51 protein-coding genes and 1 tRNA gene are annotated in these 56,683 nt (G+C 68.3%); 17 read left to right on the forward strand and 35 right to left on the reverse strand.

All coding sequences use genetic code 11. The annotated features are described in order from the left end of the window. Positions 1-75: 75 nt before the first annotated feature. From galU to cmk, 8 genes are all read right to left on the reverse strand, one after another. Positions 76-954, reverse strand: coding sequence for a UTP--glucose-1-phosphate uridylyltransferase GalU (galU, locus tag ABB22_RS15075; RefSeq protein WP_055765056.1), 879 nt, complete (start codon positions 952-954; stop codon positions 76-78). Further along, positions 954-2,858: a polysaccharide biosynthesis protein gene (locus ABB22_RS15080; protein ID WP_055765054.1), complete on the reverse strand. Its 1,905-nt coding sequence runs from the start codon at positions 2,856-2,858 to the stop codon at positions 954-956. The genes galU and ABB22_RS15080 overlap by 1 nt, the downstream gene beginning before the upstream one ends. Before the next feature lie 13 nt (positions 2,859-2,871). Continuing rightward, entirely contained in the window at positions 2,872-3,843 is a 972-nt protein-coding gene (locus tag ABB22_RS15085) for an MraY family glycosyltransferase (RefSeq protein ID WP_055765431.1), read from the reverse strand. A gap of 9 nt (positions 3,844-3,852) precedes the next feature. Continuing rightward, positions 3,853-5,031: a lipopolysaccharide assembly protein LapB gene (gene lapB / locus ABB22_RS15090; RefSeq protein ID WP_055765052.1), complete on the reverse strand. Its 1,179-nt coding sequence runs from the start codon at positions 5,029-5,031 to the stop codon at positions 3,853-3,855. Between the two features lie 6 nt (positions 5,032-5,037). Beyond that, positions 5,038-5,328, reverse strand: coding sequence for a lipopolysaccharide assembly protein LapA domain-containing protein (locus tag ABB22_RS15095; protein WP_055765050.1), 291 nt, complete (start codon positions 5,326-5,328; stop codon positions 5,038-5,040). A gap of 155 nt (positions 5,329-5,483) precedes the next feature. Continuing rightward, positions 5,484-5,789, reverse strand: coding sequence for an integration host factor subunit beta (locus tag ABB22_RS15100; RefSeq protein WP_055765048.1), 306 nt, complete (start codon positions 5,787-5,789; stop codon positions 5,484-5,486). Positions 5,790-5,878: 89 nt separating this feature from the next. Then, positions 5,879-7,570: a 30S ribosomal protein S1 gene (rpsA, locus tag ABB22_RS15105; RefSeq protein ID WP_055765046.1), complete on the reverse strand. Its 1,692-nt coding sequence runs from the start codon at positions 7,568-7,570 to the stop codon at positions 5,879-5,881. A gap of 194 nt (positions 7,571-7,764) precedes the next feature. Continuing rightward, a complete protein-coding gene (gene cmk, locus ABB22_RS15110) occupies positions 7,765-8,442 on the reverse strand; it encodes a (d)CMP kinase (RefSeq protein ID WP_055765044.1) in 678 nt (225 codons plus the stop codon). Between the two features lie 189 nt (positions 8,443-8,631). On the opposite strand from cmk, the gene ykgO reads away from it, so the two are divergent. The 6 genes from ykgO (at position 8,632) to ABB22_RS15140 (ending at position 13,261) form a co-directional block, all read left to right on the forward strand. Then, positions 8,632-8,757 (forward strand): type B 50S ribosomal protein L36, encoded by a 126-nt coding sequence (ykgO, locus tag ABB22_RS15115; protein WP_005409283.1) that lies wholly within the window; start codon positions 8,632-8,634, stop codon positions 8,755-8,757. Between the two features lie 232 nt (positions 8,758-8,989). Further along, positions 8,990-9,322, forward strand: a complete 333-nt coding sequence (locus ABB22_RS15120; protein ID WP_055765042.1) for a hypothetical protein — start codon at positions 8,990-8,992, stop codon at positions 9,320-9,322. A 123-nt stretch (positions 9,323-9,445) separates the two neighbouring features. After that, complete coding sequence (locus ABB22_RS15125; protein WP_055765040.1) at positions 9,446-10,480, forward strand: agmatine deiminase family protein; 1,035 nt, start codon at positions 9,446-9,448, stop codon at positions 10,478-10,480. A gap of 128 nt (positions 10,481-10,608) precedes the next feature. Beyond that, positions 10,609-11,493 (forward strand): carbon-nitrogen hydrolase, encoded by an 885-nt coding sequence (locus ABB22_RS15130; RefSeq protein WP_055765038.1) that lies wholly within the window; start codon positions 10,609-10,611, stop codon positions 11,491-11,493. Positions 11,494-11,508: 15 nt separating this feature from the next. After that, positions 11,509-12,039, forward strand: a complete 531-nt coding sequence (locus ABB22_RS15135; RefSeq protein ID WP_055765035.1) for a GNAT family N-acetyltransferase — start codon at positions 11,509-11,511, stop codon at positions 12,037-12,039. Beyond that, a complete protein-coding gene (locus ABB22_RS15140) occupies positions 12,032-13,261 on the forward strand; it encodes a TraB/GumN family protein (RefSeq protein ID WP_055765033.1) in 1,230 nt (409 codons plus the stop codon). The genes ABB22_RS15135 and ABB22_RS15140 overlap by 8 nt, the downstream gene beginning before the upstream one ends. Positions 13,262-13,285: 24 nt before the next feature. On the opposite strand, the gene ABB22_RS15145 is transcribed toward ABB22_RS15140, so the two are convergent. From ABB22_RS15145 to ABB22_RS15165, 6 genes are read right to left on the reverse strand one after another with little or no spacing between them, the layout of a single operon-like run. Further along, positions 13,286-13,702, reverse strand: coding sequence for a DUF6326 family protein (locus ABB22_RS15145; RefSeq protein WP_055765031.1), 417 nt, complete (start codon positions 13,700-13,702; stop codon positions 13,286-13,288). A 10-nt stretch (positions 13,703-13,712) separates the two neighbouring features. Further along, complete coding sequence (locus tag ABB22_RS18795; RefSeq protein ID WP_156357982.1) at positions 13,713-14,000, reverse strand: DUF4386 family protein; 288 nt, start codon at positions 13,998-14,000, stop codon at positions 13,713-13,715. A gap of 17 nt (positions 14,001-14,017) precedes the next feature. Continuing rightward, entirely contained in the window at positions 14,018-14,425 is a 408-nt protein-coding gene (locus tag ABB22_RS18800) for a DUF4386 family protein (RefSeq protein ID WP_156357981.1), read from the reverse strand. Between the two features lie 52 nt (positions 14,426-14,477). Next, positions 14,478-17,555, reverse strand: a complete 3,078-nt coding sequence (locus ABB22_RS15155; RefSeq protein ID WP_055765030.1) for an efflux RND transporter permease subunit — start codon at positions 17,553-17,555, stop codon at positions 14,478-14,480. A 5-nt stretch (positions 17,556-17,560) separates the two neighbouring features. Continuing rightward, entirely contained in the window at positions 17,561-21,052 is a 3,492-nt protein-coding gene (locus ABB22_RS15160; protein WP_055765028.1) for an efflux RND transporter permease subunit, read from the reverse strand. Continuing rightward, entirely contained in the window at positions 21,049-22,194 is a 1,146-nt protein-coding gene (locus ABB22_RS15165; protein WP_055765026.1) for an efflux RND transporter periplasmic adaptor subunit, read from the reverse strand. The genes ABB22_RS15160 and ABB22_RS15165 overlap by 4 nt, the downstream gene beginning before the upstream one ends. 204 nt (positions 22,195-22,398) lie before the next feature. On the opposite strand from ABB22_RS15165, the gene ABB22_RS18805 reads away from it, so the two are divergent. Genes ABB22_RS18805 through ABB22_RS15180 form a run of 3 tightly spaced genes read left to right on the forward strand, consistent with a single transcriptional unit; the run spans position 22,399 to position 23,539 of the window. Next, positions 22,399-22,779, forward strand: a complete 381-nt coding sequence (locus ABB22_RS18805; protein WP_055765024.1) for a c-type cytochrome — start codon at positions 22,399-22,401, stop codon at positions 22,777-22,779. 9 nt (positions 22,780-22,788) lie between these two features. Continuing rightward, positions 22,789-23,250, forward strand: a complete 462-nt coding sequence (locus ABB22_RS15175) for a c-type cytochrome (protein WP_055765022.1) — start codon at positions 22,789-22,791, stop codon at positions 23,248-23,250. A gap of 58 nt (positions 23,251-23,308) precedes the next feature. Next, positions 23,309-23,539 carry a hypothetical protein gene (locus ABB22_RS15180; protein ID WP_152984210.1) on the forward strand — a complete coding sequence of 77 codons (231 nt, stop codon included), beginning with the start codon at positions 23,309-23,311 and terminating at the stop codon, positions 23,537-23,539. Between the two features lie 40 nt (positions 23,540-23,579). Here the strand turns inward: ABB22_RS15180 and ABB22_RS15185 are convergent, their stop codons facing one another. After that, the gene (locus tag ABB22_RS15185; RefSeq protein WP_235504212.1) at positions 23,580-25,352 is read right to left on the reverse strand and encodes a hypothetical protein; all 1,773 of its coding nucleotides are present in this window, start codon (positions 25,350-25,352) and stop codon (positions 23,580-23,582) included. Positions 25,353-25,370: 18 nt separating this feature from the next. After that, on the reverse strand, positions 25,371-25,970 hold the full coding sequence (locus ABB22_RS15190; RefSeq protein WP_055765016.1) for an NfuA family Fe-S biogenesis protein: 600 nt from the start codon (positions 25,968-25,970) through the stop codon (positions 25,371-25,373). Between the two features lie 92 nt (positions 25,971-26,062). On the opposite strand from ABB22_RS15190, the gene ABB22_RS15195 reads away from it, so the two are divergent. The 3 genes from ABB22_RS15195 to zupT are packed head-to-tail and all read left to right on the forward strand — an operon-like array spanning position 26,063 to position 27,661. Continuing rightward, on the forward strand, positions 26,063-26,407 hold the full coding sequence (locus ABB22_RS15195) for a 4a-hydroxytetrahydrobiopterin dehydratase (protein ID WP_055765014.1): 345 nt from the start codon (positions 26,063-26,065) through the stop codon (positions 26,405-26,407). Between the two features lies 1 nt (position 26,408). Continuing rightward, on the forward strand, positions 26,409-26,822 hold the full coding sequence (locus ABB22_RS15200; RefSeq protein ID WP_055765012.1) for an energy transducer TonB: 414 nt from the start codon (positions 26,409-26,411) through the stop codon (positions 26,820-26,822). A gap of 29 nt (positions 26,823-26,851) precedes the next feature. Further along, on the forward strand, positions 26,852-27,661 hold the full coding sequence (zupT, locus tag ABB22_RS15205) for a zinc transporter ZupT (RefSeq protein ID WP_055765010.1): 810 nt from the start codon (positions 26,852-26,854) through the stop codon (positions 27,659-27,661). Between the two features lie 69 nt (positions 27,662-27,730). On the opposite strand, the gene ABB22_RS15210 is transcribed toward zupT, so the two are convergent. Then, positions 27,731-28,720, reverse strand: a complete 990-nt coding sequence (locus ABB22_RS15210; protein ID WP_055765008.1) for an RluA family pseudouridine synthase — start codon at positions 28,718-28,720, stop codon at positions 27,731-27,733. A 409-nt stretch (positions 28,721-29,129) separates the two neighbouring features. On the opposite strand from ABB22_RS15210, the gene ABB22_RS15215 reads away from it, so the two are divergent. Then, on the forward strand, positions 29,130-32,249 hold the full coding sequence (locus tag ABB22_RS15215; protein WP_082443471.1) for an Rne/Rng family ribonuclease: 3,120 nt from the start codon (positions 29,130-29,132) through the stop codon (positions 32,247-32,249). Positions 32,250-32,389: 140 nt separating this feature from the next. Here the strand turns inward: ABB22_RS15215 and ABB22_RS15220 are convergent, their stop codons facing one another. From ABB22_RS15220 to ispG, 3 genes are all read right to left on the reverse strand, one after another. Continuing rightward, positions 32,390-33,037, reverse strand: a complete 648-nt coding sequence (locus ABB22_RS15220) for a response regulator (RefSeq protein WP_055765004.1) — start codon at positions 33,035-33,037, stop codon at positions 32,390-32,392. Between the two features lie 271 nt (positions 33,038-33,308). Beyond that, the gene (locus ABB22_RS15225) at positions 33,309-34,007 is read right to left on the reverse strand and encodes a phosphatase PAP2 family protein (RefSeq protein ID WP_055765002.1); all 699 of its coding nucleotides are present in this window, start codon (positions 34,005-34,007) and stop codon (positions 33,309-33,311) included. Continuing rightward, positions 33,988-35,253 (reverse strand): flavodoxin-dependent (E)-4-hydroxy-3-methylbut-2-enyl-diphosphate synthase, encoded by a 1,266-nt coding sequence (gene ispG / locus ABB22_RS15230; protein ID WP_055765428.1) that lies wholly within the window; start codon positions 35,251-35,253, stop codon positions 33,988-33,990. The genes ABB22_RS15225 and ispG overlap by 20 nt, the downstream gene beginning before the upstream one ends. Before the next feature lie 84 nt (positions 35,254-35,337). Between ispG and ABB22_RS15235 the strand changes: the two genes are divergently transcribed. Continuing rightward, the gene (locus ABB22_RS15235; protein WP_055765000.1) at positions 35,338-36,576 is read left to right on the forward strand and encodes a sensor histidine kinase; all 1,239 of its coding nucleotides are present in this window, start codon (positions 35,338-35,340) and stop codon (positions 36,574-36,576) included. After that, positions 36,573-37,139: a response regulator transcription factor gene (locus ABB22_RS15240; RefSeq protein ID WP_055764998.1), complete on the forward strand. Its 567-nt coding sequence runs from the start codon at positions 36,573-36,575 to the stop codon at positions 37,137-37,139. The genes ABB22_RS15235 and ABB22_RS15240 overlap by 4 nt, the downstream gene beginning before the upstream one ends. A gap of 31 nt (positions 37,140-37,170) precedes the next feature. On the opposite strand, the gene ABB22_RS15245 is transcribed toward ABB22_RS15240, so the two are convergent. The 4 genes from ABB22_RS15245 to ABB22_RS15260 form a co-directional block, all read right to left on the reverse strand. Beyond that, positions 37,171-37,938 carry an SDR family oxidoreductase gene (locus ABB22_RS15245; RefSeq protein ID WP_055764996.1) on the reverse strand — a complete coding sequence of 256 codons (768 nt, stop codon included), beginning with the start codon at positions 37,936-37,938 and terminating at the stop codon, positions 37,171-37,173. A 143-nt stretch (positions 37,939-38,081) separates the two neighbouring features. Then, positions 38,082-40,673, reverse strand: a complete 2,592-nt coding sequence (gene acnB / locus ABB22_RS15250) for a bifunctional aconitate hydratase 2/2-methylisocitrate dehydratase (RefSeq protein WP_055764994.1) — start codon at positions 40,671-40,673, stop codon at positions 38,082-38,084. A 38-nt stretch (positions 40,674-40,711) separates the two neighbouring features. Continuing rightward, positions 40,712-41,110: a type II toxin-antitoxin system VapC family toxin gene (locus tag ABB22_RS15255; protein ID WP_055764992.1), complete on the reverse strand. Its 399-nt coding sequence runs from the start codon at positions 41,108-41,110 to the stop codon at positions 40,712-40,714. Next, positions 41,107-41,340: an AbrB/MazE/SpoVT family DNA-binding domain-containing protein gene (locus tag ABB22_RS15260; RefSeq protein ID WP_055764990.1), complete on the reverse strand. Its 234-nt coding sequence runs from the start codon at positions 41,338-41,340 to the stop codon at positions 41,107-41,109. Before ABB22_RS15260 ends, ABB22_RS15255 begins: the two co-directional genes overlap by 4 nt. 278 nt (positions 41,341-41,618) lie before the next feature. Between ABB22_RS15260 and acnA the strand changes: the two genes are divergently transcribed. Together acnA and ABB22_RS15270 are read left to right on the forward strand one after the other, a co-directional pair. After that, positions 41,619-44,375: an aconitate hydratase AcnA gene (acnA, locus tag ABB22_RS15265; RefSeq protein WP_055764988.1), complete on the forward strand. Its 2,757-nt coding sequence runs from the start codon at positions 41,619-41,621 to the stop codon at positions 44,373-44,375. Between the two features lie 515 nt (positions 44,376-44,890). Next, positions 44,891-45,991: a dipeptidase gene (locus tag ABB22_RS15270; RefSeq protein ID WP_055764986.1), complete on the forward strand. Its 1,101-nt coding sequence runs from the start codon at positions 44,891-44,893 to the stop codon at positions 45,989-45,991. A 12-nt stretch (positions 45,992-46,003) separates the two neighbouring features. Here ABB22_RS15270 and ABB22_RS15275 read toward each other — a convergent pair whose 3' ends face one another. The 11 genes from ABB22_RS15275 to ABB22_RS15325 form a co-directional block, all read right to left on the reverse strand. Continuing rightward, positions 46,004-47,419, reverse strand: coding sequence for a replicative DNA helicase (locus tag ABB22_RS15275; RefSeq protein ID WP_055764984.1), 1,416 nt, complete (start codon positions 47,417-47,419; stop codon positions 46,004-46,006). Between the two features lie 205 nt (positions 47,420-47,624). Then, entirely contained in the window at positions 47,625-48,182 is a 558-nt protein-coding gene (locus tag ABB22_RS15280; RefSeq protein ID WP_055764982.1) for an NADPH-dependent FMN reductase, read from the reverse strand. A gap of 73 nt (positions 48,183-48,255) precedes the next feature. Continuing rightward, positions 48,256-50,199: an asparagine synthase (glutamine-hydrolyzing) gene (asnB, locus tag ABB22_RS15285; protein ID WP_055764981.1), complete on the reverse strand. Its 1,944-nt coding sequence runs from the start codon at positions 50,197-50,199 to the stop codon at positions 48,256-48,258. Between the two features lie 8 nt (positions 50,200-50,207). Next, positions 50,208-52,484: a thiamine pyrophosphate-dependent enzyme gene (locus ABB22_RS15290; RefSeq protein WP_055764978.1), complete on the reverse strand. Its 2,277-nt coding sequence runs from the start codon at positions 52,482-52,484 to the stop codon at positions 50,208-50,210. A 42-nt stretch (positions 52,485-52,526) separates the two neighbouring features. Further along, complete coding sequence (locus ABB22_RS15295; protein ID WP_055764976.1) at positions 52,527-53,186, reverse strand: glutathione S-transferase family protein; 660 nt, start codon at positions 53,184-53,186, stop codon at positions 52,527-52,529. A 214-nt stretch (positions 53,187-53,400) separates the two neighbouring features. Then, on the reverse strand, positions 53,401-53,937 hold the full coding sequence (locus ABB22_RS15300) for a GNAT family N-acetyltransferase (RefSeq protein WP_055764974.1): 537 nt from the start codon (positions 53,935-53,937) through the stop codon (positions 53,401-53,403). 86 nt (positions 53,938-54,023) lie between these two features. Beyond that, entirely contained in the window at positions 54,024-54,878 is an 855-nt protein-coding gene (locus tag ABB22_RS15305) for an EcsC family protein (protein ID WP_055764972.1), read from the reverse strand. Positions 54,879-54,883: 5 nt separating this feature from the next. Then, positions 54,884-55,468 carry an oligoribonuclease gene (gene orn / locus ABB22_RS15310; protein WP_055764970.1) on the reverse strand — a complete coding sequence of 195 codons (585 nt, stop codon included), beginning with the start codon at positions 55,466-55,468 and terminating at the stop codon, positions 54,884-54,886. 73 nt (positions 55,469-55,541) lie between these two features. Further along, positions 55,542-56,054, reverse strand: a complete 513-nt coding sequence (tadA, locus tag ABB22_RS15315; RefSeq protein ID WP_055764968.1) for a tRNA adenosine(34) deaminase TadA — start codon at positions 56,052-56,054, stop codon at positions 55,542-55,544. Continuing rightward, complete coding sequence (locus ABB22_RS15320) at positions 56,051-56,515, reverse strand: acetyltransferase (protein ID WP_055764966.1); 465 nt, start codon at positions 56,513-56,515, stop codon at positions 56,051-56,053. Before ABB22_RS15320 ends, tadA begins: the two co-directional genes overlap by 4 nt. Before the next feature lie 63 nt (positions 56,516-56,578). Beyond that, positions 56,579-56,668: transfer RNA gene (locus tag ABB22_RS15325), tRNA-Ser, on the reverse strand. Positions 56,669-56,683: the final 15 nt, after the last annotated feature.

Below are 56,683 nucleotides of genomic sequence, written 5' to 3' on the forward strand. Positions count from 1 at the left end.
ATGTGAATAAGAGACATCACCCGTCCCGCCCATCACGCATCAATCAAGGCGCAGCACGGAGCGCTTGATAAAACCTTATTCCGCCAACATCGCCGTCAGTTTCTCCCGCGCCGGGCCAGCCAGCTTCGGGTTGTCCAGCGCGAAGCGGATCGTCGCCTCGACCAGACCCAGGTGCGTGCCGCAGTCGAAACGCGTGCCTTCGAAGCGATAGGCATCCACCTCTTCGGTCTTCAACAGCGCCGCGATCGCGTCGGTCAGCTGGATCTCGCCACCGGCACCGCTGCCGGTCTGCTCCAGCAATTCGAAGATCTTCGGGCTCAGCACGTAACGGCCTACCACCGCCAGGTCGCTCGGCGCATCTTCCGGCCTGGGCTTTTCCACGATCTGCGAAATACGACCCTTGCGCCCATCGAACGCATCGGTGGCGACGATGCCGTAGCTGGCCGTTTTTTCATGCGGCACGTCTTCGACGGCGATCACGCTGGCACCGCTGGCCTCGTTCAGATCGGCCATCTGCTTGAGCGCACCGGCGCCGCGATTCCAGATCAGGTCGTCCGGCAACAACACCGCGAACGGTTCGTCGCCGACGACCGCCTTGGCGCACAACACCGCATGTCCCAGGCCCAGGGCCTCGGCCTGGGTCACGAAGACCGCCCGTACGCCCTCGGGCAGCACATGGCGGATCATCTCCAACTGTTCCTGCTTGCCGGCGCGCTCGAGCTTCTGCTCAAGCTCATAGGCCTTGTCGAAATAGTCCGCGACCGCATGCTTGTAGCGATTGGTGATGAACACCAGGGTGTCGCAACCGGCCTCGATCGCCTCGTCGACGGCATACTGGATCAACGGGCGATCGATGATCGGCAGCATCTCCTTGGGGACGGTCTTGGTGGCGGGCAGGAAGCGCGTGCCAAGGCCCGCCACAGGGAAAACCGCTTTGCGAATGCGTCGGGACATCAGTTCCTGCCAGCCTCTTTGGGAAACGGGACAATATTGTTTTTCATGCTCGGCTCCGTCGTTCCGCGCGACGGCGAATACTCGGGTATGACGCTGGCCAGAATCGCCTGCATGGCCTCGTCATCATAGCTGGCTACCGCCTCGCGCAGGCGCGCCAGGCTGCCCAGCACGCGTTCGGTGGAGAATTCGCGGGCTCCGGCCTCCAGCACTTTGGGGTGGGCGGTGGGCCGGCTGTTCTCGTCCGAATACAACAGGCTCTCATGCAGCTTCTCGCCCGCACGCAATCCGGTGTATACGATGGCGATATCGATACCCGGCTGTTTTCCGGCAAGACGGATCATCTGTTCGGCCAGCACCCGGATGAGCACAGGCTCGCCCATGTCCAGCATGTAGATCGCGCCATGCGAGGAGGAGGCCGCCGCCTGCAGGATCAGCAGGCAGGCTTCGGGAATCGTCATGAAGTACCGGCTGACCTCCGGATGGGTCACGGTCACCGGCCCGCCCTTGCGGATCTGCTCGCGGAACAGCGGAACCACGCTGCCTACCGAACCGAGCACGTTGCCGAAGCGGACGGTAACGAAGCGGGTGCCTTTCTTCTCGTTGAGGCCCTGGCAGATCATCTCCGCATAGCGCTTGGTCGCGCCCAGCGCATTGGCCGGGTCTACCGCCTTGTCGGTGGAGATGAACACGAAGTTGTCCACGCCGTGCTCCTGACAGGCACGTGCCACGCACTCCGTCGCCAGCGTGTTGTTGCGGATGGCTTCGCGCATCTGCCCTTCCAGCAACGGAACCTGCTTGTAGGCAGCCGCGTGGAATACGGTATCCGGGCGATACAGGGTCAATGCACGGCGAGCAACTGCCGGATCGCCGCAGTCGCCCAGCACGCACTCGATTTCCAGGTGCGGGAAATTGCGGCACAGCTCGCTGCGGATGTTCAGCATGAGGATCTCGCTGATCTCCAGCAGCACGATCCTGCGCGCGCCATGGCGCGCGCATTGGCGGCAAAGCTCGGAACCGATGGACCCCCCGGCGCCGGTCACCATCACCGTGCGGCCGCGCAGCCAGCCACGGATCAGCTCCCAGTCGGGTTGTATGGGCTTGCGGCCGAGCAGATCCTCGATGGCCACTTCCTTCAACTGCCCGGGCAGCGTGTTTCCCTCGAGGACGTCGCTCAACCTCGGCACGGTCCTGAATGGCAGACCGGTGCTCTCGCAGAGCGCCACGACCCGCTGCATCCCGGCCGCATCCAGCGTGGGGATGGCGATCACCAGCAGTTTTGCCGCGGTTTCCCTGGCCACGGGAACCACATCCGAGATGGTCCCCAGGATCGGAATGCCCTGCAGCTTGGCGCCCTTCAGGTGCGGCGAATCGTCCAGCAGGCCGACAGGCTCGTAGTCGCCAGAGCGGCGCAGATCCTTGACCAGCGCCTCGGCGGCATGCCCCGCCCCCAGCACCAGCACCCGGCGCGCGCGCGCATCGGAGTGGATCGACTGGTAGTCCTTCCATGCCCTGTAAAGCAGGCGCGGCCCGCCAAGCAAGGCCGCCAACGCGAAGGGATAGATCGCGAGCACGGACATGGGAATGCCGTCCAGGCGCTTGTAGCTGAATACCAGAACGATGGCGCCCAGACCGATAAAGCAGGCTTTGAAGATATTGACCAGGTCGGTGACGCTGGCGAAGCGCCAAAGCCCCCGGTACAGGCCCACGTAATGGAACGCCACGGCCTGCAGCACCATCACCCCGACATTGTCGAAGCTCAGCAACGGAATGGCCGGCGCGGCATCCAGCATCGCATACCGCGCCACGTGCAACAGCTGCCAGCATGCCCATACCATGACCAGGTCATGCAGCATCACCGCGATGCGCGGGAAATTTCCTGCCAACCGTCGTCGCCACACCGCCATTGACCACTCTTCCTTATCGATGGACTTTGTTCAGAAGAACAGACCAGAGACCCGCCGCCGCCGCCGCCCACGCCAGGGCCGCCAGATGGCTCCAAGGCGAAGGAAGCCAGGTGAAAACATGCATGAGCACGATTCCGGCAACGCCGAACAATGCGTAGCCTGATGTGACCATGACGTGACTGCAGCCGGACTTCACCCAGCGTTGATAAAGGTGCTGCGTATGGGCCTCCATCCAGCGCTCCCCCCTGAACACGCGGCCTGCGAGGGTAAGGCCGGCATCGACGAGGAAAGCGGCCAATGGTACCAACAGGATGGTCCAGGGCGCGCTCCGCGTCCCCAACCCCAGTGCTACCAGCCCCGCCAGCAGATAACCAAGCGCGCCGCTGCCGACATCGCCCATGAAGATCCTGGCCTTCGGGAAATTGAACGGCAGGAACCCCAACACGCCGGCGGCCAGGATCAGCGCGAGTCCGGCAACGGGAGCCGGCAGCAGCAGGGCATATGCGACCGAAGCCAGCAGCGCCTGGGTCGCGGCCAGGCCATCGATGCCGTCCATGAAGTTCCATACATTGATCAGCGCGATGGCCAGGAGCACGCTGAAACCTGCACTGGACGCCTCCCCCGTCCAGTGCCAGACCAGGGCCCCCAGCAGCAGGCCGGCCAGCACATGTACGCCCAGGCGGGGGAGCGCCGGCAACGGCCGGTGATCGTCCCACCAGCCGATTCCCGCCACCATCACCAGTCCGGCGGAAAAGATCGCCAGCGTCGCTGCGGCCTGCGGGAACAGCACGCCGACGCCGATGTAGGCCAGCAGTTGCGAAACGACGATGGCGATGCCGCCGCCGCGGGGCGTCGCGACCGCATGGCTCCTGCGCTCCCCGGGCTGGTCCAGCAGTTGCCGGCGCAGCGCATAGCCACGCGCCATGGCCGTCAACAAGGCTGCGACCAGAACGACCGCCAGCAGTCCTGGAACCGTCCATGCCAACTGCATGGATCAGAGCACCGCGTAGTTCAGCAGGGGCTTTACCGTCCCCCATTCCTTGCAGCTGGGGCACTGCCAATGGTGGGTACGTGCGCCGAAGCCGCAGCGGGCGCAGCGATAGGCCGGATTGCGCACCAGCAGCTGATCGGTGATGTGCTTCAGGTCCTGCAGCGTCGCCACGGGGTCGGCACCCTCGGCGAGAGTCAGGTCGATGAGCGCCGATTCGCCGCGCACGGACGGGCGGTCCTTCAACTGCCGCCCCAGGTAGGCGCGCGCGGGACCAGCCCCCTCCTGCTCTTCCATCAGGCGCGACAGGGCCAGCACCGGGGCGATGCCGCGGTAGTGCTCGGCCATTTCCGCCAGGAATGCACGCGCACCCGCCAGATCGCCCACGTTGCGATAGTTCTTGAGCAGCTGCGGCAGGATCTCGGGCAGGTAGTCGGGATCGTTGCGCGCCGCCCGCTCGAAGGCGCGCACGGCGCCCTCGTCGTTGCCGAAGTCGCTTTCCAGGCGCCCCTCGATGATGCCCGCACGCACGCTCATCGCATCGGCCGCGTTGGCGCGCTCGATGGCCGCGCGCGCCTCGTCCAGCCTCCCGGCGGCACGGTGGCGCTCGGCCAGCTCGCACTCGAACTGGCCGATCAGCTTGCCCATCGGCTCATCGGTGACCTGCTCGTAGCGGGTCGCGTTCTCGATCGCCTTTTCCCAGTCGCGTTCGGCCTGGTAGATGCCGATCAGGTGCTTCAAGGCCTGCGGCGCGCGCTGGTCGATCCGCGCCAGATCGGTGAACACGGTCTCGGCGCGATCCAGCAGGCCCGATTTCATGTAGTCCTCGCCCAGCGCGAGCAGGGCCTGCACGCGCTGGCCATCGGACAGGTCCTGGCGGTTGGCCAGCCCCTGGTGCAGGCGGATCGCACGATCCACCTCGCCACGGCGCCGGAACAGGTGCCCGAGCGCCAGCTGGGTCTCGAAGGTCTCCTTGTCCAGCTCGGCGATGTGCAGGAACAGTTCGATGGCCTTGTCCGGCTGCTCGTTGAGCAGGTAGTTCAGGCCGCGGAAATAGGTGCTCGACAGGCGGCTGACCTGGTTCTCGCTGTGGCGCTGCCCGCCGCGCCGGCCGACGACCCAGCCGCAGAGCGCGGCGATCGGCAGGAACAGGAAGAACCAGAACCATTCACTGATGAAGGCCATCGTCGCTCAGCGTCCGTCGAAAGGGGAAGGAGTCTGCGGCGCAGGTGCGGTCACCGCGCCCGCAGCGGCCTTGTTGGCCCGCCGGAGCCTGGCATACAGGGGAATGACCATTCCCGCCAGCACCAGCCCACCGCCTACCAGCGCTCCGAGCAGGAGCGAAACGATGATGGCGATTCCAGAGGTGGTCCGGAGCGCCCAGAACGCCAGACTGATATCGACAGGCTGCGAATTGAGCGAACCTATCACCAGACCGCCGACCAGCACGGCCAGCAGAATCAACAGACGGACAGCCTTCATGCGGCAGCCTGCTCCATGTCCATAGAGCCACTAGCTTAACGGCCGTGGCGCCGATCCGCAGCAGAGGGATCAAAAAAAACCGCCTGGAGCGGCGTTTGACGTCGCTTGCCGATGGCTCGAAGGGGTGTCGCCACGGGTGCAGGCAACAAGGAAGCTCAGGCAGGATCGCTTTCCAGCGGCACGACATCGCTCACGCGCTCGCGCAGTTCCTTGCCCGGCTTGAAATGGGGGACATGCTTGCCCGGAAGCGCGACCGATTCGCCGGTCTTCGGGTTGCGTCCCATGCGTGGCGGCCGGTAATGCAGCGAGAAGCTGCCGAAGCCACGGATCTCGATGCGGTCGCCGGAAGACAGCGCGCCGCCCATCATCTCCAGCAACGACTTCACGGCCAGATCGACATCATCGGCCTTCAAGTGCGCCTGGTGGCGCGCAAGGATTTCGATCAGCTCGGATTTGGTCATTGCGGACTCGTCACGAAGGTAGAACCCCGAAGCGGCCCGGACTTTCGTCCGGGCCGCCCAGGTTGCATCTACGACAGGCCCAAGGCCGATTACTCGGACTTGTTGCCGCCCAGCTGCGCGCGCAGCAGCGCACCCAGGCTGGTGGTGCCGGCAGCGGCTTCGATCGAGGACTTGTTGTACTCGGCCAGCGCTTCGGCGGTCTCGGCTTCGTCCTTGGCCTTGATCGACAGCTGCATGGTACGGCCCTTGCGGTCCATGCCCACGAACTTGGCTTCGACCTTGTCGCCGACCTTCAGGTGCTGCGAAGCATCGTCCACGCGGTCGTGGCTGATGTCGCGGGCCGAAACGTAGCCTTCGATGCCGTCGGCCAGTTCGATCACGGCGCCCTTGGCGTCGACTTCCTTCACCACGCCTTCGACCTTGGAGCCCTTCGGGTTGGCGGCCATGTACTGACCGAACGGATCCTGCTCCAGCTGCTTCACGCCCAGCGAGATGCGCTCGCGCTCCGGATCGACGGCCAGGACGACGGCGTCCAGGGTATCGCCCTTCTTGAAGTTGCGGACCACGTCTTCGCCGGTGGTGTTCCAGCTGATGTCGGACAGGTGGACCAGGCCGTCGATGCCGCCGTCCAGGCCGATGAAGATGCCGAAGTCGGTGATCGACTTGATCTGGCCGGACACCTTGTCGCCCTTCTTGTGGGTGGCGGCGAAGGTTTCCCACGGATTGGCGGCGACCTGCTTCATGCCCAGCGAGATGCGGCGACGCTCTTCGTCGACGTCCAGCACCATCACTTCGACTTCGTCACCGACCTGCACGACCTTGGACGGGTTGACGTTCTTGTTGGTCCAGTCCATCTCGGAGACGTGCACCAGGCCCTCCACGCCCGGCTCGATCTCGACGAACGCGCCGTAATCGGTGACGTTGGAGACCTTGCCGAACACGCGGCTGTTGGCCGGGTAGCGACGCGAGATGTTGTCCCACGGATCCTCGCCCAGCTGCTTCAGGCCCAGCGAAACGCGGTTGCGCTCGCGATCGAACTTCAGCACGCGCACGTCCAGCTCGTCGCCGACGTTCACGACTTCGGACGGATGGCGCACGCGCTTCCATGCCATGTCGGTGATGTGCAGCAGGCCGTCGATGCCGCCCAGGTCCACGAACGCGCCGTAGTCGGTCAGGTTCTTGACGACACCCTTCAGGATCGCGCCTTCCTGCAGCTTGTCCATCAGCTGCTCGCGCTCTTCCGAGTGCTCGCTCTCGACGACAGCGCGGCGCGAAACCACGACGTTGTTGCGCTTGCGGTCCAGCTTGATGAGCTTGAATTCCAGCTCCTTGCCTTCCAGGTAGGCCGGGTCGCGCACCGGGCGCACATCGACCAGCGAACCCGGCAGGAACGCGCGGACATCCTTGATGTCGACGGTGAAACCACCCTTGACCTTGCCGCTGATGCGGCCGGTGATGGTCTCGTTCTTCTCCAACGCTTCTTCCAGCTCGTCCCACACCATCGCGCGCTTGGCCTTCTCGCGCGACAGGACGGTTTCGCCGAAGCCGTTCTCGATGGAGTCCAGAGCAACCTTCACCTGGTCGCCCACGCCCACGTCGATTTCGCCAGCGTCGTTACGGAACTGTTCGATCGGCACGATGCCTTCGGACTTCAGACCGGCGTTGATCACCACCACGTCGCCGCGGACGTCGACGACGGTGCCGACGACGATGGCGCCCGGCTTCAGCTTGGCCAGATTGGCCTGACTGGCTTCAAACAGTTCTGCAAATGATTCGGTCATTGGATTTACTCAGTTGAACACATGGGCCGGTCGTTTCCCTTCGGGGAATGCGTACCGCCCGCCTGTTGGTCGACCCCGTGCAGGCAGCCGTGTGTGGAGTGGAAAAACCGCCGTGCACCCTGCACGACGGAGCCTTGTACAACTTCGATTTGCGCGACGGCGGCCGTCACCGGCCGCTCTCACGGAACCGCGGGTCACGCTTCCTGCGAGGGAAGCAGGCCCAGCACCCTGGCAACGACTTCGTCGATGCCGATACCGCTGGTGTCGATGAGGACGGCGTCATCGGCCGCCCTCAGAGGCGCCACTGCGCGCTGTGCATCACGGGCGTCGCGGGCCATGATCTCGCGCAGGAGGTCGTCAAAGTTAACCGAAACCCCTTTTTCTTTCAACTGTTTATGCCGCCGCTGCGCGCGTTCCTCGGCGCTTGCGGTCAGGAAGACCTTGAACGGGGCATCCGGGAAGATCACCGTCCCCATGTCGCGACCATCGGCAACCAGCCCCGGCAGCGCCCTGAATGCGCGCTGGCGCTCCTTCAGCGCCGCCCGGACCTCCGGAATGGCCGCAATGGCCGAGGCCAGGGCCCCGGTGGTCTCCAGGCGCAGCTCGTCGGTCGCGTCGGTATCGTTGACCAGCACCCGCAGGCTCTCGCCGCGCTCGATGAAGCGGATGCGGGTGTCGAAAGTGCAGCGCACCAGCGCAGAGGCGTCCGAAGTATCGATATCCGCCCAGCTGGCAGCCACCCCCACCGCCCGGTACAGCGCCCCCGAATCCAGGTAATGCCAGCCCAACCGCTGCGCGACGATGCGGCTGACGGTACCCTTGCCGGCCCCGGATGGGCCGTCGATGGTGAGGACGGGGGGAAGTGGGCTCATCTGGGGCCTGCGTCTGAACGGGAATCCGCCCATTCTAGCGCCCGCCCCGCCCCGCCCGCCGCCAATTGGACGCAACCACTTGAACCCACATGGAATTGCCCGGTAGAATGGCGGGCTTGAACGAGCGTCAACCTGCATATCCGCGGCTACGCTCCCTGTAGAACTCCAACGTATCCGCCGAGGTATGCCATGAAAGTCCTGTCCTCCCTGAAGTCGGCGAAGGCCCGTCACCGTGACTGCAAGGTGGTTCGCCGTCGCGGCAAGATCTTCGTGATCTGCAAGTCGAACCCGCGTTTCAAGGCTCGCCAGCGCTGAGCCGGCCGGCGCAAGCCGCCAAGGGATCCGCGAGGATTCCAGCCTTTGCAGAAAGCCGCCTCCGGGCGGCTTTTTGCATCCCCGCCCTCCGCGCGTGGCGGGCCGCGCACCGTCCATCCATCCGGACTACCCTGCATGGGCGTCGCCGGCTGCATCGGACAGGGCCGCCCGCCGCTATATTGCCGCCGTTTTTTTGCTGTAATCGCCACTTGTCCTCCGGGGAGAAGCGACCATGAAGCAGACCATCCGGGCCTTGGCCCTGGCCGCCGCGATCATCGCGGCACCCACCACGGCAATGGCCGACACCCTGCTGATCGAGCGGGCGCAGGAAAAGCCGGCGGGCGCCCTGCCGGCACGCGGCGAGTCGATGGGCCAGGTGGAGGCGCGTTTTGGCGCTCCTGCCGAACGCCTTGAGCCGCGCGGCGGCCAGAAGCGCCAATGGCCGACGATCAACCGCTGGGTCTATCCGGCCTTCACCGTCTATTTCGAGAAGCAGCGCGTGATCGACGTGGTCGCCAACCACGCCGGTCCCGACGAGATCGGACCCAAGCCTCCGATCCGCTGACCCACGCCGCCCGGAACGGCCTCTGTCGTGGCCGCCGGGGCACGCCCCACCCGCGCCTCCCGCCCACGGGAGGCCGATGAACGCCCGGCTCCCGCTCCGGGCATGACCCGAGTATCCCCCGCAATGACCGATGCACTTCGTTTTCCCGCCGAATGGGAAGCCCAGTCGGGCGTACTGATCGCCTGGCCGCATGCCGATACCGACTGGGCCGAGCGCCTGGCCGAGGTCGAGGAGACCTATATCGCCCTGGTCGCCGCCATCACCCGCTTCGAGCCGGTGTTGATCTGCGTGGCCGACGACGACATCGAGACCTATGCGGAAATGCGCCTGCGCTCCAACCGCATCGACATGGGCCGGGTGCGCTTCATCACCGCAGCGTACGACGATACCTGGCTGCGCGACTCCGGCCCGATCACCCTCAAGCGCGCCGATGGCAGCTTCCAGCTGCTGGATTTCCGCTTCACCGGCTGGGGCGGCAAGTTCGAGGCGAGCCTGGACGACCAGCTGGTCGGCGTGCTGCATGAGGCCGGCGCCTTCAACGACGCGCAGGTCCGCAGCATCCCCTTCGCACTGGAAGGCGGCGCCATCGACACCGACGGCGAAGGCACCCTGCTGACCACCTGGCAGTGCCTGCACGAACGCCACCCCGAGCGCGACCGCGCATCGCTTGGCGCCGACATGGCGCAATGGATGCACCAGCAGCGCGTGCTGTGGCTGGACCATGGCTACCTGGAAGGCGACGACACCGACGCCCATGTCGACACCCTCGCCCGCTTCGCCTCGGCCGACAGCATCGTCTACCAGAACTGCGACGACCCGCAGGATTCGCACTACGCCGAACTGCAGGGGATGGGCGCCGAGCTGGCTGCGCTGCGCACCCGCGACGGCCGGCCGTACCGCCTGTTCCCGCTGCCGTGGGCGCAGCCGGTGCTCGACGAGGGCCGCCGCCTGGCCGCGTCCTACGCCAATTTCCTGATCGTCAACGGCGCGGTGCTGATGCCTGCCTACGGCGATCCGGCCGACGCCGCCGCGCGCGACGTGCTGGCGCAGGCCTTCCCGGACCGCGAGATCGTGCAGGTGCCATGCCGCCCGCTGATCTGGCAGAACGGCAGCCTGCACTGCATCACCATGCAGCTTCCCGCCGGCCTTGTCGGCTGACGCGCAGGAAGAGCGCCCGGAGCCTGCTTCGCAGGCCTCGGCCCCCGGCTTCCCGGCCCCGTTTGCGCCTGCGGCGCGAATCGCTCCCTACTAAGGGGCTGTTGTCCCATCCTGTTTACAATGCCCGCATGAAGACCAATTCCCTGACCGTCGCCCTGATCCAGGAACGCAACCACGGCGATGCCGCCGCCAACCTGGCCGCCATCGAGGCCCGCGTCGCCGAAGCCGCCGCGCAGGGCGCGAAGCTGGTGCTGCTGCAGGAGCTGCACAACGGCCCGTATTTCTGCCAGCACGAATCGGTGGACGAGTTCGAACTGGCCGAACCGATCCCGGGCCCGAGCACCGAGCGCCTGGGCGCGCTGGCGAAGAAGCATGGCGTGGTGCTGGTCGGTTCGCTGTTCGAACGCCGCGCCGCCGGCCTGTACCACAACACCGCGGTGGTGTTCGAGAAGGACGGCACCCTGCTCGGCAAGTACCGCAAGATGCACATCCCGGACGATCCGGGCTTCTACGAGAAGTTCTACTTCACCCCGGGCGACATCGGCTTCAAGCCGATCGACACCTCGGTCGGCCGCCTCGGCGTGCTGGTGTGCTGGGACCAGTGGTACCCGGAAGCCGCGCGCCTGATGGCGCTGGCCGGCGCCGAACTGCTGCTCTACCCCACGGCCATCGGCTGGGACCCGGACGATGTGCAGGACGAGAAGAACCGCCAGCGCGATGCATGGGTGCTGAGCCACCGCGGCCATGCCGTGGCCAACGGCCTGCCGGTGCTGTCCTGCAACCGCGTCGGCCACGAGGTTTCTCCTCTGGGCGCTTCCGGCATCGATTTCTGGGGCAACAGCCATGTGCTCGGCCCGCAGGGCGAGTTCCTCGCCGAAGCCGGCGCCGAACCGACCGTGCTGGTGGTCGATGTCGACCTGCAGCGCAGCGAACACGTGCGCCGCATCTGGCCGTTCCTGCGCGACCGCCGCATCGACGCCTACGGCGATCTGCTCAAGCGCTACATCGACTGACCGGGAAACCTGCGCATGGCCGTGCACATCCGTGATGCCGGCGCGGCCGACATCGCCGCCATCGCCGCGATCTACGCGGTCGAGGTGACCGACTTCGTCAACACCTACGAATACGAGGTGCCGGACGAAGCCGAGATGCTGCGCCGCATGCAGGACATCCTCGCCCGTGGCTTTCCCTATCTGGTCGCCGAGGTCGACGGCCAGGTCGCCGGCTACGCCTACGCCAATACTTACCGCGGCCGCATCGCCTACCAGTGGACGGTGGAGAACTCGGTGTACGTCGATGCCCGCTTCCAGGGCCTGGGCGTGGGCAGCGCGTTGCTGCAGGCGCTGATCGATGCCTGTACCACGCGCGGCTACCGGCAGATGGTCGCGGTCATCGGCGAGCCCACCAATACCGCCTCGATCAGGCTGCACGAGCGCTTCGGCTTCCAGCTGGTGGGCGTGTTCCGCGGCCTGGGCCGCAAACACGGCCGCTGGCTGGATACCGTGCAGATGCAACGCGCGCTCGGCGATGGCGCCGACGCCGCCCCTTCCAATGAATGACGCAATGACCGATACCCTCTCCGAAACCGGCGGCGAACTGCTCGCCGGCCAGCCGCTGCGCGTCGTCGAACGCGATGGCGTGCGCTACACCCTGCTCGGCACCGCGCATGTTTCCGCCGCCAGCGTGCAGGCCGTGGAACAAGCCATCGGCAGCGGCCAGTATGATGCGGTCGCGGTCGAGCTCGATCCGCAGCGCCTGCAGGCCCTGACCAATCCGGACGCGCTGGCCCAACTCGACCTGATCGAAGTGATCCGCAAGAACCGGATCGCGCTGTTCGCCGCCAACCTCGCCCTGGCCGCCTACCAGCGCCGGCTCGCCGAGCAGCTGGGCATCGAACCGGGCGCCGAGCTCAAGCGCGCGGTGACGCTGGCGCAGGAACATGGCCTGCCGGTGCACCTGATCGACCGCGACGTCGGCCTGACCTTCCGCCGCGCCTCGCAGCGGCTGGGCTTCTTCGGCAAGTTGAAGCTGGTCGCCGGCCTCGGCGCCGGCCTGTTCTCCTCCGAGGACGTGGGCGAGGACGAGATCGAGAAGCTCAAGCAGGGCGACATGCTCGAATCCAGCTTCGGCGAATTCGCCAGCGAGAGCCCGGAACTGTACGAAAGCATCATCGGCGAGCGCGACCGCTACATGGCCACGCGCCTGCGCGAGGAACGCAGCGACGGCCAGCGCAACGTGCTGGCGGTGGTCGGCGCCGGCCACCTCGCCGGCCTGGCGCGCTACCTGGAAACCGACACCGAAGCCCCCGACCTGCTGCGCCAGGAGCTGGAGTCGGTGCCGAAGAAGCGCAACATCCCATGGATCACCCTGACCATCCTCGCCGTGGTCCTGGCCGGCATCGGCGTGGGCTTCTGGAAGGGCGGCATGGACATGGGCGCGCACATGCTGGCGATCTGGGCGCTGTATACCGGCGGCCTGGCAGGTATCGGCGCATTGCTGGCCGGCAGCCATCCATTGAGCATCCTCACCGCGATCGTCGTGGCGCCGTTCAAGCCGTTCCGCCTGAGCATTCCCACCGGCGCTTTCTCGGCACTGGTGGAAACGCGCCTGCGCCGGCCGGCCTACGCCGACTTCCTGCAACTGCGCGACGATGCGCAGACGCTCAAGGGCTGGTACCGCAACCGCGTGACCCGGATCGTGCTGACCTTCATGCTGACCAATATCGGCAGCATGCTCGGCCTGTGGCTGACCGGCTTCACCGTCTACGGCAAGCTGGTGTAACGCCCATCCGCTGCGCCGCGGCCGTCAGGTCCGCGGCCAGCGCCAGGCCATGCCCGCGACGAGCAGGCACAGCGCGATCTCGATGCCGCTGTAGGCCTGGTAGAACCACCATGCGCCCGGCAGGGTAAGCGCGACGAAGGCCGCATAGAACAACGCCAGCCCGATGTTGAGCCAGCGGACCAGGCGCACCGGCAGTACCAGCGACAGGAACACCATCAGCCCCGGCACCGCCAGCAGCAAGGCGACGAACAGCAGCGAGCCCTGGCTGCTCGGCCCCATCGGACCGGCGCCATCGAGCATGTGCTGCAGCTTGCCGGGCCGGTAAAGGCCGAAGTAATCGCCATAGAGGTAGCAGAAGGTCAGGCTCGCCCACAGCGCGGACAGCTTCAGGCGCAGCGGAAGCGGCGGATCGGACAGTGCGGGGCGGGAATTCGTCTGCATGTCGATGGCCTCAGGAAGCGGGCGGCAGTGCTGCGCCCATACGTCCTGCGCGCAGCCCGAACAGCAGCAGCCACAGGCAGGTGCCGATCTCGCCCAGTGCGGCCGGCAACGTCATGTAGCCGGAAATCCACCAGTCCGCGTACCCCGGCACCAGCAGTTCGGCGGACACATCCAGCGCATAGCCCAGCCCACCCAGCACCAGCAGGGCCCCGAGCACGCGCGGCAGGCGCCGCGAGCGCAGCACCAGCCAGCCCAGTGGCAGCAGCCACAGCCCCCAGAACACGCGCGCCAGCTGCATGCCGCCGCGATACGCCTTCAGCGCCGCATGCGCGAGGTACTGGCGCTGTTCGGCGACAGCAGCTGCGCGCTGTCCGCGTCGGTCAGCAGGGACAGCGCCTGCAGCCGATGCGACAACGCCGCAAGCGCCAGCGCAACCGCCATCGCCACGAACGCCACCATCAGCGTCGCCGCCGTGCGGTTCACGTCCTTGAAACCGCGGTACAGCGCCAGGGCAAGAAGCAGGAAGGCCACCTGCTCGACGACGAACGCCGCCACGCCCTGCCGGAACAGCGCCTGCCGGGCGACCACGTTGTCCAGCACGGCGTGCGCGTCGGGACCGGCGAGTTGCCCGGGCACATAGGCCAGGCAGAAGAATCCGGTGACGACGACGACCAGGTACAGGAGACCGGCAAGCCGGCCACCCCCGGGAAGTGCATGTGCCATCCGCGTTCTCCTGGAAAAGCGCTCCCGCCGGAAAGGCGGGAGCGCGACAGCCTCAGTCCCGGGCAGGAACGGGCTCCGCTTCCCGCACCGGCGACAACCCCCGTGCGCGGCGCACCAGGCGCGCGGTCCCCGTGCGCAGGTCGTCGAGGATGGCGTAGATGGTCGGCAGGAACAGCAGGCTGACCACGGTCGAGAACGCCAGCCCGCCGGCGATGGCGCGCGCCATCGGGTAGTACGGCGGCATGCCCTCGGCGGTCTTGGTGTTCAGCGCGATCGGGATCATCGCCAGGATCGCCGTGCCCATCGTCATCATGATCGGGCGCAGGCGTTCGCGGCTGCCCTCCACCAGCGCATCGGTGCGCGCCATGCCGCGCCGGCGCAGGTTGTTGATGTGCTCGATCATCACGATGCCGTTGTTCACCACCACACCCATCAGTACCAGGATGCCGATCACCGCCATGATGTTCATCTCGGTGCCGGTCAGCCAGAACAGCCAGTACACGCCGAAGATCGAGAACAGCACGCAGGACATGATCGCGGCCGGGAACAACAGCGACTCGAACACCGCGGCCATGATCACCACCATCAGGATCAGCGCGATGAAGATGCTGTTCACCATCTGCTGCATGCCGTCGAAGTTGATGTTGAAGCCGGCGCCGCTGAAGGTGTAGCCATAGCCGGGAGGGAACTGCACGCCCTCCAGCGTCGTCTCGATGGCCTTGCGCGCCTGGTCCATCGGCACGTCCTTGGCCAGCCCGGCCTCGACCCGCAGCATGGTCTGCCGGTTCAGGCGCTGGATCGAACTGGCCGCCGGATTGACGCCCACGTCCACCATCGCCAGCAACGGCACTTCCTTGCCGCCGGCGGTGCGCACCATGAAGGACGACAGGTCCTCGACGCCATAGTTCTCCGAACCGGCGAAGCGCACATTGACCGGGATCTCTACGTCGTCGCGGTGGAAATCGCGCAGCGAGGAGCCGCGCAGCGCCATGCCGACGAACTGCGCCACCTGCTGTGCGCTGAAGCCGTAGGCCGCGGCGCGCTCGCGGTCCACCCGCACCGCCAGTTCGGTGTTGGCGTCGCCGGTGTCCACGCGCACGTCGCGCAGCTTGGGATCGCGCGCCAGCATCGGCACGATGTCCTCGGCCAGTTCCTTCAGCGTCTGGGTCGAATCGCCCACCAGGCTGAAGCGGATGCCCTGCCCCTCGCTGCCCATGCCGCCGGGCCAGCCGATTCCGATCTTGGCCCGCGCCGACTGCGGCAGGCCCTTGCGTACCTCTTCCTTGATCTTCTCGCTCAGCACCTGGTCCTCGATGTCCAGGAACAGGCGCGTCTGCGCCCAGCCCTGCTCGCTGTAGCGGCTGAAGACGCGGTCGATGTGGAAGTCCTTGCGGTGCGCATTGACGAAATCCTCCACCCGCGCCACTTCCCGGCCCATTTCCTCCTTGGAGTAGGCGCCGCGCCACTGGTAGAAGATGTTGATCTGGCTCGGATCGCCATCGTCGCCGCCGCCCTGCGTATGCGTCATCGGGTACAGGCTGGCCAGGGTAATGGCGAGGATGCCGCCCACCGCCCAGCCGCGATGCTGCAGCGTCCAGCGCAGCGCGCGCGCGTAGCGCTCCTGCAGGCGGTTGATCAGCGGCGACTTCAGCGCCGGCGGGGTCTTCATCCGCGCCGACAGCATCGGGATCAGGCTCACCGCCACCAGCCACGAGGCCAGCAGCGAGACCGAGATCGTCACCGCCAGCTGCGACAGGTAGATGGTGATGATGTTCTTCTCACCGAACATCATCGGCAGGAACACCACGCAGTGGCACAGCGTGCCGGCCGACAGCGCGATGGCCACGTGGCGGGTGCCGATGATGGAAGCCATCGACGGCTGGTTGGGGTACTTCTCGCGCTCTTGGTAGATGCTCTCCACCACCACCACCGCGTTGTCCACCAGCATGCCCACCGCCAGCAGCAGGCCCATCATCGAGATGATGTTCAGGGTGATGCCCGCGAAGTACATGAACCCCAGGGTCATGATGAAACAGATCGGGATGGCCAGCGACACCATCAGCGTCGACGGCCAGTGGCGCAGGAAGGCGTACAGCACGACCACCGACAGCAGCAGGCCGATCGCGCCGGCCTCGGCCAGGGCCAGCAGCGAACTGGTCACCGCCTGCCCCTGGTCGTCGGTGACCTCGATGCCGATGCCGCGCATCGCCGGATCGTCCTTCAGCTCTTCGATCTCGGCGCGCACCGCATGCGAGAGATCGACCAGGTTGGCCGAGCGCTCCTTGTACACGTCCACGCCGACGCTGGGCTTGCCTTCCATCTGCCGCACGTAGTTCATGCGCTGCGGCTTCAGGCTGACCTCGGCGATGTCCGACAGCCGCGTGCCGCGCTTGTCGATGGGCAGGTTGCGCAGCGCCTGCAGTTCCAGCAGCTCCCCGCGCGGCTGCACGCGCAGGCGCCGGCCAGCCTCGGTGATCTGCCCGGCCGACACCGAGAAATTCGCCGCCTGCAGTTTCTGCACCAGTTCGTTGAGCGCCACCCCGTGCGCGCTCAGCCGGTCCTTGTCCAGCGCCACCAGCACTTCCTGCTTGGCCACGCCCTCGACCTCGACGCGGGCCACGCCGGGCAGGCGCTCCAGGCGCTGCTTGATGCTGCGCTCGATCAGGTCCGCGCGCGCGGTCAGGTCCTCGTCGCTGGTCAGGCGCAGGCTCATCGCCTCGCGGTCGCTGGTGCTCCAGCGCTGCACGTAGTAGCGGCGGAAATCGTCCGGCAGCTGGTCGCGCACCGCGTCGATGCGTTCGCGCGCCTCGGACGCGGCCATGGCGATGTCGCGGTTCCAGTCACTGAACTCGACCTGGATCTGCCCGCCCTCGGCGTTGGCGCGGGCGTTCATCGACTTGATGCCCGGCATCGTGGCGATGGCCTCCTCCACCGGACGCAGCAGGTTGCGCTCCACTTCCTCCGGCGTCGATCCCGGATATGGCAGGGACACGAAGAAGAAGGGAATGGTCGCTTCCGGCTCGGCTTCCAGCGGCAGGCGGAAGGCGGCGATCAGGCCGATCGCCACCATCGACACGAACAGCATGATGGTGGTGACGGGGCGGCGGATGGACAGCTCGGTGATGTTCATCCGCATCAACCCTTCAGCCCGTCGCCATCGATCGCGCCTTTTTCCAGCGCGCCATGCTCATGCGCCAGCACCTGCTCGACCTGTTCGGCCTGCTGCCGCGCGCGGCGGCCGCGCTCGGCATAGAACGCATCCGGCTTGCGGTCCAGCAGGTCGTACACCACCGGGATCACCAGCAGGGTCAACAAAGTGGAGACCAGCAGGCCGCCGATCACCGTGATCGCCATCGGCGACCGCACTTCCGCGCCTTCGCCGAAGGCCAGCGCCAGCGGCAGGAAGCCGAACACCGCGCACAAGGTGGTCATCATGATCGGGCGCAGGCGCGAACGCGCGCCCTCCACCAGCGCCAGGCGCTTGGCCATGCCCTCCTCGCGCAGCTGGTTGACCTTGTCGATCAGGATGATGGCGTTCTTCACCACCAGGCCGACCAGCAGGATCAGGCCGATGAACACCACCACCGACACCGGCGAGCGCGCCAGCAGCAGCGCGCCGACCGCGCCGACCAGCGCCAGCGGGATGGTGAACAGGATGACGAACGGGTGCAGCAGCGATTCGAACTGCGAGGCCATCACCAGGTACACCAGGAACACCGCCAGGCCGAAGGCGAACAGCAGCGAGCGGATCGACTCGCCCAGCTCCTGGCCCTGCCCGCCGATGTGCATGCCCACATCGGTGCCGAGCGGGTTCTCGGCCACCATTTTCTGCACCTCGGTGATCGCCGTGCCCAGGTCGATATCGCGCAGGTTGGCCGAAACGATCGCCACGCGGCGCAGGTCGGCGCGATGGATCTCGCTCGGCCCGGTGGTCGCCACCACCTCGGCCACCGACGACAGTTCCACCGGCTTGCCGCCGGTCGGGTGCACGATCAGGCGGCGGATGTCCTCGACCGAGGAACGCTCGGACTCCTGCACGCGCACCAGCACGTCGATCTTGCGGTCGCGGAAGCTGTAGCGGGTGGCGACGTTGCCGCGCACCTTGTTGACCACCGCATCGGCGATCTGGCGCGTGGTCAGGCCCAGCGCCGCGGCGCGGTCCTGGTCGAACACGACCTGGATTTCCGGGAAGCCCTGCTCCACCGTCGACTTGACGTCGGCGTAGTGCGTGTTCTGCCGCAGCATGCCGGCCAGCTTGTTGCCGGCCACGCGGATCGATTCCAGCGTGTTGCCCTCGATCTCGATCTCCAGCGGCGGCGACAGCGCGAACAGTTCCGGGCGCGCGAAATCCACCTGCGCGGCCGGCCAGGCCTTCAGGGTCTGGCGCAGTTTCTCGGTCAGCTCCGGCTCGCGCGAGGTGTCGTTCATCACCACCGACAGCTTGCCGATGTTCTCGCCGCTCTCGGTCGGGCTGGCGTCGAGTCGTGTGCCGGTGCCGGAAACGCCATACAGCAGGCGCACCCCCGCTTCTCCGGCGTGCTTGCGCTGCACTTCGCGCACCAGCGCGTCGGTCTGCGCCAGCGGCGTGCCCGGCGGCAGCTTGGCGGTCATCTCGAAACGGTCCTGCGCCAGTTGCGGGATCAGGTCCACGCCCAGCATCGGCAGCGCCGCCAGGGTCAGCGCGAACGCCAGCGCCGCACCGCCCAGTACCGGCCACGGCCGCATCAGCGCCGCGGGCAGCAGGCGCAGGTAGCCGCGTTCGGCGCGACCGTATGGCGCCATGGCGATATCGCTGGCCTTGCGCATGACCGGGCCGACCACCGCGGCGATGCCGCGGAAGATGCGCACCACCAGCCACGCCGCGGCGTAGAAGCCGTAGCGGAACATCGCACCGATGCCACGGCCGGCGAACGCGGCCGGCTTCTGCCAGCGGCGCTCCGGGCGCCACGGCTGGCGCGGATCCTCGGCCGGGAACTCCAGCGGCGGACGGCCCTTGAGCGCGCTCAGCATCGGGATCAGGGTCATCGACACCACCAGCGACACCGCGATGGCGATCGACACGGTCAGCGCCTGGTCGCGGAACAGCTGGCCGGCGATGCCCTCGACGAACACCAGCGGCAGGAACACCGCGATCGTGGTCAGGGTCGAGGCGACCACCGCCATGAACACTTCGCGCGTGCCCTTGATCGCGGCCTCGAGAATGCCCATGCCGCGCTCGCGCGCCTTGGCGATGGATTCGAGCACCACGATCGAGTCGTCCACCACCAGGCCGGTGGCAAGGGCCAGGCCGCCCAGCGACATCACGTTCAGGCTCAGGCCGAGCTGGCCCATGAAGAAGAACGTGGCGATGATCGAGATCGGCAGCGACAGCGAGATGACGAAGGTGCTCCAGCCATCGCGCAGGAACAGGAAGATGATCAGGATCGACAGCAGGCCGCCGATCACCGCATCGATCTTGACGTCCTTGATCGCGTGGCGGATGAAGACCGACTGGTCCTCCACCGTGGTCATCTCGATGTCCTTCGGCATCTGCTTGCGGATCGCCTCGAGCTTCTTTTCCAGCGCGTCGGCGGTGGAGACGGTGTTGGCGTCGCCTTCCTTGTAGATGGCCAGCTCCACGGCCTCATGGCCACCGGCGCGGATCACCGCCTCGCGCTCCTTGTAGCCCTGGCGCACGTCGGCCACGTCCTTCAGCCGCACCGGCGAGGTGCCGCCGCCGCTGCCGTCGCTGCGCATCGCGGCGATCACGTTCGGATCGCGGCTGCCAAGGATCGCGGTCATCAGCTGGCGGTTCTCGCCCGCCGCAGCCGCGCCCGAGCCGCCGGCGGTGTTGAGCAGCATCTCGCGCATCTGCTCGACCGTGGCGAACTGGTTGACGGTGCGCACCAGGTAGCGCTGCGAGCCCTCCTCGAGGCGACCGCCGGACAGGTTCACGTTTTCCTGCTGCAGACGCTGGATCACGCTGTCCAGCGACAGCCCCAGCTGCGCCAGCTTGCGCTGGTCGATATCCACCTGGATCTCGTCCTCCAGGCCGCCGCCGACCTTGACCGCGGCCACGCCGCTGACCGGCTCGAGCTTGCGCTTGAGATCCTCGTCGGCGTAGCGGCGCAGCTCCATCAGCCGGCGCACTGCGTCGGCTTCGCTGCCGCCGTCCTGCTTCGAGGACAGCGCCAGGCGCATGATCGGCTGCGTGGACGGATTGAAGCGCAGCAGCACCGGCGGCTTGGCCTCCAGCGGCAGCTGCAGCGTTTCCATCTTGTCGCGCACGTCCAGCCCGGCCTGCTGCATGTCCGTGCCCCAGGCGAATTCCAGGACCACGTCGCTCTGGCCGGTGCGCGAGATCGACTTGAGCTTGCGCAGGCCCTTGACGATGCCCAGCGCTTCCTCGGCCGGCTGCGAGATCAGCGTCTCCACCTCGGCCGGCGCCGCGCCTTCATAGTCGGTGCGCACGGTCAGCGTGGGATAGCTCAGATCGGGCAGCAGTTCGACCTTCAGGCTCGACAGCGAGATCGCGCCGAACAACACCAGGGTCAGCGTCATCATCGCGATGGTGACGCGACGGCGGGTGGCGAACTCGATCAGGTCGAAACCGCCACCGCCGGGAACCGACGGATCGCGCGCACTCATTGCTTGGCCGCCTGTGCGGCCGGCGCCTTGACGGCAGCGGCGGACGCGACCGCCTTTTCCTTCTCCTGCCCGATCACCTGCACCGCGCTACCCTCGCGCAGCGCCGCCTTGCCGGCCACGACCACTTCCTCGCCCGGCTCCAGGCCTTCGCGCACTTCGATCCAGCCGGCATCGTCATAGCCGAGCTTGAGCTGGGTACGCATCGCCTTGCCTTCGCGCACCACGTACACGGCCGGTTCGCCGCCGTCCTCGAGCAGCGCGGTACGCGGCACCACCAGCGCATCGGCGCGCTGGTCGTAGTTGATGCTCAGGCGGCTGAACATGCCCGCCTGCAGCTCGCTTTCGCCGGAGAACGAGGCCACCACGCGGAACGTGCCGGTGCCGGTATCCACCACTGGCGACACGCGGCCCACGACGCCGGCGAACCTGCGGCCCGGCAAGGCGTCGGCAAGCAGTTCCACCGCCTGCCCCGGCTTGAGCTTGGCGATCTCGCGCTCGGGCACGTTGAGCGTGGCTTCCAGCTTGCCGGCATCGACGATGCGGATGATCGGCGAGTTGATCTGCACGAAGTTGCCCGGCTTGATGTCGCGCGAAGCGACCACGCCCGAAATAGGCGCCACCACCGTGGTGTAGGAAAGTTCCAGCGTCGCCATGCGGTACTGCGCGCGCGCGTTCTCCAGGTCGAAGCGCAGCTGGTCCACGTCGGCGGCGCTGACCAGCTGCTGCTGGACCAGTTTCTGCGCGCGCTGATAGCTGTTTTCCAGCTTGCGCATCTGCGCCTCGCTCTGCGCCACGGCCAGGCGGGCGCGGTCCGGGTCCAGCCGCACCAGCGGTTGCCCGGCGCTGACGCGCTCGCCCTCTTCGACCATCACCGCCAGCGCCACGCCCGAGGTCTTGGCGACCACCTGCGATTCGGCGCGCGGCTCCAGGGAGGCGGTACCGGTATAGCTGGCGGCGATGGCGCGGCGCGCCGCCTTGGCCACTTCGACCGGGACCGCATCGCTGGCCTTCTGCTCTTCCTTGGGCTTGTCCTTGGTCTCTTCGCCGCCGGCCTTGCAGCCTCCCAGCAACAACACCGTGGTGACGAGGAGAGCGGCGGCGCAGCTTCCGGTGCGGCCGTACGGAGTGAGGAGTCGCGACATCGTGGGGTCCCTGGAGATGCAGTGGCTGGTGTTGTAGCAAAGTATTGCACCACCCCACGGCAACACCATGCCCCAAAGGTCATGCCCACGCGCTGCACCGCAGCATTCATGAATGGTTCCGAACCGGTGAATGCGCGGGCTATACTCGAACCGTTCCGTGTCCCACGGCGGAACCAACAGACCCGCATACCGGACAAGGAAACCATGCGCTCGCAGCCGTTTGCCGTATGTCTCGCCCTGGCTTTCGCCCTGCCGTTCGGGGCCGCCGCCCAAGCCGACCCGCAGCAGTCTGAACCTTCCGCTCCCGCCGCCGCGGCATCGCCGCAGGCCGCTGCCGGCAATGCCGAAGCCGGCCGTACCCTGGCCTACACCTGCCAGGGCTGCCACGGCATCACCGGCTACAAGAACGCCTACCCGAGCTACCGCGTGCCCAAGATCGGCGGGCAGTCGGCGCAGTACCTGACCCAGGCGTTGACCGAATACCGCGAAGGCAAGCGCAAGCACCCAACCATGCAGGCGCAATCGATGAGCTTCAGCACGCAGGACATCGCTGATCTCTCCGCCTACCTGTCCACTCTCAAGTAAGCACCGCTCATGTCGAAAGCCAAGCACGCTTCGCGTCTCGCCATCGCACTGTTCGCTGCCTGCGCCCTGGCCGCCTGCACGCAGTCGGAGGTGGAGTCCACCGGCAAATCCGCCGCCGACCCCGGCCATGCCAGTGGCGAACACGGTTCCAGTTCTTCGGCCGGCCTGCCGCAGGGGCGCATCGCCGCCGGCGAGCAGCTCGCCAACAGCAAGGGCAAGGCCACCGGCCAGAGCTGCATCGATTGCCACGGTGCCGATGGCAACGCCCCGATCGACCCCAGCTACCCGCGGCTCGGCGGCCAGTATGGCGACTACCTCGCCCATGCCCTGCAGGCCTATCGCGGCGGCGACCGCGAGCACATGCTGATGTCGCCGCAGGCCGCCGGCCTGAGCGACCAGGATATCTCCGACCTGGCCGCCTACTTCGGCTCGCGCCCGAGCCAGCTGCGCGACCTGCACGGCTTGAAGTGATCGCATCGCGCCGGCACGCCCGTGCCGGCGCCGTTGACGCCCCCTGCGTGAGGCAGCAATGACCGCATCGTCGCCGCCATCCCTCAGGAGATTGGCGCTCACCTCGCTTGTTTCGCTGTTGGCGAGCGGTGCCGGCTTGCTCTGCATCCGCGCCCGTCCCGACATGCTCAGAACCGATCCGGCATGGATCGGCCCCGCCGCCGTGGTCGGTACCCTCACGTTCCTGGTCTGCGTGATGCTCCTGACGCCCGCCGCGGCGCGCGCCATCCGACGCGGCAGGAATCCCTAGAAATCCACTTCCAATGCAGCGGGATTGAGTACGGCGCCGTTCAACGGCTGCCGTTGTCGTCCTGCAGTTCCTTCTTGAACGGGATGTCCGGCGGCGGCCGCGCGCTGGCCGGCTGCTCCTGCATGTTCGGATTGCTCAGGCCACAGCCGCCGCCGAACTGCAGGACGGAAATCACGCAGGAAATACGGTTTTCGGTGCCCGGGATCGGGATTTCGATGCTCCTGATGCCCTTTCGCACCCACTCGGCCAGCAGCGATTCGTTGGGCACCCAGTATTTGTCGAACGACGTGGGCTTGTGCTCGTAGGGCGGGCGCTTGAGCCAGGTGCCGGCATGGTCGATCTGCTCGCGGCTCCAGCTGTCCGACTCGCCGCCCGGCGCGCCACGTCCGGGCGCCGCCTCCTTTCCAGCGTCGCCCGCCATGCGCACGCTGCCATCGTTGTTGTACAGGCCGCGCCCCGCGTCGGACGCGGCACCGCTGCCGCCGGATGCCTGCCGCTGCGAGGCGCCCCAGTCGTCCGAACGGACCGGTGCCGCCCAGCCACCGCTGCGGTCCTGCGGTCTTGGCCCGGCTCCCGTACTGGTGCCTGATTGCGGCGCGGCATTCGCCGCCGGCCCACCCGCCGCAGCTCCCTGCGAAGACCGCGACGCCTGCGCCCCACCCTCGCTGGCCCGCGCCGGCACCGGGCCGGAACCGGTGGCAGGCGCCGGGGCAGCATCGGCGACGCCCGGCATCCGCCGTTCGCGCACCGCCACATCCGCGGTCCTCACCTGCACGCCGCTTTCGCGCGCCGGCACCGTCGCCATCTGCACATCCTGGCGCGGCGCGGTTTCGACCTGCCGTTCGCGCACCGCCGGTTCCACGCCATTCAAACGCACTTCCGCCTCGCGTGGGCGGACCGGCGTCATCGCCACCGGCGGCGTGGGCACCGTCTCGATCTGCCGTTCACGCACCTGTACCTGCGGCATGGCGGGCGCCTTTGCCACGACATCGCGCGTCGGCAAGGCGCGCACCGGTACCGCCGGCGCCACCGCGGTTTCTACGGTGCGCTCGCGCACCTGTGGCTCATGCACACGGAGCGCCGGCGGCGCCACCGTTGGCGGCGGCAGCACGAAATCCGTGGTCGGCCTCGGCACTTCGGTGACCTGCAGCGTCTGTTCCGCCGCGACGTCCGGCGCAGGCCGGGACATGTCCACCGGCATCGCGGCCAACTCCGCGTCCACGCCGCTGTCCTGTGGCACCGGCGGGGTGGGTTGCGGCTGCGACGAAGCGGCGGCCGCGGCTTCGGCCGCACCGCCCTCGCGCGCCGGCGCGCCGGCCGAGCGCGCCGACGATGACTGTGCGGCGGCGGCCTGCGGCGCTCCGCCGCCTTCATCCTCCGGCGTCCCCCGGCCCACGTACTCGACCTGCACGCGCTCGCCCTCCTCCGCGCCGGGTTCCGGCACGTTGCTGCGCACCAGCGCCACCCATACCAGCAGCACGGCGAACAGCAGATGCAGGGCGACGCTGCAGAAAGCGGAGAACCAGCGTATCCGGCGCTGGTCGTCGGGAGGCGGGTCGTCGCCCGCCCAGCGGAACAGGTGCAGCAGCGCCCGCTGGAACGACAGCCCGCGCCCGCTGCCGCGGGATCGCGGTCCCTGCCATGGCGGTGCCGCGGCCGCCGCGTCGATACCCGCGAATGCCATGCCGTCCGCGCGCGAACCTCCGCGCAGCCAGGCGCTCCAGCTGTAAGGAAAACCGGTTCGACGGTCATGCAGGATGCTGGCCTTGCGCCGGGCGGCCAGCAGGTCGATCAGGTCGGCAACCGTCGTCACCGGCACGTGGCGGGTCGCTCAGCCCACGCCGTCGCGCGGGATGTAGGGCGCCTGGCCACTGGCGTGGTCGGTCGCATCGCGCACGGCGGTGACGCCGGGCACCCGGCCCATCAAGGTCTTCTCGATCCCCTGCTTCAAGGTCACGTCGGCCATGCCGCAGCCATGGCAGCCGCCGCCGAAACGCAGCAGCACCACGCCGTCGGCGGACACTTCCTGCACCGCCACCCGGCCGCCATGCGACGCCAGCTGCGGGTTGACTTCGTTCTCGATGACCCAGTGCACGCGCTCGACCATCGACGCCGCTTCGCCGGGGGCTTCGCCCTTGATCTTGGGCGCCTTGATGGTCAGCTGCTGGGTGCCGGCGGCCTGCGTGACATAGTCGATCTCGGCCCCATCCAGCCACGCCACGCTGGTGGCCGACACATAAAGCGTGAAGCCGTCGCAGTCCACCGCCCATTCGTCGCCCAGCAGATCGGCCGGCTCGGCGAACTCCAGGCGCGCGTCGGCGCGCGGCGTCCCCGGTTCGACCGCGCTCAGGCGCACGCCCATGCCGGGCACGGCCTCGCGTTCGATCAGCTTGCGGAAATGGCTCTGCGCGGTATCTGAAATCTGGATCATGCGCGCTATTCTAGCCGTGTCTTGGCCGCTGCTGATGGGACACTGATTCCACGCGCGGCGCCGTTCAGCCCCTTGTCCGATGGAGGTACCCCATGGCCGATCTGATTCCGCTGGCGCAGGCGCACTGCATTCCGCGCAAAGGCAGCGAGCACCGCCTCGGCGCGGCGCGGCTGGCCGAGCTGCTGCCGCAGGTCGCCGGCTGGGAGCTGGCCGAGGACGGCCATGCGCTGGTCCGCACATTCCGCTTCGACAACTACCACGGCACCATGGCGTTCGTGAACGCCCTGGCCTGGGTCGCGCACCGCGAGGACCACCATCCCGACCTGGGCGTCCATTACGACCGTGCAATCGTCCGCTTCTCCACGCACGACGTGGGCGGCCTGAGCGAGAACGATTTCATCTGTGCCGCCAAGGCATCCGCACTTGTGGAGCAATGACATGAAAGCGCATCTCCTGCTGGGCTCGCTCGCCACCATTGCAGCGCTCAGCGCCTGCGGCCCTTCCGAACCGGCGCCGCCGGCGATCGCTCCCACCGAAGTGGCTGCGGTACAGACCCCACCACCGGATTACCCCGTCGAACTGGCCTGCAGCGGCGTCGGCGGGCAGAGCGTGCTCAAGGTCGTCGTCGGCCCCGAGGGCGCGCCCACCGAGGTCGCGCTGCTCACCAGCAGCGGCAACAGCCAACTGGACGACGCGGCGATCCACCGGGTGCGCGAGTGGAAGTTCAAGGCCGCCACCCGCAATGGCCAGGCCGTGCCGACCACCATCCAGGTGCCGGTGAGCTTCAACCCGCCCGAACCGAAGCCGGACAGCTGCTTCGCCATCGAGGAGCGCATGCGGCGCGGCGGCTGACCGCCACAACGGCCTCCGCGAGCGCCTCCATGCCTGCGGTCTCCACCGAGCACCTGTGGGTCGCGTTCGCGCTCACGCTGGCCGCCGGCCTGGCAACCGCCATCGGCAGCCTGATGGTGCTGTTCTCCAGACGTCCGGAACCGCGCCTGCTCGCCTTCGGGCTGGCGTTCGCCGGCGGCGCGATGGTGTATGTATCGCTGTCGGAAATCCTGAACAAATCGATCGCCTCGTTCGCGCTGGCGCATGGCGAGCGGCTGGGCTTCGCCTACGGCACGTTCTCCTTCCTCGGCGGCGTCGCGCTGATCCTCGCCATCGACCACCTGATTCCCAACCCGCACGAAAGCCTGGACAAGCGCGACCCGCTGTTCCGCGAGGACAACCGCGGCTATGTCCGGCGGGTCGGCCTGCTGACCGCGGTGGCGATCACCGCGCACAATTTCCCCGAAGGCCTGGCCACCTTTTTCGCGACGCTGGAGAGCCCGTCGGTAGGCATGCCGCTGGCCTTCGCCATCGCCATCCACAACATCCCCGAGGGCATCGCCATCGCGGTACCGGTGTATTTCGCCACCGGGAACAAGTTGTACGCCTTCGCCGCCAGCCTGCTGTCGGGGCTGGCCGAACCGGTGGGCGCGGCCCTGGGCTACTTCGCCCTGGCCGGTTCGCTGTCGCATACCACCTTCGGCATCGTGTTCGGGATGATCGCCGGGGTGATGGTCTTCCTGGCACTGGACGAACTGCTGCCGGCCGCCAAGCGCTATGCCCGCGGCCACGAGACCGTGTACGGGCTGGTGGCCGGCATGGCGACGCTGGCGATCAGTCTGGTGTTGTTCAAGTGGTGAGACGGCACCGCCGCAGGAGCGGCCTCAGCCGGGGGCTTTACCGGCAAGGTCCACGGGCACTGTCCGGCCTTACCTGAGCCGGTCCAGCGCCTCGACCAGCTCCGGCGCCAGCGGCGCATTGAGCACGTAGGGCGTCTTGCCGCCGTCGAGCGCGAATTCCAGCGAGGCCGCGTGCAGGAACAGCCGCTTCAGCCCGATCTGCTCCCGGAACCGCTTGTTGACGGCAGGATCGCCGTACTTGTCGTCGCCTGCGACCGGATGGCCGATGTGCTGGGCATGCACGCGGATCTGGTGGGTACGCCCGGTCTCGATCCGTACCTCGCAGTAGGAATGGCCGCCGCGCCGCTCCAGCACCTTGAAGTGGCTGAGCGACGGCTTGCCGGCGGCATTCACCTGCACGTGGCGTTCGCCGCCCTGGCGCAGGCCGACATGCAGCGGCGCGTCCACGCTCATCACCCCGTCGGGCATGCGCCCGACCAGCAGGGTCAGGTAGCGCTTGCGGATCCCGCCGGGACCGGAACCGTCGTGGTCCTCGCGCAGCAGCGCCTGCAGCTCGGTCAACGCCGAGCGCTTCTTGGCCATGACCAGCAGACCGGAGGTGTCGCGGTCCAGCCGGTGGACCAGTTCCAGGTTCTGGTTCGGGCGCTGCGCGCGCATGGTCTCGATCGCGCCATGGCTGATGCCGCTGCCGCCATGGCTGGCCACTCCGGACGGCTTGTTGATGACCAGCAGCCGCGCGTCCTCGAAGACGATCGCCTGCTCCATGCGCTGCAGGAAACCGGCCGGCGGCGGGGCCTTGTCTCCGACTTCGGCGAGATTGACCGGCGGCACGCGTACTTCCTCGCCCGCCTCCAGCTTGCGCTCGGCCTTGGCACGACCGCCATTCACACGCACCTGTCCGCTGCGCACCAGCTTGTAGACCAGGCTGCGCGGCGCACCCTTGAGCTGGCCCAACAGGAAGTTGTCCAGGCGCTGTCCGGCCCGGTCTTCCGGAACCTTGATCAGGCGCACGCTGGATTTGCCCGCGGACGGGATGCGGCGGTCTTCGGAGTCAGTCATCTGCCTGTTTATTCTGTTACACTCGGGGAGCGAGATAAGGGTTTGATTTCGTTGGAAGTTGTCCAGGGCCAGAAGCCCGGCTTCCGACGGATCCGGCACAGTGCGCGGCCACCGCCCCCGGGGCGGCCATGTTAGCGGCTCGTCGGCGCTCCCGGCCATCGCCGGATGCCAAAAGCATCCGTGCTGGACGAAAACACATGTCCCGTGCGACGCCCTGGCCCCGGCCGGGGCGGCCGCCGGCCCCGAAACACCTGAAACCAAGTACACAAGCGCTCCCGCGGCCTGCCGTGGTGTCGTAGCGCTGGAAACCCAAGCCGCCCTACCCGCGCCTGCGCGAGGGGCGGCGAGCCGTGTCCAGAGGCGAAACGCCATGGCGTTCCGCGCGGTAGCAGCGCGCGAGGAACGCACAATGAAGCGAATGCTGATCAATGCCACGCAGGCTGAAGAACTGCGCGTGGCCATCGTGGACGGCCAGACCCTGTACGACATCGACATCGAACAGCCGTCCAAGGAACAGAAGAAGTCCAACATCTACAAGGGCCGCATCACCCGGCTCGAACCCTCCCTCGAAGCGGCCTTCGTCGAATACGGCGGCGACAAGCACGGCTTCCTGCCGCTGAAGGAAATCTCCCGCGACTACTTCCAGGCCGGCGTCGACCACAACAAGGCCGGCATCCGCGAGCTGCTGCGCGAGGGCCAGGAAGTGGTGGTCCAGGTGGACAAGGAAGAGCGCGGCAACAAGGGCGCCGCCCTGACCACGTTCATCTCCCTGGCCGGCCGCTACATGGTGCTGATGCCCAACTCGCCGTCGGCCGGCGGCGTCTCGCGCCGCATCGAGGGCGAGGACCGCGCCGCGCTGAAGGACGCGCTGGACAAGCTGAACATCCCCGACGACATGGGCGTGATCATCCGCACCGCCGGCGTCGGCCGCGACGCCGAAGAGCTGCAGTGGGACCTGGACTACCTGCTGCAGGTGTGGCGTTCCATCGCCGAGGCCGCGCTGGCCAAGCCGGCCCCGTTCCTGATCTACCAGGAATCGCGCCTGATCGTGCGCGCCCTGCGCGACTACCTGCGCGCCGACATCGGCGAGATCCTGGTCGACACCGAGGAACTGTACGAGACCGCGCGCGAGTTCATGCAGCAGGTGATGCCGCAGACCCTGCGCAAGCTCAAGCACTACAAGGACGACATCCCGCTGTTCAACCGCTTCCAGATCGAATCGCAGATCGAGGCGATCTACGAGCGCAACGTGCGCCTGCCCTCGGGCGGCTCGATCGTGGTCGACCAGACCGAAGCGCTGACCGCCGTCGACGTGAACTCGGCCCGCGCCACCAAGGGCAGCGACATCGAGGACACCGCGTTCCAGACCAACCTGGAGGCCGCCGAGGAAGTGGCCCGCCAGCTGCGCCTGCGCGACCTGGGCGGCCTGGTGGTCATCGACTTCATCGACATGTCCTCGAACAAGCACCAGCGCGAAGTCGAGAACCGCCTGCAGAACGCCCTCAAGTACGACCGCGCCCGCGTCCAGCTGGGCCGCATCTCGCGCTTCGGCCTGATGGAAATGAGCCGCCAGCGCCTGCGCCCGAGCCTGGGCGAATCCAGCCAGATCGTCTGCCCGCGCTGCGACGGCCAGGGACGCATGCGCAGCGTCGAGTCGCTGTCGCTGTCGATCATCCGCGTCGCCGAAGAGCATGCGATGAAGGAGAACACCGGGCAGGTGCTGGTCCAGGCTCCGGTGGAGATCGCCAACTTCCTGCTCAACGAGAAGCGCGGCGCGCTGCGCGAGATCGAAAAGCGCCATGACGCGCCGATCATCATCGTCGCCGACGAGCAGCTGCACACCCCGCACTACGAAGTCACCCGCCTGCGCGAGAACGAGCTGGGCGAGGAATCGGGCAAGCCGAGCTACCAGCGCGGCACCCCGCGCAAGCTGCCGGTGCACGCCCTGACCAAGGCACAGCTGAACATCCCGCCGGCACCGGCGGTGACCCACGTCAAGCACAGCCAGCCGGCCCCGGTCCGCGAGATCGTCGAACCGACCCCGGCTCCGGCGCCGGTTGCCGCTCCGGTTGCCGCCGCTCCGGCTGGCGGCGGCGTGATGGGCTGGCTCAAGCGCGTCTTCGGTGGCGAAACCGCCAGCGCGGCGCCGGCCCAGCCGCAGCCGCGCCAGGACAACGGCCGCGGCAACCGCAACGACCGCAACCAGCGCCGCGACAACCGCAATGGCGGCGGCAACAACGGCCAGCAGGCGCGCAACTCCGGCAACGCGAACGGCAACCGCCGCGACGAGCAGCCGCGTCGCGAGGAGCGTCGTGACGATCGCCGCCAGAACGCCGGCAACCCGCAGCAGGGCCAGAACCCGAATGCCGGCCAGCAGCAGCCCAAGCAGCGCAACGAACAGCAGGCGCAGCAGGGCAAGCAGCAGCGCAACAACGAACAGCAGCAGCCCAAGCAGCAGAAGCAGCCCAAGCAGCCCCGGCCGCAGCAGGATGCGGACAAGGCCGCCCCGCCGCTGAGCGAGAAGCCGGCGCGGCAGCCGCAGGCCGAAGCGCCGCGTCCGCTCGCTCCTGCCGCGCAGGTTGCCCCGACCGCCGCCGTGGTAGTCGCCGCCGTGGCCACGGAAATGTCCGAAGCGCCGGTCAAGGCGCTGCCGCCGGTGGCCGCGGAAGACGGCGCGTCGGTGGCCGCCACGGCCGAACAGCCGGTGGTCGCCAGCGTGGATGAAGCCAATGCCGCTCCCGCCACCGACGACGCCAATGGCGACGGCGCTAGCCGCCGCCGTCGCGGCCGCCGTGGTGGCCGTCGCCGTCGCCGCGGCAATGCGGAAGGCACCGGCAGCGCCGATGCCGACGTGCTGGGCAATGACGACGACATCGCCGACGAGGGCGAGGACATCGGCCACGAGGCCGCCGAACCGGCAGCCGTGCCGGCCGCGGCCCAGCCCGAGTTCGATTTCGACGACGAACCCGCAATCGTGGAAGCCCCTGCCCGCGCACCGCGCACCGCGCAGACCACCGCGCCCGGCACGCAGCAGGTCGAGTCGGCTGAAAAGGCCGTCGCCGCGGCCGAAGCCGTGGCAGAAGTCGTTGCGCCTGCCGCCGTTGCAGCGGCTCCCGCGCAGCCGGAACCAGCAGTGGAAACGGCCGTGCCGTCGCCTGCGCCGGAAACCACGCCTGTCGCCGAACCGGTGGTGGAAGCCGTGCAGCCTGTCGCCGCGCCGGTGCAGCCGGAAACCCACCCGGAGCCGGTCGTCGCCGCCGAACCTGCCGCGCCGGCAGAAGCGGTCGTCGTCGTTGCCGGGGAACCGGCTGCCGATACGCCCGCTGCGACGCCCGTTGCCCAGGCCGCGCCGGAGCCGGCCTTGCCGGAAAACGGCCAGTTGTTCGCCGAAGCGGCGGCACCGGCAACCGAGGAAAAGCATGAGGCTGCTGTCGAGGCGCCGCATGCCCCGGCCGTGGAGTCCGTGGAAGCCGCGGTCGCGACGACCGATGCCGAGGCGAACGCGGACGAGCCGCATCGCAACGCCTGAGCGCATCGCGTCCTGGAATGAAAAAAGCGGCCTTCGGGCCGCTTTTTTCATGGTGCCCCTCCCTGCGCCCTACCCCATCGGGCATCCGTGAGGACAGCCTGTCCTGTGGTCTTTCACCTGCCGCCGGCACGCCGGACGGATCAGATCGCCTTCGACGGATCGCCCACGCCGTACTGGGCCGCCAGCCGGGCCAGCGCGATGTTGTCGTGCACGCCGGTCTTCTGGAACAGCCGCGACTTGTGCGTGTTGACGGTCTTGGCGCTCAGGCTCAGGCGCCGGGCGATCTCCTCCTGGCGGCGCCCCTGCACCAGCAGCAGGGCCACTTCCAGTTCGCGCGGCGAGAGTCCATCGAAGGGCGATACATCGCCGCCGATATTGGACAGGGCCAGGTTCTGGGCGATGTTGTTGGCCAGGTAGCGCCGGCCCTGGGCGACGTCATGGATGGCACGGACCAGCTCCCTGGCATCGCCGCCCTTGCCGACGTAGCCCGAGGCACCTGCCTCCAGCAGACGCTTGGGCATCGGGCCGTCTTCCAGCACCGACACGATGATGACGCGGGTGCCGTGGTCACCCTTGACGATGCGCTCGGTGATTTCCAGCCCGCTCAGCCCCGGCAGGTTCAGATCGCACAACACCACGTCCGGTTTCAGCCGGCGGATCTGCGGCAATGCGACTTCGCCGCTGTCCGCCGCGCCGACCACCTCGATCCCGGTCTCGCCTGCCAGGATCATCTGGATCCCGGTGCGCACCAGCGCGTGGTCGTCAATGAGAAATACCTTGATGGTCACTATCCGCTACCTCCCCGCCAACCCAGGTGACAGTTGCAGCCCGCCGCGCACTCCATGCTTCGGAGCGACGGGTGGTGGATTCCACTGCCCGCCATTGCGCAAGCCACGCGTATTATCAATCAGAAAGAGGTCGGCCCCGATGCTTGGAATCGACATGCGCGGCCGGCTCCCCTGCCAGGCATGATCCGGCCCTGATCGGCACCGGACGACCGACCATGACACGGTGCATGTGGGCGCGTCACGCAACCATCAGGGCATCCCTCGCCTGCAATTAAGGATTCCCCGCAGCAGGCAGCGACCAACGATGCCGGAACAGCAGCGCATGCACGCCGGTCACCCATATCAACGCCGCGCACCAGCCTCCCAGGATATCGGAGGGGTAATGCACGCCAAGGTAGACGCGCGACAGGCCGACGCATGGCACGAAGACGATGGCGGCGATCAACGCCGGCCAGCGCCAGCGCGTGTTCCATGCAAGGAACACGACGACGGCGGCCAGTGTCATCGACCCCATCGCATGCCCGCTGGGAAAGCTGAAGGTACTTTCCGGTGCAATCGATTCCCACAGTCCCGGACGCTGCCGCTGGAACAACTGCTTGCTGCCCACGTTCAACAGCGCCGAACCCACCAGCGCGGTAACGGCGAACACCGTATCCCGCCAGCGCCGTCGCAAAGCGAGCATGGCCACCAGCAGAATATCCAGCGGAATCACGCCCCATTGGTAGCCCAGCCGGGAGGCCAGCACGAAGAAGGCATCCACCGCGGGCGATGCGAGGCTGTGCATGCGCCACAACAGCGCCTGGTCGAAATGCAGCGATTCGGCCTCGTGGATCTCGTCGGCCAGGGTCACGAAACCGGCCAGCGGCAGCAGCAGGCAGATGAACAGCACCACGATGCGCCAGGCGTTGTGCGCAAGCCAGTCGCGCACGCCGGCCGCCTCGCGGCGCGACTCAGCCGGCGTGGCGCGCATAGCGGTTCTCGACGTAATCGTCGATCAGCGCCACGAACTCCTGCGCGATGTTCTCGCCCCGCAACGTCACCTTCTTCTCGCCGTCGACGAACACCGGCGCGGCCGGCGCCTCGCCGGTACCGGGCAGCGAGATGCCGATGTTGGCATGGCGCGATTCGCCCGGGCCGTTGACGATGCAGCCCATCACCGCCAGCGTCATGTTCTCCGCGCCCGGGTGGCTGACGCGCCACACCGGCATCTTCTCGCGGACGTGGTTCTGCACCACCTTGGCCAGTTCCTGGAAGAACTCGGACGTGGTCCGTCCGCAGCCCGGGCAGGCGGTGACCATCGGAGTGAACGCACGCTGCCCGGTGGTCTGCAGCAGCTCCTGCGCGACGATGACTTCCTGCGTGCGCGGCTGCCCCGGCTCGGGCGTGAGCGAGATGCGGATGGTGTCGCCGATGCCTTCCTGCAGCAGCACCGCCAGCGCCGCCGACGAGGCGACGATGCCCTTGCTGCCGATGCCGGCCTCGGTCAGGCCCAGGTGCAGGGCGAACTCGGAGCGGCTGGCGAGGTCGCGGTACACCGCGATCAGTTCCTGCACGCCGCTGACCTTGGCCGACAGCACGATGCGCTCGCGCGGCAGGCCGAGTTCCACCGCGGTCTGCGCCGAATCCAGCGCCGAACGGATCAGCGCCTCGCGCAGCACGCGACCGGCGTCCCACGGCTGCTCGCGGCGGCTGTTCTCGTCCATCAGCTTGGCCGCCAGCGCCTGGTCCAGCGAACCCCAGTTGGCGCCGATGCGCACCGGCTTGTCGTACCGGATCGCGAACTCGATCAGCTGCGCGAACTGGGTGTCTTTCTTCTTGCCGAAGCCGACGTTGCCCGGGTTGATGCGGTACTTGGCCAGCGCTTCGGCGCAGGCCGGCTCCTGGGTGAGCAGCTGGTGGCCGTTGTAATGGAAGTCGCCGATCAGGGGCACCTCGATGCCCATCATCCGCAGCTTCTCGACGATGCGCGGGATCGCCGCCGCCGATTCGGCGTTGTTGACGGTCAGCCGCACCATCTCCGAGCCGGCACGCCACAGCTCGGCCACCTGGCGGACGCTGGCGGCGATATCGGCGGTGTCGGTATTGGTCATCGACTGGACGACCACCGGATGGCCGCCGCCGACTTTCACTCCGCCGATGTCGACGGCATGGGTGATGCGGCGGGGCCAGGCCGTGGCGTCGGCGGGAGGAGTCGGGCGGGTGACGGCGTCGTGCATGGCGCGCATTTTAGCGCGCCCGTCCGTCCCATCGCATGAACCATCGCGAGCTACGACGGGCCCGGACGCATTACGATGCACCCCATGGATTCCCCGGATACCTCGTTCCTGCGCACCCTGTGCAGCCTGCGCTGGCTGGCCACCGCCGGCCAGGCCAGCGCGATCCTGGTGGCCACCTGGCTGCTGGGGCTGGACCTGCCGCTGCTGCCGCTGTGGAGCGGCGTCTGCATGCTGGCGCTGTTCAACCTGTACGTGCAGCTGCGCGTGCACGACAGCGACCCGGCGCCGGTTACTGCCTTCGGCCACATCCTGGTCGATGTCACCGTGCTCACCTGGATGGTCGGCTGGAGCGGGGGGATCGCCAACCCGTTCGGCTCGCTGTTCCTGATCCTGATCGCGCTGGCCGCGCTCGCCCTGCCCCTGCGCTGGACCCATGCGGTGGCCGCGGCCTGCGTGGCCGGCTACGCGGTGAGCGCGGTGTTCGGGCTGCCGCTGCACGGCGGCTATTTCGATTCGATGAGCCTGCACCTGTGGGGCGCGGCGGCCAATTTCCTGCTGTCCAGCGTGGTCGTGCTGGTGTTCTCCACGCGCCTGGCCGCCGCGCTGCGCGAACGCGAGAACCAGCTGGCATTGCTGCGCGAACGCTTCGTGCGCAACGAGGGCATCGTCGCACTGGCCACGCACGCGGCATCGGTGGCGCATGAGCTGAACACCCCGCTGGCGACCATGACCCTGCTCGCCGACGACATCGCCGAGCAGTACGTCGACGACCCGGCGATGCAGGAGGACATGGACACCCTGCGCGGCCTGCTCGTGCAGTGCCGCGAGCGGGTGCTGGCGTTGGCGGCGCCGGCGGAGGGCGCGCGCAGCCGCGCCCGCGTGTCGATCGGCAATGTCCTGGAGCAATGGCGGCTGGTGCGCCCGACCGTGCATCTGCACCGCAACGCCGATGCCCCGTTGCAGCTCGCGCTGGACCCGGGCGTCGGCCACCTGCTGCAGGTGCTGCTGAACAACGCCGCCGACGCCGGCGAGCAGACCGGCCACGAGCAGGTGGACCTGGACATCCGCATCCGCGACGGACAGCTGTACGGCGAAGTCCGCGACTACGGCCCCGGCTTCAACGCCAACGATGCCGCCCACGCCGCCCTGCCGGGCACCCTGTTCAACAGCGGCAAGACCGACGGCATGGGCGTGGGCCTGGCGCTGTCGCATGCCACCATCGAACGACTGCATGGGGAACTGTGGATGCGCCCGGCCGAGGGCCGCGGCGCGCGCGTCGGTTTCCGCGTGCCCCTTGCCCATCTGGAAGCGAACACCCCATGAGCGCCCTTTCCCCCCACGGCCTGCTGGTCGACGACGATCCGCTGTACCTGCGCACCCTGCAGCGCAGCCTGGCCCGCCGCGAGATCGAGACCGCCACCGCCCACGACATCGCCGGCGCACTGGAACAGGCCACGCGCTCGCCGCCGGCGTTCGCGCTGATCGACCTCAAGCTCGGCAGCGAATCCGGACTGGCGCTGATCCAGCCGCTGCGCGCGCTGCGCGCGGACATGCGCATCCTGCTGGTCACCGGCTACGCCTCGATCGCCACCGCGGTGGAAGCGATCAAGCTCGGCGCCGACGACTACCTGCCCAAGCCCGCCACCGTGCCGATGATCCTGCGCGCGCTCGGCGAGGCGGACGAGGGCGGCGAGGAACACGAGGAGGTCGAGCCGCCCGACGCGATGACCCCGATCAGCCGCCTTCAGTGGGAACACATCCAGCAGGCGCTGCACGAGACCGGCGGCAACGTCTCGGCCGCCGCGCGCCTGCTCGGCATGCACCGCCGTTCGCTGCAGCGCAAGCTGCTCAAGCGGCCGAGTCCGGAGCGCGACCCGAATCGCTGACGGCGCAGCCCCGCGCCCGGACCGGGCCGGCTCAACCACGCTGGATCGACACCCCTCCGTCCACCCGCATGGCCGTGCCGGTGACGAACGAGGACGCCGGCGTCACCAGGAACAACGCCGCCGCCGCGATTTCCTCCGGCTGCGCCAGCCGCCGCAACGCATGCAGGCGCGCGACCGCGCCCAGCGCCGCCTCGTCGGGATTCATCTCGCGCGCCATCGGCGTATCGGTGCCGCCCGGCAGCAGCGCGTTGACCCGCAGGCCGGCAGGCCCGAACTCGGCCGCCAAGGCCTGCACCAGGCCGATGACGCCGGCCTTGCTCGCCGCATAGGCGGCGGTACACGGGAAGCCGGCGGTGTGGCCGACGAAAGTCGAGGTGAACACCAGGCTGGCGCCATTGCCGGTGCGCAACAGCGAAGGAATCTGGTGTTTAGCGCCCAGGAAGGCGGCGGTGAGATTGACGTCCATCGCCTCCTGCCAGCCGGACAGCGCCACCTCGGGGGTGGGCTGCAGCGGCCCCAGCGCGCCGGCATTGTTGAACGCCGCGTGCAGCGGGCCGTATGTGTCCTCGGCATGACGCACCAGCGCCTGCGCATAGGCCTCCTCGCGCACGTCCCCGGCCAGCCAGGTGGCCGTGCCGCCCACGGCGCGGATCCGTATCGACAGCGCGTCCAGTTCGGCGCCACGCCGCGCGCCGAGCACCACGCGCGCGCCTTCGGCGGCGAACAGCAGCGCGGCGGCGCGGCCGATGCCGGAACTGGCACCGGTGATCAATACGGTCTTGTCGTGCAAGGCTTTCATGTCCTGCTCCTGAGGGGGGGAGCACGGAGAGTGACGGCCCTGCGCGCACGCTGCTCGCCGATATCGGACACGACATCGACGGAGACGGAAAAGAGAAAGCCCGGCTTGCGCCGGGCTTTCCACATGCTGCGTTCCGCCGTGGCTTACGCCGCGACGGTGTCGGCCACGTCCTTGTAGTCGGCGATCTGGTCGAAGTTCATGTAGCGGTAGATCTCCGCGCCATTGGCGTTGATCACGCCGATGTCCGCCATGTACTCCTCCTTGGTCGGGATGCGGCCCAGACGCGAGCAGATCGCGGCCAGCTCGGCCGACCCCAGGTACACGTTGGTGTTGCGGCCCAGACGGTTGGGGAAGTTGCGGGTCGAGGTCGACATCGCGGTGGAGCCTTCGCGGATCTGCGCCTGGTTGCCCATGCACAGCGAGCAGCCCGGCATTTCCATGCGGGCGCCAGCGGCGCCGAAGGTGCCGTACACGCCCTCCTTGGTCAGCTCGGAGGCGTCCATCTTGGTCGGCGGGGCCACCCACAGGCGGGTCGGGATGTCGCGCTTGCCTTCCAGCAGCTTGGCGGCAGCGCGGAAGTGGCCGATGTTGGTCATGCACGAACCGATGAACACCTCGTCGATCTTGGCACCGGCCACGTCGGACAGGGTCTTCACGTCGTCCGGGTCGTTCGGGCAGGCCACGATCGGCTCGTGGATGTCGGCCAGGTCGATCTCGATGACGGCGGCGTACTCGGCGTCGGCGTCGGGTTCGAGCAGCTGCGGGTCGGCCAACCAGGCTTCCATCTTCTCGACGCGGCGGGCCAGCGAACGGGCGTCCTGGTAACCCTCGGCGATCATCCACTTCAGCAGCGTGATGTTGCTGTTGAGGTATTCGATGATCGGCTCCTTGTTCAGGCGCACCGAGCAACCGGCAGCCGAACGTTCGGCCGAGGCGTCGGACAGTTCGAACGCCTGCTCCACCTTCAGGTCCGGCAGGCCTTCGATTTCCAGGATGCGGCCGGAGAAGATGTTCTTCTTGCCTGCCTTGGCCACGGTCAGCAGACCGGACTTGATGGCGTACAGCGGGATGGCGTTGACCAGGTCACGCAGGGTCACGCCCGGCTGCATCTGGCCCTTGAAGCGCACCAGCACCGACTCCGGCATGTCCAGTGGCATGACGCCGGTGGCAGCGGCGAAGGCGACCAGGCCCGAGCCGGCCGGGAACGAGATGCCGACCGGGAAACGAGTGTGCGAGTCACCACCGGTACCGACGGTGTCCGGCAGCAGCATGCGGTTGAGCCAGCTGTGGATCACGCCGTCGCCCGGGCGCAGCGAGACGCCGCCACGGGTGGAGATGAACTCCGGCAGGGTGTGGTGGGTCTTGACGTCCACCGGCTTCGGGTAGGCCGCGGTGTGGCAGAACGACTGCATCACCAGGTCGGCCGAGAAGCCCAGGCAGGCCAGGTCCTTCAGCTCGTCGCGGGTCATCGGACCGGTGGTGTCCTGCGAGCCCACCGAGGTCATCTTCGGCTCGCAATAGGTGCCCGGGCGCATGCCCTTGCCTTCCGCCAGGCCACAGGCGCGGCCCACCATCTTCTGTGCCAGCGAATAGCCCTTGCCGGTATCGGCCGGCTGCACCGGCAGGCGGAACAGATCGGTGACCGGCAGGCCCAGCGCTTCACGCGCCTTGGCGGTCAGGCCACGGCCGATGATCAGCGGGATGCGGCCGCCGGCGCGCACTTCGTCGAACAGCACGTCGGACTTCACTTCGAACTCGGCGATCACTTCGCCGTTCTTCAGCGCCTTGCCTTCGTACGGACGCAGCTCGACGACGTCGCCGTGCTCCATCTTCGACACGTCCAGCTCGATCGGCAGCGCACCGGCATCTTCCATCGTGTTGTAGAAGATCGGCGCGATCTTGCCGCCCAGGCACACGCCGCCGGCGCGCTTGTTGGGGATGTACGGGATGTCGTCGCCGGTCCACCACAGCACGCTGTTGGTGGCCGACTTGCGCGAGGAACCGGTGCCGACCACGTCGCCGACGTAGGCGACCAGGTGGCCCTTGTCCTTGAGGTCGAGGATCTGCTGGATCGGGCCGCGCTTGCCGTCTTCCTCCGGGGTGAACGGTGCGTCGTCGCGCTTGTTCTTCAACATCGCCAGGGCGTGCATCGGGATGTCCGGGCGGGTGGTGGCGTCCGGGGCCGGCGACAGGTCGTCGGTATTGGTTTCGCCCGGCACCTTGAACACGGTGATGGTCAGGCTCTGCGGCACTTCCGGCTTGCCGGTGAACCATTCGGCATCGGCCCAGCTCTGCAGCACGCCCTGTGCATTGGCGTTGCCGGCCTTGGCCTTTTCCTGCACGTCATGGAACGCATCGAACACCAGCAGGGTGTTCTTCAGCGCGTCGGCGGCGATGGCGCCCACGTCGGCGTCGTCCAGCAGCTGGATCAGCGGGGCGACGTTGTAGCCGCCGAGCATGGTGCCCAGCAGTTCGGTGGCGCGCGCACGGCTGATCAGCGCGTTCTTCTCGCTGCCGAAGGCAATGGCGGCCAGGTACGAAGCCTTGACCTTGGCCGCGTCATCGACGCCGGCCGGCACGCGGTTGGTGATCAGGTCGAGCAGGAACTCGGCCTCGCCCGCCGGCGGGTTCTTCAGCAGCTCGATGACGTCGGCCGTCTGCTGTGCAGTCAGCGGCAACGGCGGGATGCCAAGCGCGGCGCGCTCGGCTACGTGGTGGCGATAGGCTTCCAACATGACAACTCCCGGGTGTAACGGTTAAAGAATGGATGGGCTCAGGCTTGCGGCACGATCAGCTTCAGGCCCTTGAAGTAGTCGCGATAAAACGTGTCGTTCCAGGTGATCAGCCCGTCGCACTGCAGCAGTGCGTGGGCGCCCACCATGAAATCGTCGATGCGGCGGGTATCGCCGCTGCGCTGCCGGTGGCGGCGGTGCATCTCGCCGGCACGCAACGCGGATTTGGCTTCCAGCGGATTGAAATGGACGCCCATTTCTTCCAATGCTTCCTGCACCTCGGCGCCGCCGCGCAGCGAGGCGCAGATCTCGGCCAGGGTGGTACCGCACACGACCACCCGCCCGCCGACCAGCGCCTGCCGCAGGCAGGCTTCCACCGCGTCGGCGCGGGGGCCATCGCTGAGCAGTTCGATCAGGACCGGGGAGTCGACCGCGATCATGCCGGGTCGGCCTCGTCACGGACGGTGCGCACGGCCTGCTCGGCCGACTCGAAGCCGTCCAGCGCGAACTTGCCGCGGGCACGGGAAATGGCGTCGTCCACGCTCTTGCGCAGGATGATGCGGCTGCCTTCCAGTTCAACCTTCAGCAGCGTGCCCTTGGTCAGGCCCAGCGCATCGCGCACGGCCTTGGGCAGGGTGATCTGTCCGCGTTCAGCGACGGTGGCTTCCATTGGGCGCCCTCCAAAGTATGCATGAATTATACATACTTGCACCCGCATACCCAAACCCTTCCAACGCTGGTCACGGCGGCGCAAGGCTTGCGGCACAAGGGCCGGCGCCTGAGCCGTGACATGACTGCAACAAACCGGTGCGTATGCTCAAGGACATGCCCGGCCTCGTCCACGGGAAGATCGTCCATACTCGGGCGACCGGTTACTGAACGGGGCTTCGCCCCAGCCAGCGGGCGCGCCTTCGCGCCGCCGCACGCCATCCGCAACAGGAGTCAGCCATGAGCGATTCGTTCTCCACCCGCAGCCAACTCACCGTCGGCGACCAGACCTACGCCTATTGCAGCCTGCCCCGACTGGGCGAGCGCTTCGACATCTCGCACCTGCCCTATTCGATGAAGATCCTGCTGGAGAACCTGCTCCGGCACGAAGATGGGGGCCAGACCGTCGGCCCGGAGCACATCGAGGCGGTGGCCAAGTGGGATCCGAAGGCCGAGCCGGATACCGAGATCGCTTTCATGCCGGCGCGCGTGGTGCTGCAGGACTTCACCGGCGTGCCCTGCGTGGTCGACCTGGCCGCGATGCGCGATGCGGTCACCCGCCTGGGCGGCCGCGCCGAGCAGATCAACCCGCTGATTCCTTCCGAACTGGTGATCGACCACTCGGTGCAGGTGGACGTATTCGGCCGCCCCGACGCGCTGGACGTCAATGGCCGCATCGAATTCGAGCGCAACCGCGAGCGCTACAGCTTCCTGCGCTGGGGCCAGAAGGCGTTCGAGAACTTCAAGGTGGTGCCGCCGAACACCGGCATCGTGCACCAGGTGAATCTGGAGAACCTGGCCCGCGTGGTGATGGAGCGCGACGTGGACGGCACCCGCTGGGCCTTCCCGGACACCGTGTTCGGCACCGACTCGCACACCACCATGATCAACGGCATCGGCGTGCTCGGCTGGGGCGTGGGCGGCATCGAGGCCGAGGCGGCCATGCTCGGCCAGCCCTCGTCGATGCTGATCCCGCAGGTGGTCGGCTTCAAGCTCAGCGGCCGCCTGCCCGAAGGCGCCACCGCCACCGACCTGGTGCTGACCGTCACCCAGATGCTGCGCAAGCTCGGCGTGGTCGGCAAGTTCGTGGAGTTCTACGGCAACGGCCTGCAGCACCTGCCGCTGGCCGACCGCGCCACCATCGCCAACATGGCGCCGGAGTACGGCGCCACCTGCGGCATCTTCCCGATCGACGCCGAATCGCTGAACTACCTGCGCCTGTCCGGGCGCAGCGAGGCGCAGATCACGCTGGTCGAAGCCTACGCCAGGGCGCAGGGGCTGTGGCACGAGCCGGACAGCCCGCACGCGCAATACAGCGCCACGCTGGAACTGGACATGGGCGAAGTGAAGCCGTCGCTGGCCGGCCCCAAGCGCCCGCAGGACCGCGTGCTGCTGCAGGACGTGCGCCAGAACTTCGCCGACGCGCTGGGCGGCCTGACCGCCAACCGCGACCGCCGCAACAACGAGATCGCCGATTTCATCAGCGAGGGCGGCGGCGCCGCGGTCGGCAACGAGCAACTGACCAAGGGCCACGCCGACATCGAGGTCGAAGGCAGCAGGGTGCGCCTGAAGGATGGCGCGGTGGTGATCGCCGCCATCACTTCCTGCACCAACACCTCCAACCCGGCGGTGATGATCGGCGCCGGCCTGCTGGCCCGCAACGCCGCCGCGCGCGGCCTGACCCGCCAGCCGTGGGTCAAGACCTCGCTCGGGCCGGGCTCGCGCGTGGTCACCGATTACCTGGAAAAAGCCGGCGTACTGAAGGAACTGGAGAAACTGGGCTTCTACGTGGTCGGCTACGGCTGCACCACCTGCATCGGCAACTCCGGCCCGCTGCCCACCGAAGTCAGCGCCGGCATCGCCGCCGGCGACCTGGTCGTGGCCTCGGTGCTGTCGGGCAACCGCAACTTCGAGGGCCGCGTGCATCCGGAGGTCAAGGCCAACTACCTGGCCTCGCCGCCGCTGGTGGTGGCCTACGCCATCGCCGGCACGGTCAACATCGACCTGACCCGCGAGCCGCTGGGCAAGGACGCTGACGGCAACGACGTCTACCTGCGCGACATCTGGCCGAGCAACAAGGAGATCGGCGACGTGATCGCCGCCACCGTCGGCCCGGAGATGTTCAAGCAGAACTATGCCGACGTGTTCAAGGGCGACAGCCGCTGGGCGCAGATCCAGTCGCCGGAAGGCCAGGCCTACCAGTGGAACGGCGACTCGACCTACATCAAGAACCCGCCCTACTTCGACGGCATGACCATGGCCGTGGGCAGCATCGCCGACATCCATGGCGCGCGCGTGCTCGGCCTGTTCGGCGATTCGATCACCACCGACCATATTTCGCCGGCCGGCAACATCAAGAAGGACTCGCCTGCCGGCCGCTTCCTGCAGTCGCGCGGCGTGCAGCCGGTCGACTTCAACAGCTACGGCAGCCGCCGCGGCAACGACGATGTGATGGTGCGCGGCACCTTCGCCAACATCCGCATCAAGAACCTGATGTTCGGCGGCGAGGAAGGCGGCAACACCCTGTACTTCGGCGCGCAACCGCCCGAGAAGATGTCGATCTACGACGCGGCGATGAAATACAAGGCGACGGGCACGCCGCTGGTGGTGATCGCCGGCAAGGAATACGGCACCGGCTCCTCGCGCGACTGGGCGGCCAAGGGCACCAACCTGCTCGGGGTCAAGGCGGTCATCGCCGAGAGCTTCGAGCGCATCCACCGCTCCAACCTGGTCGGCATGGGGGTACTGCCGCTGCAGTTCCTGCCGGGCGAGAACGCGCAGACGCTTGGCCTGGATGGCTCGGAGACCTTCGACATCACCGGCCTTGCCGATGGCCAGGCGAAGATCGCCAGCGTCATCGCGACCCGCACCGATGGCAGCCACGCCACCTTCCAGGCCAAGGTGCTGCTGCTCACGCCCAAGGAAGTGGAGTACTTCCGCAACGGCGGCCTGCTGCAGTACGTGCTCCGCCAGTTGGCAGCGAAAAAAGCGGCCTGATCGCCTGTTGAACGGCGCACGACCGGCCCCGCGCAGCGCGCGGGGCGTTCGCCCGGACCGCGCGGCATTGCCGCGCAATCGGTCCAGCCTCACCCGCAACAGTGGCCTCTCGTAGAGCGGGGCAACGCCCCGCTGAGGCGTTCCCGGCATTCCCGACAAAGCCCCGCCGGGCGTTGCCCGGCGCTACAAGAGCCACGCCAGCCCCCCGCCCTGTAGAGTGGGGCAACGCCCCGCTGAGGCGTTCCCTGCATTCCCGACAAAGCCCTGCCGGGCGTTGCCCGGCGCTACAGAGCAACGCCAGCCCCCACCGCCCTGTAGAACGTTCCCGGCAAGGTTCCAGCCGGTGCGTGGCCAACACCGCACGGCGTTGCCGCGGCACATGCCCCCTCCGGCCGCTCCCTCTCGTTTGTGCCCGACGATGGGCTTGGGCCATCATCGTGCGCAATCATCGCCGGGAAGGGAGTTCCATGGGTATGGATGCATCGCGTCGCCGGTTTCTGGGATGGAGCAGCGGCATGCTGGCGGGATTGTCCTTGCCCCCGGCCATCGCGGGAACCCACGCCGCATCCGCCATCGCACTGCCTCCCGCCACCGGCAGCGCCGCGCTGTATGCCCGTGCCCTGGTCCTGGATGCCAACGCGCTGGCCTCGGTCGGTGCGCTGCTGCACGACGACGACCAGGCCCTGCATCTGCTCCAGATCAGGGAATCGGGAATCAGCGCGATCAAGACCACGCTCGGCGGCGCGGCCGGCTCGTTCGAGGAAACCGTCGCCGACATCGCCCGCGCGCAGCAGCTGATCGACTCCCATCCCGGGCTGTTCCTGAAGGTCGTTGACCACGGCGACATGGCCCGCGCCAAGCGCGAGGGCAAGGTCGCACTGATCTTCTCGTTCGAAGCCACGACCATGCTGGAGGACAAGCTCGAACGCATCGACCTGTTCCGCGGACTCGGCGTGCGGGTCATGCAGCTTTCCTACAACCGCGCCTCCGCGTTCGGCGGCGGCAGCCTGGACGATGCGTCGATGGGTCTGAGCGCACTCGGGCGCGAGGCCATTGCCCGGATGAACGCACAGGGCGTGGCGCTGGACCTGAGCCATTCCAACGCGCGCACCACCCAGGAAGGCATCGAAGCCAGCCGCACGCCGCCGCTCATCACCCATGCCGGCTGCAGCGCGGTCTTCGAGCATCCGCGCAACAAGGGCGATGCGGAACTGCGGGCGATGGCCGACAAGGGCGGCGTGGTCGGCATTTACATGCTGCCCTTCCTCACCGAGGACAACCGCCAGCCGCTGCTGGCCGATTACATCGCCCACCTCGAACATGCGCTGCGCGTATGCGGCGAAGACCATGTCGGCATCGGCACGGACGCGCTGTTCTTCCCGGTCGACGAGAAGGACATCCGGGAAATGGACCTGCAGATGCGCGAGCGCCAGCGTAGCGGCACCGGCGCGCCGGGCGAGAACCGCACGCCCTACCTGCCCGACGCCAATACCCCGCGCAGGCTCGCCCTGGTGGCCGAGGCCCTGCTGCGCCACGGCCATGCGCCGCGGGTGGTGGAAAAGGTGCTGGGCGCGAACTTCGCCCGCGCCTTCGGCGACATCTGGAGAAGCGGCTGAGGCCGCCCGGCGTTACTCGAACGCGCCGACGCTGTCGTGGCTGAGGTTGTCGAAACGGGTGTATTCGCCGAAGAACTTCAGCTTGCACGAACCGGTCGGACCACCACGGTGCTTGCCGATGATGATCTCGGCCAGGCCCTTGTCCGGCGAGTTTTCCTTGTTGTAGTACTCGTCGCGGTAGATGAACACGATCATGTCCGCGTCCTGCTCGATAGCGCCGGATTCGCGCAGGTCGGCCATCACCGGGCGCTTGTCGGTACGCGTTTCCAGCGAGCGGTTGAGCTGGGACAGCGCGATCACCGGCACGTTCAGCTCCTTGGCCAGGCCCTTGAGCGAACGGCTGATCTCGGAAATCTCGGTGGCGCGGTTCTCGCTGTTGCCCGGCACGCTCATCAGCTGCAGGTAGTCGATCACCACCAGGCCAAGGTCGTGCTCGCGCTTGAGCCGGCGGCACTTGGAGCGCAGCACTTCCGGCGACACGCCCGGGGTGTCGTCGATGAAGATCTTGGTTTCCTTCAGCATGCGGATGGCGCCGGTGACGCGGCTCCAGTCCTCGTCCTCGAGCTGGCCGGTACGCAGGCGCGTGGCGTTGATGCGGCCGTTGGAGGAGATCAGGCGCATCGCCAGCTGCGAGGCCGACATTTCCATGGAGAACACCGCCACGCCCTTCTTCGACTTGATCGCCGCGTACTCGGCGATGTTCAGCGCGAAGGTGGTCTTGCCCATCGCCGGGCGCGCGGCCAGGATGATCAGGTCGGTCGGCTGCAGGCCGGCGGTCATCGCGTCGAAATCGTTGTAGCCGGTCGGCAGTCCGGTGATGTTGCCGCCGTTCTCGAAGCGGTTGCGCAGTTCCTCGAACGCATCCTTCAGCGCGCCGGGCATGGCGACGAAGTCGGTACGCCCGCGCGCGCCCTGCTCGGCGATGGCGAACACCGATTTCTCCGCCGTCGCCAGCAGTTCGGTGCTGTCGCGGCCCTCGGGCTGGAAACCGTCGTTGACGATGTCGGTACCGACCTGGATCAGCTGCCGCAGCACCGCCTTGTCGCGCACGATTTCGGCATAGGCGCCGATGTTGGCCGCCGACGGCGTGGTGCTGGCCAGTTCGATCAGATAGGCGCCGTCGCCGACCTGTTCCAGCTTGCCCTGCGACTCGAACCATTCGCCCAGGGTCACCGCGTCGAACGGGCGGTCGCGCTCGGACAGCTCGCGGATGGCGCGGTAGATCAGCTGGTGGTCGCGGCGGTAGAAGTCCTTCTCGGTCAGCGCCTCGTTGACCCGGTCGAAGGCCTCCGGCGCCAGCATCAGGCCGCCCAGCACCGCCTGTTCGGCCTCGACCGAATGCGGCGGCACGCGCAGGCTGTCGATGCGCTGTTCGCCGCGCTCTGAGCGGTCGTTGCGGTCGGAACGGAAGCTGGGACGGGCGGACATGGAAACCTGCTACTGCGGAAAAGCCAGGCGCCCATGGTAGGCGGACGCCGGCTCTCGGTGTGGGGATAGTTCTGTGGACAACCTGTCCGCAGCCGGTGAATGTGGCCGCAGGGCCCGCGGCGCAAGGGCCGGGTCCGGAGCCGGCGCGAAATGCCCGGCGCCGGCTGCGGCGCCGGTGGACGCGATTATCGCCCGACAGCAGCCTTCAGCGCTGCCGGTGCGTCCCGACCCAGTCCAGGAAGCGGTCGACATAACCCTGCAGGAAGCGGCGGGTACCGTCGTTGGCCACGCTGCCGTCGGCCTCGATCAGCCCTTCCTTGTACTGCAGGAAGGCCTCGGGCTGGGCCATCACCGACAGGTTCACGAACACCAGTACGTTGCGCAGGTGCTGCTGGGCCATCGCCGTGCCGGCCGCGCCGGGCGAGGTGCCGATCACCGCGGCAGGCTTGCCGTCGAAGGCGCCATCGCCATAGGGGCGCGAGGCGGTGTCGATGGCATTCTTGAGCACGCCGGGGATGGACCGGTTGTATTCGGCGGTGACGAACAGCACCGCGTCGGCCTGGCGGATCTCGTTCTTCAGGCGCGTGCCCTGCGCCGGGAAGTCGCTGTCGCGGTCCTGGTTGTAGAGCGGGATGTCGTCGATGCGCAGGTAGTCGAACCGCGCGCGCTCGCCGGCCAGCTTCTCCAGGGCCAGCGCCAGCCGGCGGTTGTGCGACTCCTTGCGCAGACTGCCGACGAACACGGCGATGCGATACGGTTCCATGGCGACCTCGCTGGGGATGGGTCCGGCTACGCTAGCCGGGCGCGCCTTCGCGGCCGGTGAAGGCCATGCGCCGTCAGCCGGCGCGGACCTGCGCCCGCTGCGCCTGCCAGTGCGCCTGCCAGGCCTGGAACATCAGCACGTTCCACAGGTGGGTGTGCCACTTGCGCTCGCCCCGGCCGAAGCGCTGCCACAGCGCCGAGACCGCGGCCTCCTCGAACACGCCGTCCTGGCGCAGCCGCCGCGGATCGAGCAGGTCGCCGGCCCAGTCCCGCAGGTCGCCGCGCAGCCACTGCGTCACCGGCGCGCCGAAGCCGCGCTTGCCGCGGAACACCATCGCATCGGGCAGGTAGCGCCGCAGCACCTGCTTGGGCAGGTACTTGCTGGTGCCCTCGCGCAGCTTCAGGCCCAGCGGCAGCGACCAGGCGAACTCGGCCACGTTCCAGTCCAGCAGCGGCGCGCGCGCCTCCAGGCTGGCCGCCATGCTGGTGCGGTCGACCTTGCACAGCAGGTCGTCGGCCAGGTAGGTGGTGAAGTCGGCCAGCATCATCGCGTCGGCCGGGCTGCCCTGCCCCTGCAGCGGGTCGGGCTGGCTGTAGAAGGTGGCCGGCTCGCGTGCGCCGCGTATCGCCGCGGCCGGGTCGCGCCAGCGCGAGATGCGGTTGCGGTAGACATCGCCGATGCCGCTGGCACCGGTCTCGGCCAGCAGCGCGGCCAGGCCGCCGGCACGCGAAGCCTCGCCCTGGGCGCGGGCATGACGGCCCAGCCAGCGCCGCAGCGGCGCCGGCACGCGCTGCAGCGCGCGCCAGTTGCGCAACGCGCGCTGGTAACGGGTATAGCCGAAGAACAGTTCATCGCCGCCATCACCGGACAGGGCCACGGTGACGCCGCCCCGCGCCAGCCGCGCGACCAGCGCGGTGGGGACCTGCGAAGCATCGGCGAAGGGTTCATCGAACATCGCCGGCAGCTGCGGTACCACCGCCAAGGCGTCGGCGCCGCTGACGTACAGCTCGGTGTGGTCGCAGCCCAGATGGTGGGCCACCTCTTTCGCCAGCGGCGCCTCGTCATGGTCCGAGTCCTCGAAGCCGATGCTGAAGCTGTGCACCGGCTGCGCGCTCTGCGCCTGCATCATCGAGGCGACGATGGCCGAATCGGTGCCGCCGGACAGGAATACGCCCACCGGCACGTCGGCCACCATGCGCAGCGCCACGGCGTGGCGCAGCTGCCGGTCCAGCGCATCGGTGGCCTCGGCTTCGCTGCCGGCGAACGGCGCGGCCAGGCAGGCGGTCATGCGCTCGCGTGCGTCCCAGTACGCCACCTGCGCCTGCCCGGGGCGATGCGCGGCCGCACCGGCTGCCACCTGCGCCGCATCCAGGTGCAGCACGCGGCCCGGCATCAGCTTGAAGGCGCCCTCGTGGATGCAGTGCGGCGCCGGAATGTAGTCCAGCCGCAGCAGCAGGGCCAGCGCGTCGCGGTCGATGCCGTTGTCGAACGCGGGATGGCGCCACAGCGCCTTCAGCTCGGAGCCGAACACCAGCGTGTCGCCGGCCCAGCCGTAGTACAGCGGCTTCTTGCCGACGCGGTCGCGGGCCAGCGACAGGCGCTGTTCGCGGCGGTCCCACAGGGCGATGGCGAACATGCCGTTGCAGCGCCGCAGCGCCGCCTCCAGCCCCCACTGCACGACCGCCGCCAGCAGCACCTCGGTATCGGAATGGCCGCGGAAGCCATGGCCGAGCGGTTCCAGCTCGGCGCGCAGTTCGGCGAAGTTGTAGATCTCGCCGTTGTAGGCCAGCCAGTAGCGGCCGTCGCTGGAGGCCATGGGCTGGTGGCCCAGCGGCGACAGGTCCAGGATGCTCAGCCGCCGGTGCGCCAGCGCCACGCCGGCGGCGGCATCCACCCACACACCGCGGTCATCCGGGCCGCGATGGGCCAGCGCATCGCCCATCGCGCCGGCCAGCGCCACCAGTTCCGCTTCCTGCAACCGCGCCTGCGATTGCAGGATTCCCGCCAGTCCACACATACCGATCGTTATCCACGCGCCAGCTCGGCTGCGGCGCTCACCACGTCATTGTCGCCCGGAAGCACCAGCAATGCGGCACCGGCCAGCGGCGTGTAGGTGTCCGCGCCGGTCACCCGGCGCAGCGGCACCGCGCCGAAGCCGGCCTCGGCCAGCGCGGTGATCACGCCCTCGCCCACGCCGGCGCTGTGCCGGCCCTCGTCGAGCACGATGATGCGCCTGGCGCCGCGGGCCTGCCCGGCGATGTAGGCCGCGTTGAGCGGCACCAGCCAGCGCAGGTCCACCAGCCGCACCTTCCAGCCCTGCGCCGCCTCGATGGCCCTGGCCGCGCGCAGGCCCATCGGCACGCCATTGCCGTAGGTGAAGATCACCAGGTCGTCGTTGCCTTCGCCATAGACGCGGCCCTGGCCCAGCTCCAGCGCCTGCTCCGGCGCCGGGTACGGGAACAGCCACTGGCCGTCGCCGGCCTCGTGCAGGTCCTTGGTCATGTACAGCGCGATCGGCTCCAGGAACACGCATACGCGCCCGTCCACCTTCGACAGCGCCGCCAGCGTGCGCAGCATCATCGCCGCGTCGTCGCCGCGCGACGGGCAGCCGACCACCAGCCCGGGGATGTCGCGGATGGCGGCGATCGAGTTGTCGTTGTGGAAATGGCCGCCGAAGCCCTTCTGGTAGCCCAGCCCGGCGATGCGGATCAGCATCGGGTTGCGGTACTGGTCGTTGGAGAAGAACTGCAGCGAGCAGGCCTCGCCGCGCACCTGGTCGATGGCGTTGTGCAGGTAGGCCAGGTACTGGATCTCCGGGATCGGCAGCATGCCCATGTTGGCGAAGCCCTGGGCCATGCCCAGGATCATGGTCTCGTCCAGCAGGGTGTTGAACACGCGGCGCGGGCCGAACGCCTTGTGCAGGCCCTTGGTCACCGTATAGACGCCGCCCTTCTGCGCCACGTCCTCGCCGAACAGCAGGGTGTCCGGGTATTTGCAGAACAGCTCGTGCAGGCCCTGGTTGATCTGGATGGCCAGGTGCCGCGGCGGCAGGTTCTCCGGCAGCGCCGCCTCGCTGCCGAACACGTCCAGACGGCGTTGCCCGTAGTCGGCACGGGTCGCCTCGGCGCGCACCTTGTCCGGGGTGTACGGCGCCAGCGGCGCCATCACGTCCTTCAAAGCCGTCAGGCGCGGACGCTTGTCCGCGTCCTCGGCGGCTTCGAAGCAGCGCGCGCGGGTGCTTTCGTACAGGGCCAGCACCTCCCCGGCGCTCATCAGCCCGGACTCGACCGCGATCTGCGCCGACCTCAACAGCGGGTCGCCCGCCTCCACCGCGCACAGTTCCTCCAGCGCGCGCCACTCGATCTCGAAGTCGGTGCCGGCGTGGCCCATGATGCGGGTGGTGCGCAGGTGCAGGAAGGTCGGGCGGCGCGTGCGGCGGCAGTGCTCGACCGCGCGCTCCACGTCGGCGTAGCCGGCGGCCAGGTCCAGGCCGTCGGCGAAGAAGTAGTCCAGGTCCGGGCGGTTGCGGAAGCTCTCGGCGATCCAGCCGCCGGGCGTCTTCACCGAGATGCCGATGCCGTTGTCCTCGCACACGTACAGCACCGGCGCCGGCAGCTTCTGGTAGGCCGTCCACGAGGCGGCGTTGAACGCGGTCTGCGCGGTGGCATGGTTGGCCGAGGCGTCGCCGAAGGAGCAGATGGCGATGCTGTCCTCGGGCACCGGCAGGGACAGGCCGAGCCGCTTGCCGGCCTCGATGGCGATCGCCGTGCCCAGGGCCTTGGGCAGGTGCGAGGCGATGGTCGAGGTCTGCGGCAGCACCCACAAGGGCTTGCTGCCCCACACCTTGTGGCGGCCGCCGCTGGCCGGATCCTCCGCGCTGGCGGCGAAGCTCAGCGCCGAATCCATGATCGGGTCCATTCCCGGCAGCTTGCGGAAGCGCTCGGCCATGAAGCCGCCGGAGCGGTAGTGCAGGAACGCCGGATCGGTATGGCGGGCGGCGCGCGCCACCATCGCATTGCCCTCGTGCCCGGACGAGCCGATGGTGTAGAAGACCTTGTTCTGCACGCGCAGCACGCGCGCCATCAGGTCCAGGTGACGGCTGACCAGCTGCGATTCAAACAGTTCGCGGAATCCCTGCGCGTCCAGCCCGCTGCCCGGGAGCACCGGGGCCGCCTCCTGCGGCGCGCCGGCCGGCCCCTGCCCCAGCCCCTTCACGAATTCGATGAAATTGGTATCGCAGATCTCGGCGCGGTTCAGGCCCTTCATGCGGGCCGGGATGGGGTTGGGTACACGGGCGAACATCAGGCGGGACTCCACGGTGCAGGCAGGTTGGGAAAAAACGGATCAGGGTGACGCGGCGAAGTTGCGCAGCACCTCTGGTGGCGGATCGGGCATGGCCACGAAGCCGGGCCGGGCGCGCAGCGCCTGCAGCCAGCGGCCGATGGCCGGATAGGAAGACAGTTCGATGCCGCCATCGGCGGCGACCGCGGTATAGGCGTACAGCGCGATGTCGGCAATGCCGTAGCCCGGCCCGGTGAACCAGTCGTGCGTGGACAGGTGGCGCTCCATCACCGCCAGCGCCGCGTGTCCGCGCTCGCGCAGCCGCGGCAGCTCCTGTCGCCGCGGCGAATCCGGCGGCGTCCAGCCGCTGATGAAACGCGCCACCGCGATGTACGGCTCATGGCTGTACTGCTCGAAGAACATCCACGACAGCGCCTGCGCGCGCTGCCAGCCGTCGGCCGGCAGGAACGGCGTGCCCTCGGCCAGCCAGAACAGGATCGCGTTGGATTCGGCGAGCACGCGCCCGTCGTCGCGTTCGACCAGCGGCACCTTGCCGTTCGGGTTGAGCGCGAGGAAGGCCGGTGTGCGGGTCTGGCCACCGGCGCTGTCCACCTCGATCCAGCGGTAACGCGTGCCCAGCTGCTCCAGCAACAAACGGACCTTGTGGCAGTTGCCCGAAGTGGACATGCCATACACCGTCAACGCAGCACCTGGATTGCTCAACGACACGCTTCCCCACGCCGCCGGAGGGCGCGCGATCCGACCATATGACCGGAACCGGGGGCATTTGGTAAAGCTGCGACCGCAGCAAAACAAACGCTGGAAGGCACCCTGTGACGCGAGGCGCCCGCGCTGGCGGGAGCGCCGGCCGGCATCGACCATCATGCCGGATGCGCAAGCCGCTCCACGCTTCGATGGATGCGCCTGAAACGATGCCTCAGCGTCGGGCCATCCACGCCTGCCGCGACTGTCCCCATACCTCGACGTCGACTTCGTGCGGCGGCGGCAGGCGCGTCGTGCGCAGCACCTGCGAACCGAGCTTGCGCGCGACCGCCTGCGAGTTGACGTTGCCCGGCGCGATGGTGTGGATCACGTCTTCCCAGCCCAGCGCATCGAAGGCCCAGTCGATGGCCGCGCGCGCGGCTTCGGGCGCATAGCCGCGTCCCCAGCTTGCCGACGCGATGCTCCAGCCGACCTCCGGCCCCGGCCAACCGTGCGGCTGCCATGGCCCGACCCGGCCCACCCAGCGCCCACTGTCCTTCTCGATCACCGAGAACATCGAGTACCCCAGCAGCTGCCAGCTGCCGGTCAGCGTGGCCAGGCTGCGCCAGGCCACCGACGGTGCCTGCACGCCCCCCAGGTGCTCCATCGCCAGTGGATCGGCGCAGAACGCGGCGAAGGCATCGAAATCCTCCGCCGACGTCGGCCGCAGCAGCAGCCGTTCGGTCTCCACCCGCAGGTCGAAAATGCTCATCGCGCATCCACTCCGTGTTCCGGCCCATGGATCGCCGGAGCCAGGACGGCCACTCCCCGGCATCCGCATCCGGCCACTGCCGGCATTCAGGCACGCATGCGCCCGCTGATGGCGCCATAAGCCAGGCGCACGGTCTCGAAGCCATGCTTGTGTTCCAGGCGGCGCACGATGAAATGCCCGCGCGCCATGTCCTGGTAGTAACCGGTGAACATGGTGTTCAAGGTGGCGCCGGCCACCGCGCCGATCACCGGCACGGCCTGGGCCGCGAACTTCTCCGACACCACCACGCCGAAGCGGGCGGCAACCTTCTCCACGATCCGCGCCAGCCACTTGCCGGCCTCTTTCGGCCCCAGGCCCAGCACCAGGCCATGGCTGCCGCTGAGCGTGGTGCCGGCCAGTTCCGCCGACAGATGCCGCATCAGCTCGGTGGTGAAGCCGCGCGCCAGGTAGTAGCCGGTCTCGCTGGCGTCGTCGCCGCTCGAATTGCCGCCCAGCGCGAACACCTCCAGGCAGGCCTGGCGGGTGGCGAAGTCGTCCAGGTCGAAACCTTCGCTGCGGGCGATGTCGGCCACCGCGCGCATGATGATGGTCGTGGACAGCGGCAGTTCGATCGCCAGCGCCGGCAATCCGCCGGCGCCGCCCAGTGCCCCGGAGGCGGCGGCGGCCAGCCTGTGCAGGCGCGGCGAGGCCGGCTTGCCGGGCTGCTTCCTGTCCATGCTCCACAACGCGGCTTGCGCGGCCTTGTAGAGCGCGGCCTCGGTCGCGCCCTGGATGCGCCTGGAGATGCCGGCGGGCAGCTTGCGCACAGCGAACTCCAGCGGCGAGCCGACCAGGTTGGCCATGCGCGCGCTGAGCGTCGGCGCTTCCAGCAGCGCCACCGCGCGCCGCAGGTCGGCCATGTCCTGCGGGCAATCGGCCAGCGTCGGCGCCAGCTCTCCCATCGCGCTCAGGCCGGTTCCGGCACGCCCGGCAACCCGGCCAGTACGCCCATGTACTGGCGGTAGTGGCGCAGCTCGGCGATCGAGTCGTGCACATCGCTCAACGCGGTGTGGCTGGAGTTCTTGCCCACGCCGGAAGCGATCGCCGGCGCCCAGCGCCGGGCCAGTTCCTTGACCGTGGACACGTCCAGGTTGCGGTAATGGAAATAGCGCTCCAGGCGCGGCATCTGCCGGTGCAGGAAGCGGCGGTCCTGGCAGATGGAGTTGCCGCACATCGGCGAGGCGCCGGCCTTGATCCAGTCCTGCAGGAAGGCGATGGTCCGCGCTTCGGCCTGGCCCAGGCTGATGTCGCTTTGGACCACGCGCTGCCACAGGCCGGACCGGCGGTGCTGGTTGCGGTTCCACTCGTCCATCGCCTCCAGCGCCGCCAGCGGATGGGCGATGGCGAACTCGGGGCCTTCGGCCAGCACGTTGAGCTGGGCATCGGTGACCACGGTGGCGATCTCGATGATCGAATCGTTGTCCGTGTCCAGCCCGGTCATTTCCAGATCGATCCAGATCAACCGGTCGTTGCCTGTGCTGTTGTCCGTCATGTAGCGCCTCTTGCAGGGGCCGGCGGCAACGTCGCCGGCGGGATATCGGGCCTTCATGATACGCCGCGCGTGGTCAGCCGCCGTCGTCGGGCAGCAGCGGCCGGCCGCGCTTGGCGCGGAAGTAGTTGGTCAGGCGCAGGCCCGCTTCGCGCGCCAGCACGCCGCCGGCGACCTCGACGCGATGGTTGTGGCGCGCATCGCCCAGCAGGTCGAACACGCTGCCGCAGGCGCCGGTCTTGGGATCGGTGGCCGCGTACACCACGCGCGCCACCCGCGCGTGCACCAGCGCCATCGCGCACATCGCGCACGGTTCCAGCGTGACGTACAGCGTGCAGCCGACCAGCCGGTGGTTGCCGAGCCGCGCCCCGGCCTCGCGCATCGCCACGATCTCGGCATGCGCGCTGGGATCGTGGCGGGCGATGTTGAGGTTCCAGCCCTCGCCCAGCGCCTGCCCGTCGGCCCCGACCAGCACCGCGCCCACCGGGATCTCGTCGAACTCGCGCTGCGCGCGCTCGGCCAGCGCCAGCGCATGGCGCATCCAGCGCACATCGGTTTCCGGGTCGTGCCCGGCCGCGGCCGCGTTCATCGCGCACCTGCCGATGCGGACGGCGCGCCGGCATGGCGCAGGTGCACCAGCGGATACGGCCGCCCCTGCCCATCAAGCGGCGAACGCCCGGTCTCGACGAAGCCCAGCCGCGCATAGAACGCCATTGCCTGCGCGTTCTGCGCGTTGACGTCGGTGCCCAGGCGCGGATGCCCGCGCAATGCCTGCTGCACCAGCAGGCGCCCCAGCCCGCGGCCGTGATGCGCCGGGTCGACGAACAGCGCCTCCATGTGGCCGTCCACGACCAGCATGAAGGCCATCGGCACGTCGTCCGCGTCCACCGCCAGCAGCAGCGGCGCATGGGGCAGGAAACCGCAGACTTCGGCATCGATGGCCTGGCGGTCGGCGGCGGCGAGGAAGTGGTGGGTGGCATCGACGGCGCGGCGCCAGATATCGATGATGCGGGCGCCGTCTTGCGGGCGCGATGGACGCAGTGTCGGCATGGCTCGAAGTCCGGAAGAGTCCCGGGAACGCACCCGGCGCGGCAGGCGCCCGGGCCGCCAGGATGGCGGGCAGAGTGGGATTCGAACCCACGGAAGGTTTGACCCTTCGCCGGTTTTCAAGACCGGTGCCTTAAACCGCTCGGCCATCTGCCCGTGACTGTCGCACCG

The organism is Stenotrophomonas nitritireducens, from assembly GCF_001431425.1.
Taxonomy (GTDB): domain Bacteria; phylum Pseudomonadota; class Gammaproteobacteria; order Xanthomonadales; family Xanthomonadaceae; genus Stenotrophomonas; species Stenotrophomonas nitritireducens.

Bases quoted from the DNA above. Each gene is read 5' to 3' on its own strand.
- ABB22_RS15235 (WP_055765000.1), top strand. From the start codon at position 35,338: ATGGATTCCCCGGATACCTCGTTCCTGCGCACCCTGTGCAGCCTGCGC.
- cmk (WP_055765044.1), bottom strand. From the start codon at position 8,442: ATGAGCCCACTTCCCCCCGTCCTCACCATCGACGGCCCATCCGGGGCC.
- zupT (WP_055765010.1), top strand. From the start codon at position 26,852: ATGCCTGCGGTCTCCACCGAGCACCTGTGGGTCGCGTTCGCGCTCACG.
- ispG (WP_055765428.1), bottom strand. From the start codon at position 35,253: ATGCACGACGCCGTCACCCGCCCGACTCCTCCCGCCGACGCCACGGCC.
- ABB22_RS15095 (WP_055765050.1), bottom strand. From the start codon at position 5,328: ATGAAGGCTGTCCGTCTGTTGATTCTGCTGGCCGTGCTGGTCGGCGGT.
- ABB22_RS15140 (WP_055765033.1), top strand. From the start codon at position 12,032: ATGAATGACGCAATGACCGATACCCTCTCCGAAACCGGCGGCGAACTG.
- ABB22_RS15240 (WP_055764998.1), top strand. From the start codon at position 36,573: ATGAGCGCCCTTTCCCCCCACGGCCTGCTGGTCGACGACGATCCGCTG.
- ABB22_RS15300 (WP_055764974.1), bottom strand. From the start codon at position 53,937: ATGAGCATTTTCGACCTGCGGGTGGAGACCGAACGGCTGCTGCTGCGG.
- ABB22_RS15225 (WP_055765002.1), bottom strand. From the start codon at position 34,007: ATGCGCGCCACGCCGGCTGAGTCGCGCCGCGAGGCGGCCGGCGTGCGC.
- ABB22_RS15320 (WP_055764966.1), bottom strand. From the start codon at position 56,515: ATGCCGACACTGCGTCCATCGCGCCCGCAAGACGGCGCCCGCATCATC.
- ABB22_RS15290 (WP_055764978.1), bottom strand. From the start codon at position 52,484: ATGTTCGCCCGTGTACCCAACCCCATCCCGGCCCGCATGAAGGGCCTG.
- ABB22_RS15275 (WP_055764984.1), bottom strand. From the start codon at position 47,419: ATGTCCGCCCGTCCCAGCTTCCGTTCCGACCGCAACGACCGCTCAGAG.
- ABB22_RS18795 (WP_156357982.1), bottom strand. From the start codon at position 14,000: ATGCAGCTGGCGCGCGTGTTCTGGGGGCTGTGGCTGCTGCCACTGGGC.
- ABB22_RS15165 (WP_055765026.1), bottom strand. From the start codon at position 22,194: ATGTCGCGACTCCTCACTCCGTACGGCCGCACCGGAAGCTGCGCCGCC.
- ABB22_RS15305 (WP_055764972.1), bottom strand. From the start codon at position 54,878: ATGGGAGAGCTGGCGCCGACGCTGGCCGATTGCCCGCAGGACATGGCC.
- ABB22_RS18800 (WP_156357981.1), bottom strand. From the start codon at position 14,425: ATGGCACATGCACTTCCCGGGGGTGGCCGGCTTGCCGGTCTCCTGTAC.
- ABB22_RS15100 (WP_055765048.1), bottom strand. From the start codon at position 5,789: ATGACCAAATCCGAGCTGATCGAAATCCTTGCGCGCCACCAGGCGCAC.
- orn (WP_055764970.1), bottom strand. From the start codon at position 55,468: ATGACGGACAACAGCACAGGCAACGACCGGTTGATCTGGATCGATCTG.
- ABB22_RS15155 (WP_055765030.1), bottom strand. From the start codon at position 17,555: ATGAACATCACCGAGCTGTCCATCCGCCGCCCCGTCACCACCATCATG.
- ABB22_RS15195 (WP_055765014.1), top strand. From the start codon at position 26,063: ATGGCCGATCTGATTCCGCTGGCGCAGGCGCACTGCATTCCGCGCAAA.
- ABB22_RS15145 (WP_055765031.1), bottom strand. From the start codon at position 13,702: ATGCAGACGAATTCCCGCCCCGCACTGTCCGATCCGCCGCTTCCGCTG.
- ABB22_RS15245 (WP_055764996.1), bottom strand. From the start codon at position 37,938: ATGAAAGCCTTGCACGACAAGACCGTATTGATCACCGGTGCCAGTTCC.
- ABB22_RS15160 (WP_055765028.1), bottom strand. From the start codon at position 21,052: ATGAGTGCGCGCGATCCGTCGGTTCCCGGCGGTGGCGGTTTCGACCTG.
- galU (WP_055765056.1), bottom strand. From the start codon at position 954: ATGTCCCGACGCATTCGCAAAGCGGTTTTCCCTGTGGCGGGCCTTGGC.
- ABB22_RS15080 (WP_055765054.1), bottom strand. From the start codon at position 2,858: ATGGCGGTGTGGCGACGACGGTTGGCAGGAAATTTCCCGCGCATCGCG.
- ABB22_RS15215 (WP_082443471.1), top strand. From the start codon at position 29,130: ATGAAGCGAATGCTGATCAATGCCACGCAGGCTGAAGAACTGCGCGTG.
- ABB22_RS18805 (WP_055765024.1), top strand. From the start codon at position 22,399: ATGCGCTCGCAGCCGTTTGCCGTATGTCTCGCCCTGGCTTTCGCCCTG.
- ABB22_RS15260 (WP_055764990.1), bottom strand. From the start codon at position 41,340: ATGGAAGCCACCGTCGCTGAACGCGGACAGATCACCCTGCCCAAGGCC.
- lapB (WP_055765052.1), bottom strand. From the start codon at position 5,031: ATGGCCTTCATCAGTGAATGGTTCTGGTTCTTCCTGTTCCTGCCGATC.
- asnB (WP_055764981.1), bottom strand. From the start codon at position 50,199: ATGTGTGGACTGGCGGGAATCCTGCAATCGCAGGCGCGGTTGCAGGAA.
- ABB22_RS15175 (WP_055765022.1), top strand. From the start codon at position 22,789: ATGTCGAAAGCCAAGCACGCTTCGCGTCTCGCCATCGCACTGTTCGCT.
- ABB22_RS15125 (WP_055765040.1), top strand. From the start codon at position 9,446: ATGACCGATGCACTTCGTTTTCCCGCCGAATGGGAAGCCCAGTCGGGC.
- ABB22_RS15135 (WP_055765035.1), top strand. From the start codon at position 11,509: ATGGCCGTGCACATCCGTGATGCCGGCGCGGCCGACATCGCCGCCATC.
- ABB22_RS15210 (WP_055765008.1), bottom strand. From the start codon at position 28,720: ATGACTGACTCCGAAGACCGCCGCATCCCGTCCGCGGGCAAATCCAGC.
- ABB22_RS15200 (WP_055765012.1), top strand. From the start codon at position 26,409: ATGAAAGCGCATCTCCTGCTGGGCTCGCTCGCCACCATTGCAGCGCTC.
- ABB22_RS15270 (WP_055764986.1), top strand. From the start codon at position 44,891: ATGCTGGCGGGATTGTCCTTGCCCCCGGCCATCGCGGGAACCCACGCC.
- ABB22_RS15130 (WP_055765038.1), top strand. From the start codon at position 10,609: ATGAAGACCAATTCCCTGACCGTCGCCCTGATCCAGGAACGCAACCAC.
- rpsA (WP_055765046.1), bottom strand. From the start codon at position 7,570: ATGACCGAATCATTTGCAGAACTGTTTGAAGCCAGTCAGGCCAATCTG.
- ABB22_RS15120 (WP_055765042.1), top strand. From the start codon at position 8,990: ATGAAGCAGACCATCCGGGCCTTGGCCCTGGCCGCCGCGATCATCGCG.
- acnA (WP_055764988.1), top strand. From the start codon at position 41,619: ATGAGCGATTCGTTCTCCACCCGCAGCCAACTCACCGTCGGCGACCAG.
- acnB (WP_055764994.1), bottom strand. From the start codon at position 40,673: ATGTTGGAAGCCTATCGCCACCACGTAGCCGAGCGCGCCGCGCTTGGC.
- ykgO (WP_005409283.1), top strand. From the start codon at position 8,632: ATGAAAGTCCTGTCCTCCCTGAAGTCGGCGAAGGCCCGTCACCGTGAC.
- ABB22_RS15280 (WP_055764982.1), bottom strand. From the start codon at position 48,182: ATGGAACCGTATCGCATCGCCGTGTTCGTCGGCAGTCTGCGCAAGGAG.
- ABB22_RS15190 (WP_055765016.1), bottom strand. From the start codon at position 25,970: ATGATCCAGATTTCAGATACCGCGCAGAGCCATTTCCGCAAGCTGATC.
- tadA (WP_055764968.1), bottom strand. From the start codon at position 56,054: ATGAACGCGGCCGCGGCCGGGCACGACCCGGAAACCGATGTGCGCTGG.
- ABB22_RS15180 (WP_152984210.1), top strand. From the start codon at position 23,309: ATGACCGCATCGTCGCCGCCATCCCTCAGGAGATTGGCGCTCACCTCG.
- ABB22_RS15255 (WP_055764992.1), bottom strand. From the start codon at position 41,110: ATGATCGCGGTCGACTCCCCGGTCCTGATCGAACTGCTCAGCGATGGC.